Source organism: Streptomyces sp. NPDC002446 (genome assembly GCF_053595675.1).
Genome location: NZ_JBSFYC010000033.1, coordinates 1 through 56,419, shown reverse-complemented (window position 1 = coordinate 56,419; position 56,419 = coordinate 1). Strand labels below are relative to the sequence as shown.

51 protein-coding genes, 4 tRNA genes and 1 pseudogene (1 of these 56 cut by a window edge) are annotated in these 56,419 nt (G+C 71.7%); 41 read left to right on the top strand and 15 right to left on the bottom strand.

Features of this window, described 5'->3' with window-relative positions; all coding sequences use genetic code 11:
• The 8 genes in view from ACWD6P_RS20160 to nuoN are tightly spaced (at most 13 nt apart) and all read left to right on the top strand, a layout consistent with a single transcriptional unit that may run on beyond the window.
• Positions 1-49, top strand: the 3' end of a protein-coding gene (locus ACWD6P_RS20160; protein ID WP_451445478.1) for an NADH-quinone oxidoreductase subunit G. It extends 2,480 nt beyond the left edge of the window; 49 of the gene's 2,529 nt are visible here — the last part of the coding sequence; its start codon lies beyond the left edge, outside the window; it ends in the stop codon at positions 47-49.
• On the top strand, positions 46-1,434 hold the full coding sequence (nuoH, locus tag ACWD6P_RS20155) for an NADH-quinone oxidoreductase subunit NuoH (protein ID WP_451445477.1): 1,389 nt from the start codon (positions 46-48) through the stop codon (positions 1,432-1,434). The genes ACWD6P_RS20160 and nuoH overlap by 4 nt, the downstream gene beginning before the upstream one ends.
• Positions 1,400-2,029 (top strand): NADH-quinone oxidoreductase subunit NuoI, encoded by a 630-nt coding sequence (gene nuoI / locus ACWD6P_RS20150; RefSeq protein ID WP_451445476.1) that lies wholly within the window; start codon positions 1,400-1,402, stop codon positions 2,027-2,029. The genes nuoH and nuoI overlap by 35 nt, the downstream gene beginning before the upstream one ends.
• Entirely contained in the window at positions 2,026-2,892 is an 867-nt protein-coding gene (locus ACWD6P_RS20145) for an NADH-quinone oxidoreductase subunit J (RefSeq protein ID WP_451445475.1), read from the top strand. The genes nuoI and ACWD6P_RS20145 overlap by 4 nt, the downstream gene beginning before the upstream one ends.
• The gene (gene nuoK / locus ACWD6P_RS20140) at positions 2,889-3,188 is read left to right on the top strand and encodes an NADH-quinone oxidoreductase subunit NuoK (protein WP_350730467.1); all 300 of its coding nucleotides are present in this window, start codon (positions 2,889-2,891) and stop codon (positions 3,186-3,188) included. Before ACWD6P_RS20145 ends, nuoK (ACWD6P_RS20140) begins: the two co-directional genes overlap by 4 nt.
• A gap of 13 nt (positions 3,189-3,201) precedes the next feature.
• A complete protein-coding gene (nuoL, locus tag ACWD6P_RS20135) occupies positions 3,202-5,085 on the top strand; it encodes an NADH-quinone oxidoreductase subunit L (protein ID WP_451445474.1) in 1,884 nt (627 codons plus the stop codon).
• Positions 5,086-5,088: 3 nt separating this feature from the next.
• Positions 5,089-6,747 (top strand): NADH-quinone oxidoreductase subunit M, encoded by a 1,659-nt coding sequence (locus tag ACWD6P_RS20130; protein WP_451445473.1) that lies wholly within the window; start codon positions 5,089-5,091, stop codon positions 6,745-6,747.
• A complete protein-coding gene (gene nuoN / locus ACWD6P_RS20125; protein ID WP_451445472.1) occupies positions 6,744-8,396 on the top strand; it encodes an NADH-quinone oxidoreductase subunit NuoN in 1,653 nt (550 codons plus the stop codon). Before ACWD6P_RS20130 ends, nuoN begins: the two co-directional genes overlap by 4 nt.
• An 84-nt stretch (positions 8,397-8,480) precedes the next feature.
• On the opposite strand, the gene ACWD6P_RS20120 is transcribed toward nuoN, so the two are convergent.
• Together ACWD6P_RS20120 and fahA are read right to left on the bottom strand one after the other, a co-directional pair.
• Entirely contained in the window at positions 8,481-8,963 is a 483-nt protein-coding gene (locus ACWD6P_RS20120) for a hypothetical protein (protein ID WP_451445471.1), read from the bottom strand.
• 878 nt (positions 8,964-9,841) lie between these two features.
• Positions 9,842-11,068, bottom strand: a complete 1,227-nt coding sequence (gene fahA / locus ACWD6P_RS20115) for a fumarylacetoacetase (protein ID WP_451445470.1) — start codon at positions 11,066-11,068, stop codon at positions 9,842-9,844.
• A gap of 398 nt (positions 11,069-11,466) precedes the next feature.
• Between fahA and ACWD6P_RS20110 the strand changes: the two are divergent.
• The 6 genes and pseudogenes from ACWD6P_RS20110 (at position 11,467) to ACWD6P_RS20085 (ending at position 18,559) form a co-directional block, all read left to right on the top strand.
• Positions 11,467-12,287: pseudogene (locus ACWD6P_RS20110) on the top strand (hypothetical protein).
• A complete protein-coding gene (locus ACWD6P_RS20105) occupies positions 12,284-13,399 on the top strand; it encodes an FAD-dependent oxidoreductase (protein WP_451445469.1) in 1,116 nt (371 codons plus the stop codon). Before ACWD6P_RS20110 ends, ACWD6P_RS20105 begins: the two are co-directional and overlap by 4 nt.
• A gap of 613 nt (positions 13,400-14,012) precedes the next feature.
• On the top strand, positions 14,013-15,026 hold the full coding sequence (locus ACWD6P_RS20100) for a polyprenyl synthetase family protein (RefSeq protein WP_451445468.1): 1,014 nt from the start codon (positions 14,013-14,015) through the stop codon (positions 15,024-15,026).
• A 257-nt stretch (positions 15,027-15,283) separates the two neighbouring features.
• Positions 15,284-16,552 carry a LolA family protein gene (locus ACWD6P_RS20095; RefSeq protein ID WP_451445467.1) on the top strand — a complete coding sequence of 423 codons (1,269 nt, stop codon included), beginning with the start codon at positions 15,284-15,286 and terminating at the stop codon, positions 16,550-16,552.
• 92 nt (positions 16,553-16,644) lie between these two features.
• Positions 16,645-17,703, top strand: a complete 1,059-nt coding sequence (locus ACWD6P_RS20090) for an ATP-binding cassette domain-containing protein (RefSeq protein ID WP_451445466.1) — start codon at positions 16,645-16,647, stop codon at positions 17,701-17,703.
• Entirely contained in the window at positions 17,690-18,559 is an 870-nt protein-coding gene (locus ACWD6P_RS20085; protein WP_451445465.1) for an ABC transporter permease, read from the top strand. The genes ACWD6P_RS20090 and ACWD6P_RS20085 overlap by 14 nt, the downstream gene beginning before the upstream one ends.
• On the opposite strand, the gene rarD is transcribed toward ACWD6P_RS20085, so the two are convergent.
• The 7 genes from rarD to ACWD6P_RS20050 all read right to left on the bottom strand — a co-directional run bounded on the left by rarD (position 18,549) and on the right by ACWD6P_RS20050 (position 27,821).
• On the bottom strand, positions 18,549-19,547 hold the full coding sequence (rarD, locus tag ACWD6P_RS20080; protein WP_451445464.1) for an EamA family transporter RarD: 999 nt from the start codon (positions 19,545-19,547) through the stop codon (positions 18,549-18,551). The two genes, ACWD6P_RS20085 and rarD, sit on opposite strands and share 11 nt — an antisense overlap.
• Before the next feature lie 228 nt (positions 19,548-19,775).
• Entirely contained in the window at positions 19,776-20,642 is an 867-nt protein-coding gene (locus ACWD6P_RS20075) for an SDR family oxidoreductase (protein WP_451445463.1), read from the bottom strand.
• Positions 20,643-20,860: 218 nt separating this feature from the next.
• Positions 20,861-21,955: a 2-oxoacid:ferredoxin oxidoreductase subunit beta gene (locus ACWD6P_RS20070; RefSeq protein WP_451445462.1), complete on the bottom strand. Its 1,095-nt coding sequence runs from the start codon at positions 21,953-21,955 to the stop codon at positions 20,861-20,863.
• Positions 21,948-23,900 (bottom strand): 2-oxoacid:acceptor oxidoreductase subunit alpha, encoded by a 1,953-nt coding sequence (locus tag ACWD6P_RS20065; protein WP_451445461.1) that lies wholly within the window; start codon positions 23,898-23,900, stop codon positions 21,948-21,950. Before ACWD6P_RS20065 ends, ACWD6P_RS20070 begins: the two co-directional genes overlap by 8 nt.
• Positions 23,901-24,193: 293 nt before the next feature.
• Positions 24,194-24,853, bottom strand: a complete 660-nt coding sequence (locus tag ACWD6P_RS20060) for a LuxR C-terminal-related transcriptional regulator (RefSeq protein ID WP_451445504.1) — start codon at positions 24,851-24,853, stop codon at positions 24,194-24,196.
• A gap of 220 nt (positions 24,854-25,073) precedes the next feature.
• Complete coding sequence (locus ACWD6P_RS20055) at positions 25,074-26,387, bottom strand: sensor histidine kinase (protein WP_451445460.1); 1,314 nt, start codon at positions 26,385-26,387, stop codon at positions 25,074-25,076.
• A gap of 195 nt (positions 26,388-26,582) precedes the next feature.
• Positions 26,583-27,821 (bottom strand): sensor histidine kinase, encoded by a 1,239-nt coding sequence (locus ACWD6P_RS20050; protein ID WP_451445459.1) that lies wholly within the window; start codon positions 27,819-27,821, stop codon positions 26,583-26,585.
• A gap of 282 nt (positions 27,822-28,103) precedes the next feature.
• Between ACWD6P_RS20050 and ACWD6P_RS20045 the strand changes: the two genes are divergently transcribed.
• From ACWD6P_RS20045 to ACWD6P_RS19980, 14 genes are all read left to right on the top strand, one after another.
• Positions 28,104-29,225, top strand: coding sequence for a secretion protein snm4 (locus ACWD6P_RS20045; protein WP_451445458.1), 1,122 nt, complete (start codon positions 28,104-28,106; stop codon positions 29,223-29,225).
• Between the two features lie 358 nt (positions 29,226-29,583).
• Positions 29,584-31,140: an AAA family ATPase gene (locus tag ACWD6P_RS20040; protein ID WP_451445457.1), complete on the top strand. Its 1,557-nt coding sequence runs from the start codon at positions 29,584-29,586 to the stop codon at positions 31,138-31,140.
• A 236-nt stretch (positions 31,141-31,376) separates the two neighbouring features.
• The gene (locus ACWD6P_RS20035; RefSeq protein ID WP_451445456.1) at positions 31,377-31,778 is read left to right on the top strand and encodes an NADH-quinone oxidoreductase subunit A; all 402 of its coding nucleotides are present in this window, start codon (positions 31,377-31,379) and stop codon (positions 31,776-31,778) included.
• Positions 31,769-32,416 (top strand): NADH-quinone oxidoreductase subunit B, encoded by a 648-nt coding sequence (locus tag ACWD6P_RS20030; RefSeq protein ID WP_451445455.1) that lies wholly within the window; start codon positions 31,769-31,771, stop codon positions 32,414-32,416. Before ACWD6P_RS20035 ends, ACWD6P_RS20030 begins: the two co-directional genes overlap by 10 nt.
• Entirely contained in the window at positions 32,413-33,732 is a 1,320-nt protein-coding gene (locus ACWD6P_RS20025; protein WP_451445454.1) for an NADH-quinone oxidoreductase subunit C, read from the top strand. The genes ACWD6P_RS20030 and ACWD6P_RS20025 overlap by 4 nt, the downstream gene beginning before the upstream one ends.
• Positions 33,729-34,694, top strand: a complete 966-nt coding sequence (locus ACWD6P_RS20020; protein ID WP_451445453.1) for a complex I subunit 1/NuoH family protein — start codon at positions 33,729-33,731, stop codon at positions 34,692-34,694. The genes ACWD6P_RS20025 and ACWD6P_RS20020 overlap by 4 nt, the downstream gene beginning before the upstream one ends.
• Positions 34,694-35,326, top strand: a complete 633-nt coding sequence (locus ACWD6P_RS20015; protein ID WP_451445452.1) for a NuoI/complex I 23 kDa subunit family protein — start codon at positions 34,694-34,696, stop codon at positions 35,324-35,326. The genes ACWD6P_RS20020 and ACWD6P_RS20015 overlap by 1 nt, the downstream gene beginning before the upstream one ends.
• Entirely contained in the window at positions 35,323-35,937 is a 615-nt protein-coding gene (locus tag ACWD6P_RS20010; RefSeq protein WP_451445451.1) for an NADH-quinone oxidoreductase subunit J family protein, read from the top strand. The genes ACWD6P_RS20015 and ACWD6P_RS20010 overlap by 4 nt, the downstream gene beginning before the upstream one ends.
• Positions 35,937-36,305 (top strand): NADH-quinone oxidoreductase subunit NuoK, encoded by a 369-nt coding sequence (gene nuoK / locus ACWD6P_RS20005; RefSeq protein WP_451445450.1) that lies wholly within the window; start codon positions 35,937-35,939, stop codon positions 36,303-36,305. The genes ACWD6P_RS20010 and nuoK (ACWD6P_RS20005) overlap by 1 nt, the downstream gene beginning before the upstream one ends.
• A complete protein-coding gene (locus ACWD6P_RS20000; RefSeq protein WP_451445449.1) occupies positions 36,302-38,299 on the top strand; it encodes an NADH-quinone oxidoreductase subunit 5 family protein in 1,998 nt (665 codons plus the stop codon). Before nuoK (ACWD6P_RS20005) ends, ACWD6P_RS20000 begins: the two co-directional genes overlap by 4 nt.
• Positions 38,300-38,411: 112 nt before the next feature.
• A complete protein-coding gene (locus ACWD6P_RS19995) occupies positions 38,412-40,037 on the top strand; it encodes a complex I subunit 4 family protein (RefSeq protein ID WP_451445503.1) in 1,626 nt (541 codons plus the stop codon).
• Positions 40,037-41,566, top strand: coding sequence for an NADH-quinone oxidoreductase subunit N (locus tag ACWD6P_RS19990; RefSeq protein WP_451445448.1), 1,530 nt, complete (start codon positions 40,037-40,039; stop codon positions 41,564-41,566). Before ACWD6P_RS19995 ends, ACWD6P_RS19990 begins: the two co-directional genes overlap by 1 nt.
• Before the next feature lie 257 nt (positions 41,567-41,823).
• Positions 41,824-42,687, top strand: a complete 864-nt coding sequence (gene htpX, locus ACWD6P_RS19985; protein ID WP_451445447.1) for a zinc metalloprotease HtpX — start codon at positions 41,824-41,826, stop codon at positions 42,685-42,687.
• 177 nt (positions 42,688-42,864) lie between these two features.
• Positions 42,865-43,257 (top strand): YccF domain-containing protein, encoded by a 393-nt coding sequence (locus tag ACWD6P_RS19980; RefSeq protein WP_451445446.1) that lies wholly within the window; start codon positions 42,865-42,867, stop codon positions 43,255-43,257.
• 26 nt (positions 43,258-43,283) lie between these two features.
• Here ACWD6P_RS19980 and ACWD6P_RS19975 read toward each other — a convergent pair whose 3' ends face one another.
• On the bottom strand, positions 43,284-44,027 hold the full coding sequence (locus tag ACWD6P_RS19975; RefSeq protein ID WP_451445445.1) for an antibiotic biosynthesis monooxygenase: 744 nt from the start codon (positions 44,025-44,027) through the stop codon (positions 43,284-43,286).
• A gap of 130 nt (positions 44,028-44,157) precedes the next feature.
• Positions 44,158-44,646: a YajQ family cyclic di-GMP-binding protein gene (locus tag ACWD6P_RS19970; RefSeq protein WP_393487376.1), complete on the bottom strand. Its 489-nt coding sequence runs from the start codon at positions 44,644-44,646 to the stop codon at positions 44,158-44,160.
• A gap of 190 nt (positions 44,647-44,836) precedes the next feature.
• On the opposite strand from ACWD6P_RS19970, the gene ACWD6P_RS19965 reads away from it, so the two are divergent.
• Positions 44,837-44,918: transfer RNA gene (locus tag ACWD6P_RS19965), tRNA-Tyr, on the top strand.
• Between the two features lie 121 nt (positions 44,919-45,039).
• Here ACWD6P_RS19965 and ACWD6P_RS19960 read toward each other — a convergent pair.
• Both ACWD6P_RS19960 and ACWD6P_RS19955 read right to left on the bottom strand, forming a co-directional pair.
• Entirely contained in the window at positions 45,040-45,702 is a 663-nt protein-coding gene (locus ACWD6P_RS19960; protein ID WP_451445444.1) for an NAD(P)H-binding protein, read from the bottom strand.
• An 89-nt stretch (positions 45,703-45,791) separates the two neighbouring features.
• A complete protein-coding gene (locus ACWD6P_RS19955; RefSeq protein WP_451445443.1) occupies positions 45,792-47,060 on the bottom strand; it encodes an amidohydrolase family protein in 1,269 nt (422 codons plus the stop codon).
• 182 nt (positions 47,061-47,242) lie between these two features.
• On the opposite strand from ACWD6P_RS19955, the gene ACWD6P_RS19950 reads away from it, so the two are divergent.
• From ACWD6P_RS19950 to ACWD6P_RS19925, 6 genes are all read left to right on the top strand, one after another.
• A tRNA-Thr gene (locus ACWD6P_RS19950) sits at positions 47,243-47,315 on the top strand.
• Positions 47,316-47,362: 47 nt separating this feature from the next.
• A tRNA-Met gene (locus ACWD6P_RS19945) sits at positions 47,363-47,435 on the top strand.
• 88 nt (positions 47,436-47,523) lie between these two features.
• Positions 47,524-47,688: a 50S ribosomal protein L33 gene (rpmG, locus tag ACWD6P_RS19940; protein WP_006604855.1), complete on the top strand. Its 165-nt coding sequence runs from the start codon at positions 47,524-47,526 to the stop codon at positions 47,686-47,688.
• Positions 47,689-47,772: 84 nt separating this feature from the next.
• Positions 47,773-48,225 (top strand): FAS1-like dehydratase domain-containing protein, encoded by a 453-nt coding sequence (locus tag ACWD6P_RS19935; protein WP_451445442.1) that lies wholly within the window; start codon positions 47,773-47,775, stop codon positions 48,223-48,225.
• Position 48,226: 1 nt separating this feature from the next.
• Entirely contained in the window at positions 48,227-48,661 is a 435-nt protein-coding gene (locus tag ACWD6P_RS19930) for a MaoC family dehydratase (RefSeq protein WP_451445441.1), read from the top strand.
• Positions 48,662-48,729: 68 nt separating this feature from the next.
• Positions 48,730-49,794 carry a UDP-N-acetylmuramate dehydrogenase gene (locus ACWD6P_RS19925; RefSeq protein WP_451445440.1) on the top strand — a complete coding sequence of 355 codons (1,065 nt, stop codon included), beginning with the start codon at positions 48,730-48,732 and terminating at the stop codon, positions 49,792-49,794.
• 86 nt (positions 49,795-49,880) lie between these two features.
• Here the strand turns inward: ACWD6P_RS19925 and ACWD6P_RS19920 are convergent, their stop codons facing one another.
• Positions 49,881-50,957, bottom strand: a complete 1,077-nt coding sequence (locus ACWD6P_RS19920; protein ID WP_451445439.1) for an adenosine deaminase — start codon at positions 50,955-50,957, stop codon at positions 49,881-49,883.
• Between the two features lie 131 nt (positions 50,958-51,088).
• Positions 51,089-52,324: a pyridoxal phosphate-dependent aminotransferase gene (locus ACWD6P_RS19915; RefSeq protein WP_451445438.1), complete on the bottom strand. Its 1,236-nt coding sequence runs from the start codon at positions 52,322-52,324 to the stop codon at positions 51,089-51,091.
• 183 nt (positions 52,325-52,507) lie between these two features.
• On the opposite strand from ACWD6P_RS19915, the gene ACWD6P_RS19910 reads away from it, so the two are divergent.
• From ACWD6P_RS19910 to ACWD6P_RS19885, 6 genes are all read left to right on the top strand, one after another.
• Positions 52,508-52,580, top strand: a tRNA-Trp gene (locus ACWD6P_RS19910).
• A 101-nt stretch (positions 52,581-52,681) separates the two neighbouring features.
• Positions 52,682-52,978, top strand: a complete 297-nt coding sequence (gene secE / locus ACWD6P_RS19905) for a preprotein translocase subunit SecE (protein ID WP_451445437.1) — start codon at positions 52,682-52,684, stop codon at positions 52,976-52,978.
• Between the two features lie 73 nt (positions 52,979-53,051).
• Positions 53,052-53,921, top strand: coding sequence for a transcription termination/antitermination protein NusG (gene nusG, locus ACWD6P_RS19900; RefSeq protein ID WP_451445436.1), 870 nt, complete (start codon positions 53,052-53,054; stop codon positions 53,919-53,921).
• Positions 53,922-54,090: 169 nt separating this feature from the next.
• Positions 54,091-54,525, top strand: a complete 435-nt coding sequence (rplK, locus tag ACWD6P_RS19895) for a 50S ribosomal protein L11 (RefSeq protein WP_016571043.1) — start codon at positions 54,091-54,093, stop codon at positions 54,523-54,525.
• 80 nt (positions 54,526-54,605) lie between these two features.
• Positions 54,606-55,322 carry a 50S ribosomal protein L1 gene (rplA, locus tag ACWD6P_RS19890; RefSeq protein ID WP_451445435.1) on the top strand — a complete coding sequence of 239 codons (717 nt, stop codon included), beginning with the start codon at positions 54,606-54,608 and terminating at the stop codon, positions 55,320-55,322.
• A gap of 148 nt (positions 55,323-55,470) precedes the next feature.
• Complete coding sequence (locus ACWD6P_RS19885) at positions 55,471-56,319, top strand: hypothetical protein (RefSeq protein ID WP_451445434.1); 849 nt, start codon at positions 55,471-55,473, stop codon at positions 56,317-56,319.
• Positions 56,320-56,419 lie beyond the last annotated feature (100 nt).

Here is a 56,419-nt window from a genome sequence, read left to right as displayed (position 1 = left end):
CTCCGCCGCCCCGGGCACGCCGGAGCCGGCCAAGGAGGTGGACGCATGATGCAGCTCGGCCAACTGGCCGCCGCGCAGACCGCGCTGGCCCAGGAGGACCTGTCGATGTTCGGCCGCGATCCCTGGTGGCTGGTCGTCATCAAGGCGGTCTTCTGCTTCGCGTTCCTGATGCTGACGGTGCTGTTCTCCATCGTCTGGGAGCGCAAGGTCGTCGCCTGGATGCAGCTGCGCATCGGCCCCAACCGGCACGGCCCCTGGGGGATGCTCCAGTCGCTGGCCGACGGCGTGAAGCTGATGCTGAAGGAAGACCTGATCGTCAAGCGGGCCGACAAGGTCGTCTACGTCCTCGCGCCGATCGTGGCGGCCATCCCGGCCTTCATGGCGATCGCGGTGATCCCCTTCGGCCCGGCCGGCAACGAGATCTCGGTCTTCGGCCACCGCACGCCGATGCAGCTGACCGACCTGCCGATCGGCATCCTCTACATCCTGGCCACGGCCTCGGTCGGCATCTACGGCATCGTGCTGGCGGGCTGGTCCTCCGGCTCGACGTATCCGCTGCTCGGCGGGTTGCGGTCGTGCGCGCAGATGATCTCGTACGAGATCGCGATGGGCGTGGCGTTCGCGTCGGTGTTCCTGTACTCCGGGTCGATGTCGACGTCGACCATCGTGGAGGCGCAGCAGGACCGGTGGTACGTCCTGCTGCTGCCGGTGTCCTTCATCATCTACATCGTCGCCATGGTGGGCGAGACCAACCGTGCGCCGTTCGACATGCCGGAGTCCGAGGGCGACCTGGTCGGCGGCTTCAACACCGAGTACTCGTCGATCAAGTTCGCGATGTTCATGCTCGCCGAGTACATCAACATGGTCACGGTCTCGGCGGTCGCGGTCACCCTCTTCCTGGGCGGCTGGAAGGCGCCCTGGCCCCTGTCCACCTTCTGGGAGGGCGCCAACCACGGCTGGTGGCCGCTGCTCTGGTTCACCCTCAAGGTGCAGCTGCTGCTGTTCTTCTTCATCTGGCTGCGCGGCACCCTTCCCCGGGTGCGCTACGACCAGTTCATGAAGCTGGGCTGGAAGGTCCTCATCCCGGTCTCGATGGTGTGGCTGATGCTGGTCGCCACCGTCCGGGCGCTGAAGAACGAGGGCTACGACTTCTCCCAGATCGTGCTGTACGTCGCCGGCGGCGCGGTCGCGCTGCTGCTGCTCTCCCTCCTCGTGGACTTCTTCCGGCGCGGCGAGGAAGAGGAGGAGCCGGACGGCGAGGGCGCTTTCGACCCGATGGCCGGCGGCTTCCCCGTACCGCCGCTGCCCGGGCAGAGCCTGCCGCCCGTGCCGCGCCGACGCCCGCGCCGTGACCGCGAGTTGATTGTCAGTGGTCGGGTGGACACTGTCGGTGACGGAAATGAGATCGACGGAAAGGGGGGCGACGGTGCCTGAGTTCCAGAACCCCGTGGCCGGCTTCGGCGTGACCTTCAAGGCCATGTTCAAGAAGCGGCTGACCGAGCAGTACCCGGAGGAGAAGAAGCCGACGGCGCCGCGTTTCCACGGCCGGCACCAGCTCAACCGCCATCCGGACGGGCTGGAGAAGTGCATCGGCTGCGAGCTGTGCGCCTGGGCCTGCCCGGCGGACGCGATCTACGTCGAAGGCGCGGACAACACCGACGAGGAGCGCTACTCCCCGGGCGAACGCTACGGCCGCGTCTACCAGATCAACTATCTGCGCTGCATTCTGTGCGGCCTGTGCGTGGAGGCGTGTCCGACCCGCGCGCTCACGATGACCAATGAGTACGAACTCGCCGACCGGTCCCGCGCATCGCTCATCTACACCAAGGAGGAGCTGCTCGTCGGCCTGGAGGAGAAGATGGTCGACTCACCGCACGCGATCTACCCCGGTATGACGGAGAAGGACTACTACCAGGGGCTGGTGACCGAGGCCGCCCCCGGGACCGTCCGCCAGGTCGCCGTCTCCAAGGGCGAACAGCGCCCGTCGGAGCCCTCGGCGCGGGCCACCGACGAGGGGGTGCAGGCATGACCGGCCTCGCCGCCGCCGCGACCTCCTCCGGGGAGGCCGTGCAGTTCTGGATCCTGGGCACGGTCGCCGTCATCGGCGCGCTGTGCACGATCCTGATGAAGCGGGCCGTGCACAGCGCCCTCTCGCTGGCCGGCACCATGATCGTCCTGGCGGTGTTCTACCTCGCCAACGGCGCGTACTTCCTCGGCATCGTGCAGATCGTCGTCTACACGGGCGCGATCATGATGCTGTTCCTCTTCGTCGTCATGCTGGTCGGCGTCACGGCCGCGGACTCCCTCAAGGAGACCCTCAAGGGCCAGCGCTGGCTCGCCGCCGGACTGGGGCTCGGCTTCGGCATCCTGCTGATCGCCGGCATCGGCAACGCCTCGCTCAAGGAGTTCAACGGCCTGGGCGAAGCGAACGCCGGCGGCAATGTACAGGGCCTGGCCGCGCTCATCTTCACCAAGTACGTGTTCGCCTTCGAGGCCACCGGCGCCCTGCTGATCACGGCGGCCGTCGGCGCCATGGTGCTCACGCACCGGGAGCGTACGGAGCGCGCCAAGTCGCAGCGCGAGCAGTCCGAGGCGCGGATCCGCGAGGGCAAGCAGGTGCCCCCGCTGCCCGCCCCCGGGGTGTACGCCCGGCACAACGCCGTCGACATCCCGGGCCTGCTGCCCGACGGCACGCCGTCCGAGCTGACCGTCAGCCCGACGCTGCGGGAGCGCGGCCAGGTCCGCGACGTCTCCGGTGAGTCGCTCGCCGAACTGAAGGCGCTGGAGCAGCGCTCCGAGGAATGGCTGGGGCGTGGCACCGAGGGCGAGTCCAAGCCCCCGTCCTCCGGCGGCGAGGCGCGCACCGAGCACAAGGAGGGGGCGAAGAAATGAACCCGGTCTACTACCTCTACCTCGCCGCACTGCTGTTCACCATCGGCGCGGCCGGGGTGCTGATCAGGCGGAACGCCATCGTGATGTTCATGTGCATCGAGCTGATGCTCAACGCCTGCAATCTCGCCTTCGTCACCTTCTCGCGGATGCACGGGAATCTGGACGGCCAGATCATCGCCTTCTTCACCATGGTCGTCGCCGCGGCCGAGGTCGTGGTCGGCCTGGCCATCATCGTGTCGATCTTCCGCACCCGTCATACGGCCTCGGTCGACGACGCCAGCCTGATGAAGCTGTAAGGGGTCGCACAAAGTGGAGAACTTGATCGCGCTGCTCGTCGCGGCACCGCTGGTCGGTGCGGCCCTGCTGTTGTGCGGCGGCAAACGACTCGACCGCAGCGGCCACTGGATCGGCACGCTCCTGGCGGTGGCGTCGTTCGCCGTCGGCGTGGCGCTCTTCGCCGACATGCTCGGCAAGAGCGCCGAGCACCGTGCCCTGCACCAGCACCTGTTCAGCTGGATCCCGGTCGGCGGCTTCCAGGCCGATGTCGCCTTCCAGCTCGACCAGCTGTCGATGACCTTCGTCCTGCTGATCACCGGTGTCGGATCGCTGATCCACATCTACTCGATCGGCTATATGGAGCACGACGAGCGGCGCCGCCGCTTCTTCGGCTACCTCAACCTCTTCCTGGCGGCGATGCTGCTGCTCGTCCTCGCCGACAACTACCTTCTGCTGTACGTCGGCTGGGAGGGCGTCGGCCTGGCCTCGTACCTCCTGATCGGGTTCTGGCAGCACAAGCCCAGCGCGGCCACCGCCGCCAAGAAGGCGTTCCTCGTCAACCGCGTCGGTGACATGGGCCTGTCCATCGCGATCATGCTGATGTTCACGACGTTCGGGACGTTCGCCTTCGGGCCGGTCCTCGCCGCCACCGGTGACACGTCCGAGGGCAAGCTCACCGCCATCGGGCTGATGCTGCTGCTGGCCGCCTGCGGCAAGTCGGCACAGGTGCCGCTGCAGTCCTGGCTGGGTGACGCGATGGAGGGCCCGACCCCGGTCTCCGCCCTGATCCACGCCGCCACGATGGTCACCGCCGGCGTGTATCTGATCACCCGCTCCGGAGCGATCTTCAACGCCGCGCCGGATGCGCAGACCGCCGTCGTCGCCGTCGGCGCGGTCACCCTCCTGTTCGGTGCGATCGTCGGTTGCGCCAAGGACGACATCAAGAAGGCGCTGGCCGGCTCGACGATGTCGCAGATCGGCTACATGATCCTGGCCGCCGGCCTCGGCCCCGTCGGCTACGCCTTCGCGATCATGCACCTGGTCACCCACGGCTTCTTCAAGGCCGGCCTCTTCCTCGGCGCCGGTTCGGTGATGCACGGCATGAACGACGAGGTGGACATGCGCCGTTACGGCGGTCTGCGCAGGTACATGCCGGTCACGTTCGTCACCTTCGGCCTCGGCTATCTGGCGATCATCGGTTTCCCCGGGCTGTCCGGCTTCTTCTCCAAGGACAAGATCATCGAGGCGGCGTTCGCCAAGGGCGGCACCGAGGGCTGGATCCTGGGCGGCGCGGCCCTCCTGGGCGCCGCGATCACCGCGTTCTACATGACGCGGGTGATGCTGATGACGTTCTTCGGAGAGAAGCGCTGGGATCCGAAGGAGGTGCATCCGCACGAGTCGCCGAAGGTCATGACGCTCCCGATGATCGTGCTGGCCGTCGGATCGGTCTTCGCCGGCGCACTGTTCAGCGTCAACGACGCCTTTGTGACGTGGCTGGAGCCGGTCACCTCGTTCGCGCACGGCCACCCCCCGGTCAGCGCCGCCACCGTCACCGCCTCGACCATCGTCGTCCTGCTCATCGGCGTCGGCATCGCCTGGGCGATGTACGGCCGAAAGCCCGTCCCGCGGACCGCGCCGCGCGGCTCGCTGCTCACCCGGGCCGCCCGCCGCGATCTGCTCCAGGACGACTTCAACCACATCGTCTTCGTGCGCGGCGGCGACCACGTCACCACCACGCTCGTCCAGCTCGACCGCTCCGTGGTGGACGGCGCGGTCAACGGCACGGCGGCCTCGATGGGCGGACTCTCCGGCCTGCTACGCCAGTTGCAGAGCGGCTTCGTCCGCTCGTACGCGGTCCAGATGCTGGGCGGGGCCGCCGTTCTCGTCGCCGCGACCCTGCTGATGAGGGGTGTCTGAGCCATGTCGTTTCCCCTGCTGACGGCAGCGGCCGTGGTGCCGGCGGTCGGCGCGATCGCCACCGCCGCGCTGCCCGCCGCCAAGCGCACCGCGGCCAAATGGCTCGCGCTGCTGTTCTCGCTGATCACCCTCGCGCTGGCCCTGGTCATCGCCTTCCGCTTCGACCCCGGCGCCAAGGGCCCGTACCAACTCACCGAATCGCACGCCTGGATCGCCGACTTCGGCGTCCGCTACGAGCTCGGCGTGGACGGCATCGCGGTCGCCCTGATCGCCCTGACCGCCCTGCTGATCCCCTTCATCATCCTGGCGGGCTGGCACGACGCCGACCCCCTCGAAGAGTCCGAGCCCAACCGGCGCTGGCGCCCCACCCAGGGCTTCTTCGCGCTGATCCTGGCCGTCGAGGCGATGGTGGTGATCTCCTTCGAGGCCACCGACGTCTTCCTCTTCTACATCTTCTTCGAAGCCATGCTGATCCCGATGTACTTCCTCATCGGCGGCTTCGGGGACGGCGCGGGAGCGGACGGCGAGGAGCAGTCGGCCGGCCGGCGGTCGTACGCCGCGGTGAAGTTCCTGCTCTACAACCTGGCCGGCGGTCTGATCATGCTGGCCGCGGTGATCGGCCTGTACGCCGTCACCGCCGACCAACTCGGCACCGGCACGTTCTCGCTCCAGCAGATCGTCGAGGCCCGCGCCGCCGGCAAGCTGGACATCGCCGACGGCACCGAGCGGCTGCTCTTCCTCGGCTTCTTCTTCGCCTTCGCGGTGAAGGCGCCGCTGTGGCCGCTGCACACCTGGCTGCCCGGCGCCATGGGCGAGTCGACCGCGCCGGTCGCGGTGCTGATCACCGCGGTCGTCGACAAGGTCGGCACCTTCGCGATGCTCCGCTTCTGCCTCCAGCTCTTCCCGGAGGCCAGCAGCTGGGCCACCCCGGTCATCCTGGTGCTGGCGCTGATCAGCATCGTTTACGGCGCGCTGCTCGCCGTCGCCCAGCGGGACATCAAGCGGCTGATCGCCTACGCCTCGATCTCCCACTTCGGCTTCATCATCCTGGGCATCTTCGCGATGACCTCCCAGGGCCAGGGCGGCGCCACGCTCTACATGGTCAACCACGGCATCTCGACCGCCGCGCTGATGCTGGTGGCCGGCTTCCTGATCAGCCGCCGCGGCTCCCGGCTCATCGCGGACTTCGGCGGCGTCCAGAAGGTCGCCCCCGTCCTCGCCGGCACCTTCCTCATCGGCGGCCTCGCCACCTTGTCACTGCCCGGCCTGGCGCCGTTCATCAGCGAATTCCTGGTCCTGGTCGGCACGTTCACCCGCTATCCGGTGATCGGCATCATCGCCACCCTCGGCATCGTCCTCGCCGCGCTCTACGTCCTCGTCCTCTACCAGCGGACGATGACCGGCCCGGTGAAGGCCGAGGTGAGCGGCATGCCCGACCTCAGGGCCCGGGAGCTGGTGGTGGTGGCGCCGCTGATCGCGCTGCTGCTCTTCCTCGGGGTGTATCCCAAGCCGCTCACCGACATCGTCAACCCGGCCGTCGACCACACCCTGTCCGTCGTGGACAAGCAAGACCCCAAGCCCACTGTGCAGGTGAACGCCGTGCCCGGCGGAGGCCGGCACGGCCACGCCGCGAATGACCAAGACGTGGAGGCCGCGAAGTGAGTCCCGTGGCAAGTGTCCACAGCCTGTGGACGGTGGCGGCCGGCGCACCGGGCAAGATCCCGGCGCCGCACATCGAGTACGCCCAGCTGGCGCCGACGCTCATCGTGCTCGGCGCGGCCGTGGTCGGCATCCTGGTCGAGGCCTGCGTGCCGCGCCGCAGCCGCTACTACTCCCAGCTGCTGCTGTCGCTGGTGGCGCTGGCCGCCGCGTTCGCCGCGGTGATCGGCCTGGCGGCCGGCGGCTTCGGCTCGTCCAAGGCGCATATCGCCGCCATGGGCGCGATCGCCGTCGACGGCCCCGCCCTGTTCCTCCAGGGCACGATCCTGCTGGTGTCCCTGATCGCGGTCTTCACCTTCGCCGAGCGCCGGCTCGACCCGGCCGCGCACGGCAACCGCGTGGACTCCTTCGCGGCCGAGCCCGCCGCCGTCCCCGGTGGCGCCGCCGAACAGGCCGCGGTCAAGGCCGGTTTCACCACCACCGAGGTCTTCCCGATCGCGCTCTTCGCGATCGGCGGCATGCTGGTCTTCCCGGCGGCGAACGACCTGCTGACGCTCTTCGTCGCGCTGGAGGTCTTCTCCCTCCCGCTCTACATCCTGTGCGCGCTCGCCCGCCGCCAGCGGCTGCTCTCGCAGGAGTCCGCCGTCAAGTACTTCCTCCTCGGCGCCTTCTCCTCCGCCTTCCTCCTCTTCGGCGTGGCCCTGCTGTACGGCTACGCCGGAACCGTGACATACGCCGGGATCGCCGAAGTCATCTCGGACGGCGCCAAGCAGATCGACCCGGCGCTGGCCGGCACGATGGGCAATGACGCACTGCTGCTGATCGGCTCGGCGCTGGTGCTGATGGGCCTGCTGTTCAAGGTCGGCGCGGTCCCGTTCCACATGTGGACTCCGGACGTCTACCAAGGCGCCCCGACCCCGGTCACCGGCTTCATGGCGGCCGCCACCAAGGTCGCCGCCTTCGGCGCGCTGCTGCGCCTGCTGTACGTCGTCCTGCCGGGCATGCGCTGGGACTGGCGGCCGGTGCTCTGGGGCGTCGCGATCCTCACGATGCTGGGCGGCGCGATCATCGCCATCACCCAGTCCGACATCAAGCGGCTGCTGGCCTACTCCTCCATCGCGCACGCCGGCTTCATCCTCGCCGGTGTGATCGCGACCAGCGAGGACGGCATCTCGTCGGTGCTCTTCTACCTCGGCGCCTACTCCTTCGTGACGCTCGGCGCCTTCGCCGTCGTCACCCTGGTACGGGACGCGGGCGGGGAGGCCACCCAGCTGTCCAAGTGGGCCGGGCTCGGCCGGCGTTCGCCACTGGTGGCCGCGGTCTTCGCGGTCTTCCTGCTGGCCTTCGCCGGCATCCCGCTGACCTCCGGATTCGCCGGGAAGTTCGCGGTCTTCAAGGCGGCGGCGCAGAGCGGCGCCGGCTGGCTCGTGGTGGTCGGCGTCATCTCCTCCGCCATCGCCGCGTTCTTCTACATCCGCGTCATCGTGCTGATGTTCTTCAACGAGCCCAAGGCGGACGGCCCGACCGTCGCGGTCCCCAGCCCGCTGACGACCACGGCCATCGCCATCGGCGTCACGGCCACGCTGGTGCTCGGTCTGGCGCCGCAGTACTTCCTCGACCTCGCCGGGCAGGCGGGGGTCTTCGTGCGCTGAGCAGCGCCCGCGCGGCACGCACAACGGCCGCCGTCCGGAGCCCATGCGGGCCCGGGCGGCGGCCGCTTCCGTGCGGGCCGGCGGTCAGCTCTTGGGCATGCTCGGCATCTCGGGCATGTCGGGGATCTTCACGCTGCCGTCGGTGGACTTGGTGTACTTCTCGGTGGGGCCGTTCTTCCAGTCGACGGTCAGGGTCTTGCCGTCCGAACCGGGCTTGAGGGTGCCCATGGTGCGGGTGGTGTCCCCGTCGGTGCACTTGATCACGGCCATGGTCATTCCGGCCATCTCCTGGACCTTGCCCAGGCAGGCGGCCTTGTGGCCGTTGCTGAGCGCGACCGTGCCCTTGCTGATCACAAGGATCTGCGGGCTGCTGCCCGATCCGGTCTTCCAGGCGCCCTCCACCGCGGTGGGGCTCGCGGGCTTGTCGGCCTCTCCCGGAGTCGACGGCGCGGCCTCCGGCGTCTTGCTCGGCTTGCTGTCGCTGTCGTTGCCGCCGCTGCTTCCGCAACCGCTGAGCAGCATCGCGGCGATGGCCGCCGCCCCGGCGATCTGCGCTGCCTTGCGCACGTACGTCTCCTCCGTTGTGGGACAGGAAACGTGAGGCTAGCAGCGCCCCCACGCCTCTCCGATCCGTCACCGAGGATTGCCGCAGCGCCGGTACGGACTTGGTGTGGGGCTGTGACGCGGGGAGGCGACGAAAGGGGTAGGTGGGGGCGAAGGGGGTGGTGATGGGGTGGGTGTGGGTGTGGGTGGGGGTGTGGGTGCGGCGATGGTGTGGGGGTGGGTGTGGGGCTGGGCTGGGGGGGCGGGGGAGGGGCGGGGGAGGCCTGGTTGTTCGCTTCCGCTTCCCTGGGGGGCCTCCCCCCCCGCCCCCGCCCCTCCCTCCCCCTCCGCCCCAGCGCACGCCGCCACGCCTACGCCTGCCCCAGCGCACGCCGCCACACCGACGCCGCTGCCACTGCCCACGCAGCATCCCCCAGCGAAGGGCATCGCCACATCGCCATCCCCGCCCCGCCACCACGGAGGACGGCGCGCCCAACGCACTCCGCGGCATCCGCGCTGGGCCAGCCCCTGGACGCCCCTGCCGCCCTTAGCCGGGACCGGAAGCGTTGCCAGGGCACCGCCGAGTCCGGGTCGGCCAGAAGCCGCGGCTGGGCACCGCTACGTGGTCGCCGTGCTCGACCGCGATCCGTCTGACCGCGATCGCGATCCGCTTGACCGCGATCCGCCCCGCCGCGATCCGCCTGGCCACGATCCTCCCGTCAGCGATCCGCCCAGCCGTGATCCGCCCGTCCGCCGTCAGGCCCGCCACCAGCGCCTCCCCGGCTACCCGTGCTACCCGTGCTCCCCGTGCCACCGCAGGAACCCGGGCTTGTTCAGCGGCTGTCCGCGGACCGGGGCGCGGGCGGGCAGCGGGTCCTCGGGGAAGGTGAGCGGCGCTGCGGTCACCTTGCCTGGGGGAGCGGGACCGTGGGTGCGGGCAGGATGCGGCCGGTGACCTCGCCCAGGCCGATCCGGACGCCGTCGGGACCCGGGGCCCAGGCGGTGAGGGTGACCTCGTCGCCGTCCTGGAGGTAGGGGCCCTTGCCCTGGGTGAGTTCGAGCAGACAGCCGAGCTGGTCGGGGTCGGGGCCGGAGACCGTGCCGGAGGCGAACAGATCGCCGGTGCGGAGGGAGGCGCCGTTGACGGTCATATGGGCCAGCTGCTGGGCGGCGGTCCAGTACATGCTGGCGAACGGGGGCCGGGAGACGACCTCGTCGTTGATGCGCACCTCGATGCGGATGTCGATGCCGCCCGGCTCCGCGCCCGAGTCGTCGAGGTAGGGCAGCGGCGCTACGTCCCGGGCGGGCGGTGCCGTACGGGCGGTGTCGAGGGCGTCGAGCGGGGTGATCCAGGCGGAGACGGACGTGGCGAAGGACTTGCCGAGGAACGGGCCGAGCGGCACGTACTCCCAGGCCTGGATGTCGCGGGCGGACCAGTCGTTGACGAGGCAGACGCCGAAGACGTGGTCGCGGAGGGCGTCCAGGCCGACGGGCTCGTGGAGCGCGGAGGGCGTGCCGACGACGAAGCCGATCTCGGCCTCGATGTCGAGGCGGGCGGACGGGCCGAAGGTCGGCGCCTCGTCCGCGGGGGCCTTGCGCTGGCCGTTGGGCCGCACCACCGGGGTGCCGGTGGCGACGACGGTGCCGGAGCGGCCGTGGTAACCGATCGGCAGATGCTTCCAGTTGGGCGGCAGTGCCGCGTCGTTCGGGCGGAAGATCCGGCCGACGTTGGTGGCGTGGTGCTCGCTGGAGTAGAAGTCGACGTAGTCGGCGACCTCGAAGGGGAGGTGCAGGGTGACCTCGTCCAACGGGTGGAGCAGCGGCGCCACTTCGTCGCGGTGGGCGGGGTCGGTCACCGCGGTGTGGACGGCCGCGCGGATCTGCTGCCAGACGGGGCGGCCGGCGGCGAGGAGGGGGTTGAGCGTCGGCGCGGTGAGGAGCTCGGCGTACGGATGGATGGCGGCGGGCAGGGCGCTGGGCAGTGCGCTCAGATCGAGGACATGGGCGCCGTAGCGGACGCCGATGCGGTGTTGGCCGGGCGCGTCGGTGGTGCTGAAGACGCCGTAGGGGAGGTTGTGCGGGCCGAAGGGATCGCCTTCCGCCAGCTCGAACGGGCTCTGCTCGGGCATGGACAGCTCCTCGCGTTCGTCGTCGCCGGTGGGCGGCCGGGCCGGCCGGGTGCTGGTGCGTCCCCGGCCGGTGGCTCTGTCGATCAGAGTACGGCCGGGCCCCGCGCGGTGAAGTGGCCTGTGGATAACTCGCGTGGGCGGTTGCGCCGGCCGGGCGTGCGGGGCCGGCGAGCCGCTGGGCCGCTGCGCCGGCCGGTCGTGCTGCCCGGCCGGGCCCGCTCGGCGCGACGGCCGCGGGGCGCGGGCGCGGGTATGTGTAGGGACCCGGCCGGATTCCGCACGGCCGCGTACGCCCCAAGTCTCGGCAATGTCCGGAAAAGCCTTGTCGCACTACGCAATTCGGGCCTAGCTTCCTTTCCTGGCACGGGCCGGGCGGGGACCGTTCCGTTTGGGGACACGTGGCGCGCAGTGGTGCACGGCTCGCGGTCGACCGGAGTGTTCCGGGGCTGGTCCTGAAGGTCGGGGCGTACCCCTGCATCACGGTGGCGTGGGGGCCATCCGGAGCCTGGGACGGCTCGGGGTGCCCATGTACGCCGTGACGGAGGACCGCTTCACTCCCGCGGCGTCCTCCCGCTATCTCCGCGGCCGGTTCGTCTGGCCGACCACCGGGCGCGAGGAACCGGACCGGCTGGTGGCGGGAGGCGCGCCGCTGACGCTGTTCACCGGCGTCAAGGTGCGCTCCTGGCCGCCGCACGCCGGCATGACGGCCTGTGCGTACGTCGTCGACAACCCCGAACTCGCCCGGATGACCACCGACTTCATCAAACGGATCGGGTTCACCGGGATCGCCGACCTGGACTGGCGGTTCGACCGGCGCGACGGCCGGTACAGGCTGCTCGACTTCAATCCGCGGATGGGCGCGCAGTTCCGGCTCTTCGAGAACACCGTCGGGGTCGATGTCGTACGCGCCCAGCATCTGGATCTCACCGGGCGCACCGTCCCCGAAGGCGCCCAGCGGGCGGGCCACCGCTTCGTCGTCGAGAACGTCGATCTGCCCGCGCTGTTCGCCTACCGGCGCAGCGACTCCCGTGCCCCTCACGCACCGGCGCGGGCCTCCGGCACCGAACTGGCGTGGTTCGCCGGTGACGACCCGCTGCAGTTCTTCACCATGCTCGCCCGGTCCGCCGGACCGGGCGCCAGACACCTGATGCAGCTGCGCCGGGCGGTTCGCCGGGCGGGGGCCGACGCACCACCGAGGCAAGGGGAGGGACCGAAGTGAGCACTCCGGTCGCGGTCATCGGGGCCGGCCCGTACGGCCTGTCGACGGCCGCGCACCTACGGGCGCGCGGCCTGCCGGTGCGGGTCTTCGGCCGCCCCATGGCGAGCTGGCACGAGCAGATGCCCGTGGGCATGCTGCTGAAGTCGACGCCGGCGGCCTCCAGCATCCACACCCCGCAGGCCGGGCACACCCTCGGCGACCACTGCGCGGCCGTGGGGGAGGGCCGCCGTTACGAGTCGGACTGGGACCTCGTCCCCGTCGAGACGTTCGTCCGGTACGGGCAGTGGGTGCAGCAGCGGCTGGTGCCCGACCTGGAGCAGGTCCGGGTGGTCTCGGTCGACCGGCGGGCCGACGGCTTCGAGCTGAAGCTGGACAGCGGTGAGCAGTTCGGCGCGCGGGCCGTGGTCGTCGCCACCGGGCTGGACGGTCTGGCGCACCTGCCACCGGAGCTGGCCGCAGCGGTCCCGGACGGGCCGTCGGCCCTGGAGAGCGCGGTGCTGCTGGCCGAGGCGGGCGCGGCGTCCGTACGGGTGGTGGCGCGCCGGCCCGCGGCGGTGGGCTTCGGCGCGCCGCCGGACCGTCAGCCGCGGCTGCGGCCGCCGTCCCCGTTCGGCAATGCCTGGTCGCTGTACGCGCTGACGTACCACGCCGGCGGGTTCCGCCGGCTGCCGGTGCCGCTGCGGCGGTATCTGGTGCGCCGGGTGCTCGGCCCGCTGGGCGCCTGGTGGCTGCGGGACCGCTTCGCGGGCCGGGTGCAGGTGACGCAGGGCCGGCGGATCGTACGGGCGACGGTCCGTGACGGCCGCCCCGTACTGGCGCTGCGCGGTGCCGACGGGCAGGGCGGGGAGCTCGCCGCCGACCATGTGCTGGCGGCGACTGGCTACCGGATGGATCTGGCGGCGCTGGACTTCCTGGGCCAGGGGCTGCGGACCGGGATCGTGGCACGGGCCGGCGGGCCCCTGCTGGACGCCGGCTTCGGCTCGTCGGTACCGGGGCTGTACTTCACGGGGCTGCCGGCGGCCGCCTCGTTCGGCCCGGTGATGCGCTTCGTCTGCGGTACGGGGTTCGCCTCGCCACGGCTGGCGCGGGCGGTGGCGCGGGCGTACGGGTGAGCCGGCGGGAGTACACGTGACCACGAGGCGGTGCGTGACCACGGGGGCGGCGCGTGACCGCGGGGCGTATACGGACGCTTAGGGCTGCTGGCGGCCTGCCGCCCGGTGGTGCCTCGGGCGCCCCGTCCGCCGGCGGCAGGGCGGCGGCATGGCGGCGGCGCGGAAGTCGCCGTGGTCCGTGGTGATTTCGCACCGGCGGTGATCCGTACGGCCGGGCCGTGGCCCGTTCGGGCCGGGCGACGGTGGTGATCGCCCGCGCGCCGGTCCGTGGCGGGTGGCGGTGAGCGGCGGTGAGCGGCGGTGAGCGGCGGTGAGCGGCGCGCGAGGATGGCCGAAGAGCGTGTGCTCCGCGCGGGTATCCGGCCCAGGGGGCATGTGTGTGGCTGATGGGGCGTGCGGGGAATCGTGTGCCTGCGGTATCCCTGTTGTCCGGCGTCAAATCCGCATCAAAGGGTGATCCGCAGCGTGCCGGGCGGCGGCTCGCTGTGCTTCCCGGGTGGTTCGGGGGGCAGGCGCTCACGGTGATCGAACTGCGACCGGATACGCTGGCCAATGGTGGAGACAGCGACAGATCGACATTCAGTTTGATCGTCAGCAGACAGGAGTACCCCTCGTGACCGTCGTCGGGCCCTTCGGGCTGAGCGTGCGGGACCAGGCTCTTGAGGCCGATGTCCAGGCCGGGTTGGCGGCTGTCGAGGAGGGCCTGCTGGAGGCCACCAAGAGCGACGTGCCGTTCATCACCGAAGCCGCGCAGCATCTCGTGCGCGCGGGCGGCAAGCGATTCCGGCCGCTGCTGGTGATGCTGGCCGCCCAGTTCGGCGACCCCCACACCCCGGGCGTGGTGCCCTCCGCCGTCGTCGTGGAACTGACGCATCTGGCGACGCTCTACCACGACGACGTGATGGACGAGGCCGATGTGCGCCGCGGCGTGGCCAGCGCCAACGCCCGCTGGGGCAACTCGGTCGCCGTCCTGACCGGCGACTTCCTCTTCGCCCGCGCCTCGCACATCCTCGCCGATCTCGGCCCCGAGGCGGTCCGGATCCAGGCGGAGGCGTTCGAGCGCCTGGTGACCGGCCAGATCCTGGAGACCGCGGGGCCGCGCGACGGCCGGGACCCCGTCGACCACTACCTGGACGTCCTCGCCGGCAAGACCGGCTCGCTGGTCGCCGTCGCATGCCGCTTCGGCGCGATGATGTCGGGCGCCGAGGAGTCGACGGTCAACATCCTCACCCAGTACGGCGAGCGGCTGGGCACCGCCTTCCAGCTGGCCGACGACGTCCTCGACATCGCCAGCGACTCCCACGAATCGGGCAAGACCCCCGGTACGGACCTGCGCGAGGGCATTCCGACGCTGCCCGTGCTGCATCTGCGGGCGCGGGCCGAGAGCCCCTCCGGCACGCCGGAGGACCGCGCGCTGTGCGAGCTGCTGGCCGGCGACCTCACCGACGACGCCCGGCACGCCGAGGCGCTGGCCGGCCTGCGCGCCCACCCGGCGCTCGAAGAGGCCCGCCGCGACACCGTGCGCTACGCCGAGGAGGCCCGCGCGATGCTCGCCCCGCTGGCGACGTGCCCGGCCAAGTCGGCCCTGGAGGGGCTGTGCGACGCGGTGGTGCACCGGGCCGGATGATCCGGACGGGCCGAACCCTGAGGGACTTTCCGCCTGTCCCCTAGGGATCGGTCAGACTCCCGACGTACGTGCAGCGCCGTGCGATGACCCGGCGTCATACCTCAGCAGTACGACGAGTTGCGCCCGCGGGCTGACGCCATGCGCCGGTCGATTTGGTGAGATGGAAAGCACCAGAACGCGGCGGACGGGTCAAAATGAGCCCCAGGGGTGGGCGAGTGGGCAGCGCAGCAACCGCCGCATACGACGGAGGTAGGCAGATGCCACGGTACGAACCGACAGAGGTCACCGAAGGGGACGGGGGACACTCCCCGAAGCGCCGCAAGGCCGTGCGGTACGCCGTGCCGGTCGCGGTGGCGGGAGTGGCGGCGGCCACGATCGGACTGGTCCCGGCGTTCGCCGGCGGTTCTCCCGACCTGCCGAAGATCTCGGCGCAGGAGCTGATAGCCAAGATCGCCAAGTCGGATGTCCAGCAGCTCTCCGGCACGGTCCGGGTCACCACGGACCTCGGTCTGCCGGCCCTGCCGGGCATGGCCGGAGGCGCCGGCGGCTTCGGCGGCGGCCAGGGCGGCGAGAAGGGCGGGGAAGGCGCGTCCGCGTCGCCTCAGAGCAAGCTGATGGAGCTGGCGTCCGGTGCGCACACGCTCCGCGTCGCCGCCGACGGCCCCGACAAGCAGCGGGTGTCGATCGTCGACAAGTCCGCCGAGTACAGCCTCGTCCACAACGGCAAGGACGTGTGGGCCTACGACAGCGGCAGCAACACCGCCGTCCACAGCACCGCGCCCGACGCCGGCTCGCACGGCAAGCGGGGCCATGCGCCCAAGGACCTCCCCAAGGACCTGAAGAACGCCACGCCGCAGGACCTGGCGAAGCAGGCCCTCGAGGCGGCCGGGGACACCACCTCGGTCACCGTCGACGGCACGGCCAAGGTCGCCGGGCGGGACGCCTACCAGCTGCTGATCAAGCCCAAGCAGGCCGCCTCCACGGTCGGCTCGATCCGGGTCGCGGTGGACGCCGCCAACGGCGTCCCGCTGAAGTTCACCCTGACCCCCAAGAGCGGCGGCGCGGCCGCCATCGACGTCGGCTTCACCGATGTCGACTTCGCCAAGCCCGCCGCGAGCCTGTTCTCCTTCACCCCGCCCAAGGGCGCCGACGTCGTCGACGGCGACAAGGAGCAGGCCAAGGCCGGGCGCGAACACGCCAAGGACTTCAAGGACTTCACGCCCCACAAGGGCAGGGCGGGCGCCAAGGAGGACTTGGGCGGGCTGAACGTCATCGGCAAGGGCTGGACGTCCATCGCCACGATCAAGGGCGCCGGCTCCGGCCTGCCGTCCGGCAAGGACCAGGGCCCCGGCGGCGACGCCGGCAAGTTCCTCGACAGCTTCGGCGACAAGGCCAGCGGCTCCTTCGGATCCGGCCGGATCTTCAGCACCCGCCTGGTCAACGCCCTGATAACGGACAACGGCACGATCTACGTCGGCGCCGTCGACAAGCAGGCCCTGATCGACGCGGCCAACGCCGCCAAGTAACGGGCCACCGCAGCAAGAGGGAGCGCCGCGCCACCCTTCCGCGGGCGGCGCGGCGCCCCCTACGGGCCATCCGCACGACGTTGGGGGAGCCGATGCCACAGCCGCCCGCCCCGGGGGCCGCCGGCGCACGCCCGCCCGCGGGCCCGGACGCCTCCGCGCACCCGCCGGCCGGGGACCAGGCGATCGAGACGCGGGGGCTGACCAAGGCCTACCGCGGCGGCCAGCTCGCCGTCGACGGCCTCGATCTGGCCGTACCGCGCGGCAGCGTCTTCGGCTTCCTCGGGCCCAACGGCTCCGGCAAGACCACCACCATCCGCATGCTGATGGGCCTGATCGACGCGACCGCCGGCAGTGCCCGGGTGCTGGGGCAGCCGATGCCCGCCGCGGGCCGCCGGGTGCTCCCCAAGGTCGGCGCGCTCATCGAGGGCCCGGCGCTCTACGGCTACCTCAGCGGCCGCGACAATCTGCGGCGCTTCGACGCCGCAGACCCGGGCGCCGACCCCCGTACCCGTACGGCGCGGGTCGGCGGCGCGCTGGAACGGGTGGGCCTGGCCGCCGCGGCCGGGAAGAAGGCGCGTGCCTACTCCCTCGGTATGAAGCAGCGGCTGGGACTGGCCGCGGCGCTGCTCCGGCCCCGCGAGCTGCTGGTGCTCGACGAGCCGACCAACGGTCTGGACCCGCAGGGCATGCGGGAGATCCGCACCCTGATCCGCGAGCTCGCGGCGGACGGCACGACCGTCTTCCTCTCCTCCCACCTCCTCGACGAGATCGAGCAGGTCTGCACCCACGCCGCGGTGATGGCCCGCGGCCGGCTGATCACCCAGGGCACGGTCGCCGACCTGTCCGCCACGGTCCTCGGCCCGCGCGGCCAGGGCCTGCTGGCGGTGACGACCCCGGATGCGGCGGACGCGGCGCGGGTGCTGAAGGAACAGGGCGTGACCGGCCTTCAGGTCACCGGTGACCGGGTGACGGGCGAGCTGCCGGGCGGCCCTTCGGACCGGCGGGGCGACCGGCCGCCCCTGGAGCTGGCGGACCTCAACGCCGCCCTGGTGCACGCCGGGGTCCGGGTCCGCGCCTTCGGCACCGAACGCGTCTCGCTGGAGGACGTCTTTGTGCAGCTGACCGGGGAGGGCTTCGATGTCGCAGGCTGAGGCGGCGCCGCGCCGGCCCCGACCGCTGTGGTCGCTGGGGCTGCTGCGCAGCGAGATCACCACGACGTTCCGGCGCTGGCGCACCCTGGCACTGCTGGCGGTGCTCGCGGGCGTCCCGGTCCTGGTCGGCATCGCCGTCAGGATCGAGACCGGTGACGGCGGATCGGCCGGCGGCGGTGAGGGCGGGCCGGCGTTCATCTCCCAGGTCACCCACAACGGCCTCTTCCTGGTCTTCACCTCGCTCGCCGTGACCCTGCCGTTCTTTCTGCCGATGTCCGTCGGAGTGATCGCGGGCGACTCCATAGCCGGTGAGGCGCACGGCGGGACGCTGCGCTACCTCCTCGTCGCCCCTGCCGGCCGTACCCGCCTGCTGCTGGTCAAATACGCCACGGTCATCACGTTCTGCCTGGTGGGAACCCTGGTCGTGGCGCTCTCGGCGCTGGCGACCGGCGCGCTGCTCTTCCCCCTGGGCGAGGTCACCCTGCTCTCCGGTACGACCGTCTCCTTCGGCGACGGGCTGCTGCGGGCGCTGGCCATCGCGCTCGCGGTCGCGCTGTCCCTGACCGGGGTGGCCGCCGTCGGCCTGTTCATATCGACGCTCACCGGCAGCGGTATCGCCGCCATGGCGACCACGGTGGGGCTGCTGATCACCGTGCAGATCCTGGACACCATCCCTCAGCTGGACGCCATCCAGCCGTACCTCTTCCCGCACTACTGGCTGTCCTTCGCGGACCTGCTGCGCGACCCCGTCTACTGGGACCAGCTGCAGAAGAACCTCGGTCTGCAGGCGCTGTATGCGGCGGTGTTCGGCGCGGCGGCCTGGGCGCGGTTCACCACCCGGGACATCACGGCTTGAGGCCGGGGAGCTGCCCGGTGGCGGTCTGCGCCGCCGGCCGGGCCAGCGCCTCGTGCGCGGCCGCCTCGCCCGCGCGTGCCGCGGCGGTGGCCAGCTGCGCCCGCGCCCGCCGCGCGGTCCGCAGCGCGTCCCAGGTCAGCACCACCAGGGCCAGCCACACCAGCGCGAACCCGGCCCAGCGCTCCGGCGGCATCGTCTCGTGGAACACCGTGAGCCCCAGCAGGAACTGGAAGGTCGGGGCGAGGTACTGCATCATCCCGATCACGGTCAGCGGCAGCCGCACCGCCGAGGCGCCGAAGCAGATCAGCGGCACCGCGGTGGCGATACCGCAGGCCGAGAGCAGCAGCGCCTGACCCACGCCGCCGCCGGTGAAGCTGGACTCCCCCCGGACCCCGAGGAAGATCAGGAAACCCAGCGCGGGCAGCAGCTGCATGGCCGTCTCGGCGCTGAAGCCCTCGATGCCGTCGAGCTTGATGCCCTTCTTGACCAGCCCGTACGTCGCGAAGGAGAGGGCCAGGCCGAGCGCGATCCACGGCACCTTGCCGTAGGCGACGGTCATCACGACGACGGCCAGGGTGCCGACGCCCACCGCCGTCCACTGCAGCGGCCGCAGCCGCTCGCGCAGGACGAGTACGCCGAAGGCGATGCTGACCAGCGGGTTGATGAAGTAGCCGAGCGACGCCTCCAGGACATGCCCGGCGTTGACCGCCCAGATGTAGAGGAACCAGTTCATGGAGATGACCACGGCGCAGACCAGCACCAGCCCGAGCCGTTTGGGCTGCCGCAGCAGCGGACCTATCCAGGCCCAGCGGCGCAGCACGGCCAGGATGACGACGGCGACGGGCAGCGACCACACCATCCGGTGGGCCAGGATCTCCGACGGTGCGACGGTGCCCAGCAGATGCCAGTAGAGCGGCAGCAGCCCCCACAGGGTGTAGGCGGTGAGGCCGTAGGCGAGTCCGGCACGCTGATCGGCTCGATGCTGCAAGGGGACCCTCCTGATGGTGCTTCGTCAACCCTGATGAAGGTAGCGCCGTAGTACCCGCGCTGTCATGTGTGTAGGGAGAGACGGTCATGACATTGCAGGGTGGGGAGGGGGAGGGCGGCGGCGGGGAGCCGGTCCGGGCCGGTCGCCGCCGAGGTACGGGAGCCGCCTACGGCACGCGCCGTACCGGAAGCCGGGTCAGGCCGGCAGCCGGGTCAGTGTGCAGCCGCCTCAGGCCGGCAGCCGCTGCAGCGCGTCCGCGATCGCGTCGGCGAGCGGCGTGGTCGGGCGGCCGATCAGCCGGGAGAGGTCGCCGGGTGTCGCCGCCAGTTCGCCGCGCGCGATCCCGGCGTCCGCGTCGGCGACCATCTGCGCGCCCAGCGCCGGCACCCCCGCCTCGACCATCAGCGCCACATATTCCTCCTGGGGCAGATCGCGGTACGGGATCCGCCGGCCGGTCTGCCGGGACACCTCGGCCGCGTACTCCGCCATCGTCCAGGCGGTGTCGCCGCTCAACTCGTACACCGAGTTCTCATGGCCGCTGCCGGTGAGCACGACGGCGGCCGCCTCGGCATAGTCCCGGCGCGCGGCGGAGGCCACCCGGCCCTCGCCGGCGCTGCCGACCACGGCGCCGGTTTTGAGCGTCATGGCCAGCGCCCCGGTGTAGTTCTCGTGGTACCAGCCGTTGCGCAGCAGGCAGTACGGCACACCGGACGCGAGCAGCGCCTGCTCGGTGGCGATGTGCTCCTCGGCGAGGGAGAACGTGGCGGTCGGGCCGCCCAGCACGCTGGTGTACGCCAGCAGCCCCACGCCCGCCTCACGCGCGGCGTCGATCACGTCGCGGTGCTGGGCGGCGCGCCGACCGGCCTCGTTCCCGGAGATCAGCAGCACCCGGTCGCCGGCCGCGAAGACCCCCTCGAACGTCTCGGGCCGGCCATAGTCCGCGATCTTGATCCCGACGCCGACGGCCGCCAGGTCCGCGCTCCTGGCCCGGTCGCGGGCGACCGCGACGATCCCGCCCGGCGCGGTGCGCCTGAGCAGCTCCTCGATGACCAGTCGGCCGAGCGCCCCGGTGGCGCCGGTGACGACGATGCTCATGCCGTGCCTCCTGGCGGTTGGAGGCCGCCAGCATGGCACCCGTACGGGACGCGCAGAAGGGACGCGCCGGGCCCGCGCCCGACGGGGCCGAGCCGCGGGGCGGCAAGCGGGTGCCCGTACGGAGACGCCGTCAGACGTTCCCGTACGGACACCCGCAGCGGCATCCGGGCGGTGCACCCGCGCCTGCCCACGGCCCGTGGGCGGGCCGCGGCCGTTCGTCAGCCGACGACCGTCCAGGTGTCGTTGCCGGTCAGCAGCGCCGCGAGGTCGCCCTTGCCCTGCTGCTCGACGGCGGTGTCCAGCTGGTCGGACATCAGGGTGTCGTAGACCGGCCGGTCGACACTGCGCAGCACACCGATGGGGGTGCGGTGGAGGGTGTCGGGGTCCGCGAGCCGGGAGAGCGCGAAGGCCGTGGTGGGCGAGGGGCTGTGCGCGTCGTGCACCAGCACGCCGTCCGTGCCCTCCTCCAGCACGTCGATGACCTTGAGGTCGCCGGTGGCCGGGTCGCGGACCACGCCCTTGGAGCCGAGGCCGTCGGGGGCCGGTGCGCCGAAGCGGATCGGCTGCCCGTGCTCCAGGCGGATGACGGCCTCCTGGGCCTTCTCCTTGTCCTTGAGGACCTCGAAGGCGCCGTCGTTGAAGATGTTGCAGTTCTGGTAGATCTCGACCAGGGCCGTGCCCGGGTGGGCGGCGGCCTCGCGCAGCACCGAGGTGAGGTGCTTGCGGTCGGAGTCGACGGTGCGGGCCACGAAGGAGGCCTCGGCGCCGAGCGCCAGCGAGATCGGGTTGAACGGCGCGTCCAGGGAGCCCATCGGCGTCGACTTGGTGATCTTGCCGAGCTCGGAGGTGGGGCTGTACTGGCCCTTGGTCAGACCGTAGATCCGGTTGTTGAACAGCAGGATCTTGAGGTTGACGTTGCGCCGCAGGGCGTGGATGAGGTGGTTGCCGCCGATGGACAGCGCATCGCCGTCGCCCGTGACGACCCAGACGGAGAGGTCACGCCGGGAGGAGGCCAGGCCGGTGGCGATGGCCGGGGCGCGGCCGTGGATGGAGTGCATCCCGTAGGTGTTCATGTAGTACGGGAAGCGGGAGGAGCAGCCGATGCCGGAGACGAAGACGATGTTCTCCTTCGCCAGCCCGAGCTCGGGCATGAAGCCCTGCACGGCGGCGAGGACGGCGTAGTCACCGCAGCCGGGGCACCAGCGCACTTCCTGATCGGACTTGAAGTCCTTCATGGACTGCTTGGCTTCGGCCTTGGGCACCAGGGAGAGCGCCTCGATCTGCGAGGACCTCTCCGAGATCGTCTCAGTCATTGATGGCCTCCTTAAAGACCTCCGCGAGCTGCTCGGCCTTGAACGGCATTCCGCTGACCTGGGTGTGCGAGCACGCGTCCACCAGGTACTTGGCGCGCAGCAGAGTGGCGAGCTGCCCGAGGTTCATCTCCGGCACGATCACCTTCTCGTAACGCGCCAGGACGTCCCCGAGATTCCGGGGGAAGGGGTTGAGGTGGCGCAGATGGGCCTGCGCGATGCGCTCCCCTGCGCCCCTCACGCGCCGTACCGCCGCGGTGATCGGCCCGTACGTCGAACCCCAGCCGATGACCAGGGTGCTGGCGCCGCGGCCGTCCGCGTCGGCGGGGTCGTCGACCTCGATGTCCGGGACCTCGATGCCGTCGACCTTCGCCTGGCGGGTGCGCACCATGAAGTCGTGGTTGGCGGGGTCGTAGGAGATGTTGCCGGTGCCGTCCTGCTTCTCGATGCCGCCGATACGGTGCTCCAGGCCCGGCGTGCCCGGCACCGCCCAGGGGCGGGCCAGCGTCTGCGCGTCGCGCTTGTAGGGCCAGAAGACCTCCGTGCCGTCCGCCAGCTCGTGGTTGGGGCCGGAGGCGAACTGGACGCGCAGATCGGGGAGTTCGTCGACGTCGGGGATCCGCCAGGGCTCGGAGCCGTTGGCCAGATAGCCGTCGGAGAGCAGGAAGACCGGGGTGCGGTACGTGAGCGCGATACGGGCCGCGTCCAGCGCCGCGTCGAAGCAGTCGGCCGGGGTCCTGGGCGCCACGATCGGCACCGGTGCCTCGCCGTTGCGCCCGTACATCGCCTGCAGCAGATCGGCCTGCTCGGTCTTGGTCGGCAGGCCCGTCGAGGGCCCGCCGCGCTGGATGTCCACGATCAGCAGCGGCAGTTCGAGGCTGACCGCCAGACCGATGGTCTCCGACTTCAGCGCCACACCCGGGCCGGACGTGGTCGTCACCGCGAGCGCGCCGCCGAACGCCGCGCCGAGCGCCGCGCCGATACCGGCGATCTCGTCCTCCGCCTGGAACGTCCGCACGCCGAAGTTCTTGTGCTTGGACAGCTCGTGCAGGATGTCGGAGGCCGGGGTGATCGGGTACGAGCCCAGGTACAGCGGCAGATCGGCCTGCCGGGAGGCGGCGACCAGGCCGTAGGAGAGCGCGAGGTTGCCGGAGATGTTGCGGTAGGTGCCGGTCGGGAAGGCCTTGGTCGCCGGGGCGACCTCGTAGGAGACCGCGAAGTCCTCGGTCGTCTCACCGAAGTTCCAGCCCGCCCGGAACGCGGTGACGTTCGCCTCGGCGATGTCCGGCTTCTTGGCGAACTTGGCCCGCAGGAACTTCTCGGTGCCCTCGGTCGGGCGGTGGTACATCCACGACAGCAGCCCCAGCGCGAACATGTTCTTGCTACGCTCGGCCTCCTTGCGGGAGAGCCCGAACTCCTTGAGCGCCTCGATCGTGAGCGTCGTCAGCGGCACCGGATGGACGTTGTAGGCCGCCAGCGAGCCGTCCTCCAGCGGGCTGGTCGCATAGCCGACCTTCGCCATCGGGCGCTTGGTGAACTCGTCGGTGTTGACGATGATCTCCGCGCCGCGCGGGACGTCCGCGAGGTTGGCCTTGAGCGCGGCCGGGTTCATGGCGACCAGCACGTTCGGAGCGTCACCGGGCGTGAGGATGTCGTGGTCGGCGAAGTGCAGCTGGAAGCTGGAGACACCCGGAAGCGTGCCGGCAGGCGCCCGGATCTCGGCGGGGAAGTTCGGCAGCGTCGACAGGTCGTTGCCGAACGACGCCGTTTCCGAGGTGAACCGGTCGCCGGTGAGCTGCATGCCGTCACCGGAGTCCCCGGCGAACCGGATGATCACCCGGTCCAGGCGTCGGACTTCCTTGCCTTGCCCGCTCGTGCCGGCGGCGCGCTGTTCCCCGACTAGCGCTGCGTCGGTCTTCTCGGCTGGGCTACTGACCTGGCTGGTCACTGCTTCGGACCTCCCTCGAGGGGTGCGGCGTCCCCGCCGGAGGCAGGGCTCGGGACGTGTCGTACCGGACGGTTGTCCCATAACCATCGTACGTGGGTAAGGGTGGCCTTCCCTGGGTCGATCGCATGGTGGACGTCAAGATGAGACACCGATCTGGCGTGTTTTGTCATGAAATCATCGCCCCCGTAACCCCTTATTCATGACGCTCCGGACTCCTCCATTGGTTCTACGCCCAAAGCCCTGGGCCTCGGTGGAACGGCCTGGTCCCGCTGATCTGACAGAGTGTCAGGTGGTCAGGAGTTGAGGTAGGTGAGTACGGCGAGCACCCTGCGGTGATCCCCGTCACTCTGCGCCAGGCCCAGCTTCAGGAAGATGTTGCTGACGTGCTTCTCGACCGCGCCGTCGCTGACCACCAGCTGACGGGCGATGGCGGAGTTCGTCCGGCCTTCGGCCATCAGCCCCAGCACCTCCCGTTCCCGCGGCGTCAGACGCGCCAGCACGTCCTGCTTCCGGCTGCGGCCCAGCAGCTGCGCCACCACCTCCGGATCCAGCGCGGTGCCGCCCCCGGCGACCCGGACCACCGCGTCGACGAACTCGCGCACCTCGGCGACCCGGTCCTTGAGCAGATAGCCGATGCCCCGGCTCGACCCGGCCAGCAGCTCCGTGGCGTACTGCTCCTCGACGTACTGCGAGAGCACCAGCACCCCGAGCCCCGGATGGTCCCGGCGGAGCCGGATCGCGGCCCGGACGCCCTCGTCGGTGTGGGTCGGCGGCATCCGTACGTCCGCCACCACCACATCCGGCAGCGCGCCCTCGTCCGCCAGCTCCCCGATCGCCTTGATCAGCGCCTCGGCGTCGCCCACCCCCGCCACGACCTCATGCCCGCGGTCGGTGAGCAGCCGGGTCAGCCCCTCCCGGAGCAGCACCGAATCCTCGGCGATGACCACCCGCACTCTTGCCTCCACGCTCAGATCCCCCATGCCTCATCACAGCCACCCTGCCGGCCCCAGCATTCCAGCATCCGGACGCGGAGGACGGGTGAGGGGAAAGAGAAGAGGCAGAGCCGGAGGAGGGGGAGCCGGAGGAGGGGCAGGGCGCGCGGGCGGCCACGCCTGGGCCGGACCCCCGTCCCGGCCCGGCCGCGGCCGCCCGCCGACCCCGGCGCCCCCGAGGTCACCCCCGCCAGGGCAGTTCGGCGGTGACGGCCGTCGGACCGCCGATCGGGGAGTCCACTATCAGCAGGCCGTCGACGGAATCGAGCCGCTCCGCCAGGCCGGCCAGACCGGAGCCGGTGTCGGTGTGGGCGCCGCCGCGGCCGTCGTCCGTCACCAGCACCATGATCCGGTCCGCGGTGCGCCAGACATCCAGCGCCGCGCCCGCGGCCCGGGAGTGCTTGGAGACGTTCTGCAGCAGCTCGGAGGCGGTGAAGTAGGCGATGCCCTCGATCGCCGCGGCCGGGCGGCGGTCCAGGTCCACGGTCACCTTCACCGGAACCGTGCAGCGCGCCGCCAGCGCCGACAGCGCCGGGCCGAGCCCCCGGTCCGTGAGGATCGCCGGGTGTATCCCGCGGGCCAGATCCCGCAGCTCCTGGAGCGCGACCTTCACCTCGCCGTGCGCCTCGTCGACCATCCGCGCCGCGGCCTCGGGGTCCTCGGCCAGCTTCTCCTTGGCCAGGCCGAGATCCATGGCGAGCGAGACCAGCCGCGCCTGCGCGCCGTCGTGCAGATCACGCTCGATGCGGCGCAGATCGGCCGCCGCGGTGTCCACCACCACCCCGCGGTCCGACTCCAGCTCGAAGACCCGGGTGGCGAGCGAGGACGGGCCCAGCAGGCCGCGGACCATCACCCGGTCCACCTGCGTCAGCCCGCGGATCACCCACGGCCCGGCCAGCACGAGCAGCAGCCCGGCCCCGCTGGTGAGCCAGATCTCCGCCGGGGTGTCCATGTAGAAGCCGCTGCCGCTGCCGTCGCCCCACATCTGGATGCCCGGCTGGTCGAGGTAGGCGGGGAACGTCCACCGCCACAGCGGGTAGGCCAGCAGCGCCCACGCGAGGGTCCAGAACGTCACCGAGAAGACGAAGGCGAAGACCGCCCACGGGAAGTGCAGCAGGGAGTAGAGGACGTGCCGCCAGGACACTCCGCTCTTCAGCACGGCCCCGATCCAGCCCATCGGGCCCGGCTTCGAAGGGCGTACGGGCTCCGGATCGGCCACGTCCAGCGCCAGCAGACCCCGGGCCCGCGCCCGCTCCATGCTGCCCAGCCCCCGGCTGCCGGCCAGGCCGCCCGCCAGCACCGGAATGCCCAGGAACGTCACCAGCAGACCGGCGCCGAGCGAGAGCACCGCTATCGCGTACGTGAACATCACCACGGACATCGGGAGGCTGAGGAAGAGGTAGAGGAACTCCCGCCAGGTGCGCCCGGAGAAGGGGGCGCGCAGCCCCACGGGCACGCGGGAGCCGCGGGGGTGCGGTGCGTATGCGGTATCCATCGTCTCGTCGTCCGTTCTGCCGTATGCGGTCCTGGGCCGGCGCCGCTGCGTGATCTGCCGGCCCTGCGCGGGCCCGGCGGTTCTTCCGCCACGACAAGCCTCCGCGACCCGAGCCCCCCGCACCATGCGGGTCTTTGCAGTCTTTTCCTGGGGTTTTCCCCACCCCCGGACCTGCGGTTGACCGCAACCGGCTGGTCAGCGGCCCCTCGGCCCCGGCCCCCGCCGCGGCGCTGCACCCGCCCGCGCCCCGGCACCGGCCCGCGCCCGCCACGGCAGCTCCGCCGTCACCCGCGTGGGCCCGCCGACCGGCGAATCCAGCACGAACAGCCCGTCCACCGACCCCAGCCGCTCGGCGAGCCCGGCCATCCCGCTGCCGCCGTCCAGCCGCGCCCCGCCGCGTCCGTCGTCCACCACCTGGATCAGCAGCCGGTCCTTCGACTGCCACACCTCGACGGACGCCTGCCGCGCCGCGCTGTGCTTGGAGACGTTCTGCAGCAGCTCGGAGACGGTGAAGTAGGCGATGCCCTCGATGGCCGGCGCCGGACGCTCGGCCAGGTCCACGGAGGTCGTCGCGGGCACCGTGCAGCGCCCGGCCAGCGAGGCCAGCGCGGGGCCCAGCCCGCGGTCGGTGAGGATCGCCGGATGGATGCCCCGGGCCAGATCCCGCAGCTCCTGCAGGGCGAGCTTCACCTCGCCGTGCGCCTCGTCCACCATCGCCGCCGCCGCATCCGGATCCTCCAGCAGCTTCTCCTTGGCCAGCCCGAGCCCCATGGCCAGCGCCACCAGCCGGGCCTGCGCGCCGTCGTGCAGGTCCCGCTCGATGCGCCGCAGATCGGCGGCCGCGGTGTCGGTGACCGTCACCCGGTCCGACTCCAGCTCGGCGATCCGCCGCTCCAGCTCGTCCGACGGCGAAAGCAGCCCGCGCACCATCGCCCGGTCGACGTTCGACAGCCAGCGCGCCGTCCAGGGGAGCACCGGCCACGCCACGAAGAGCGAGACGAGGACGACCGGGAAAGTGAGGAGGGCCCACGGCAGCCGGATGAACGCGAACAGCGCGTGCCGCCAGGCGACCGGGTCCTTCAGGCGCGCCCACAACCACGGGAAGAACCCGGCCTCCGGCGCCCGCAGCGGGCTCGGTTCCTCGACCCGCACCCCGAGCAGCGACCGCGCCCTGGACCGCTCCAGCTTTCCGTACAGCCGGCACACCGTCAGCCCCGTGGCCAGCAGCGGCAGCCCGATCACGGTGACCGACAGCCCGATGCCCAGCGTCAGCCAGACCACCAGCACCGCGAACGCGACGACCCCCAACGGGAAGTTGGCCAGCAGATGGGCGATCTCCCGCCATGTCGCACCGTCGAACGGCGCTCTGGGCGGCGGGAGTGAGGCGCCGTCAAGGGCGTCTTCGGCGGCACTGGGCCGGGAACTGTCCGTCATACGCCCAGCCTGCCCGGCCGCGGCCCCGCGTGCCATGGGGTGACTGGGGTGCTGGAGGTGGGGTTTTCCCCACCCTCGCCCCGACCCCGGCCCATCCTCGCCTCGCCCCCCGGCCCCTCCCGCCCCGCTTCGCACGGCGTACGCCCCGCCGCAGGTCAAGGCCCTGGCCAGGGACGGGGCATGGCGGCATGTTGGTGCCCGTCTCGTTATCCACAGCGGTGGACAGGGCGCGTCGGCGGGACCGTATTGTGTGGCGATGCACAACGGGAGGGGCGAGTGGCGATGGCGTGCAGTGACGACGGCCGGCTGCTGAAGCCGGATTTCGCCGCGCCGCAGCCGGGTTCCGCGGCGCGGGACCTCGCCGACGCCTCGGCCGACCCCCTCGACGTCCGCGGCTGGGGATGGGGCGAGCGGAGCGCGACCTGGACCTCGGTGGCGGCGAGCGTGCTGCTCGGGGCGCTCGCCGGGATCTGCGCGCACAACTGGTACGCGGGAGAAGGCGCCGCCCTCGGGCTCGGCATTGCCGCCGTCGTCGTCACGGGCGCCGGCGCGGCCCTTGGCACGCTCGCCGGACGCACGGGGCAGCGCGCCCCGGCAGTCGCCCTGTTGCTGCTCGGCGGCACCCTCGGCGTGGCCGCCGCATGGCAGGCGGTTCCGGGCGGCAGTGCCGGGCTCGCCGCCGTGGGCCTGACCGTCGCGGCCGTGCTCGCGCTCCTCGGAACGTGTACGCGGCCGGGGCGCGGCGCCCTGATAGGCGCGGCGTCGGTCGCGCTCGCCGTGGGTGCCTGGGAGCTGGGACTGGCCCTGACCACCCCCGCACGTACGGGAGTCGCGCTCGGCTTCGTCTCCGTACTGGTCCTCGGCTATCTGCCGCGGCTCGCCCTGATGACGGCCGGACTGACCCGGCTCGACGACCAGCGCTCCGGCGGGACACCGGTCAGCCGGCACCAGGTGGCGGCCGCACTGGGCGCCGCCCACCGGGAACTGGCCCTGACCACGGCCGTGATGGCGGCCTCGGCCGGTGCCGCGGGGGTGCTCGCGGTGCAGACACCCGGCCTGTGGACGGTGCTCGCCGGGCTGCTGCTGTGCGTCGTCCTGTGCTCGCGGGCGCGTGCCTACCCGCTGGCCGTGGAGGTCGTCGTGCTGCTGGCGGCCGGCCTCGCGGTGTGCGTACGGCTGGTGCTGCTCTGGGCCGCCGAGGGCGAGGCGCCGGCGTTCGCGCTGGTCACGCTGGGTGCGCTGGCCGTCCTGCCGGTCGCGGTGCGCGCGGTGCGGGTGCCGGAGCCGCAGCGGGCGCGGCTGCGGCGGTGGCTGGACCTGGCCGAGTCGGTGAGCGTGGTGGCGCTGATCCCGGTGGCCCTCGGGGCCTTCGGGCTCTACGGCCTGCTGTTCGGCACGTCCTGACCCGGAGGGTGGTGGAGCGGACATGTCATCGTCGGGAGCGGATGTGAACGGAGTGGGGGCAGGAGTGGCCGAGGGATCCGGAGTGGGAGCCACCGGGCCGACACGGGCCACCGAGCCGGCGCCCGCGGCCGCGGCCGGGCCCTTGCCCGCACCCGCGGCCGGGCCCCTGCCCGCACCGGGGCCCCTGCCCGCACCCGGGCCCCTGCCCGCCGCCGCGCCGATACCCTCGCCCGCGGTGCCCGCCCCAGGTGGGCCGCCGCCCGTACCGGCACCGCCCTCAGCACACTCGCAGGCACAGGCACAGGCACCCACTACGCCTTCCGCGCCCCCGGCTGCCGCGTCCCCGGCCTCCCCGCCCATGCCTCAGCAGCTGGTGCCCGCCCCGCCGGCCCCTGCCTCCCCCGCGACCGCGTCCGGCCAGTCCGGCCAGTCCGGCCAGTCCGGCCAGTCCTCCCAGGCCCCCGCCCCCGGCCGCTACGGCCGGTCCGGGCTGCCGGCCAGGACGCCCGTCTCCGTGCCCCTGCTGCCGCCGGAGCTGGCCGACGGACAGCCCAGGCCGCGCCGCGGCGACCCCCTGTCCCGGCGCGCGGGCCGTGCGCTGCGCCGGGTGTTCGCCTCGTCCCCGGCCGCCGAGACGGCCGCCGTCACCCAGGCCGCGTACGCCATCCAGCAGCCGGTGACCACGGGCCGGCAGATAGCCGTGTCCAGCATCCGCGGCGGCGCGGGCAAGTCCACCGTCGCCGCCCTGCTGGCGCTCACGTTCGCGCACTACCGCTCCGACCCCGTGCTCGCCGTCGAGGCGGACCCGGCGCTCGGCACGCTGCCGCACCGCCTCGGCGCCCGCGAGGTGCGCTGGTCGGGCAGCGACCTGGCGCAGATCGTCGATCCGTCGATGCTGATCACGGACCTGACCGGCTATCTCCTGCCGTTCGCGGGCGGCGGCTGGCTGCTGCCCGGCAGCCAGGGCGCCATCGGCACCCGCCTGGACATCGACACCTACCGCGTCGTGATGACGTCCTTGCGCCGCCACTTCGCGGCCACCGTCGTGGACTGCGAGACGCTGCCCGCCGAGGTGGCGCGCACCGCGCTGGTGACCACACAGGCGCGGGTGCTGGTCACCCCGGCGACCCCGGAGGGCGTGGCGGCCACCCGCTCCGTACTGGACTGGATCGGCGGTCTGCACCCCGGCCTGCTGCCGACCACGGTGGTCGTGCTCACCCACTCCTCGCCCGACAGCGGCGTCGATGTCCGCAAGGCCGCCGAGCATCTGGGCGCCGGTGGCGCGGCGGTGCTGCCCCTGCCGTACGACCGTCATCTGGCGGCCGGCGGGGCGATCCGCACCGAACTGCTCGGCGAACGGACGCGGGAGGCCGCGGCGCGGATCGCGGCCGAGGCGATGAACCGTGCGGCCTCGCGGGACCCGGGCCGGCGCCGTCAGCAGCACCAGCCGTCACCGGAGACGGCACCGGAGACAGCACCTACGACGGCATCCACGACGGCACCCGCACCCGGCCAGGCACCGGCGTACGCAGCGGGGCAGCCGCCGACGCCCGCCCCCGGCCAGACACCGGCATACCCGCCCGCCCAGGCGCCGACGCAGGCCCCCGCCCAGCCCCCGGTCCCCGCCCAGCCCGCGGCCCCGGCCCGGCCCCACCCCTCGCCCGAGCACCGGCCCCAGGCGGCGCCCCAGCAGTACTACCCGCCGCAGCCCGCACCCCAGGCCCCGCCCCAGACACGACCGCAAACCGGGGCACCGGCCCCGCCGCAGCCCCAGCCCCCGGCGTCCCCGCCGATGCCGCCCCAGGCCTCGGCCGCCCCTGCCGCCCCTGCCGCCGCGCCCGCGGCCCCGGACGGCCCCGATAGCCGCAGCCCCTTCGACAACCGCAGCCCCTTCGACGGCGGCCCGATCTCCTGACCCCGTTCCCGCCCGACGTCCCGGCGGACGGGCACGACATCCCGCTCTGTGAGACACCTGATGAGACATTCGGGCGGGATGTCTACGCTGCCTGCCACTCAGGTAGGGCGAAGTACGGACAAGCTCACCGTCGGCGACGACGCGGCTGCTCAGGCGGGCCGGGCAGGGCCTAGACTCCCGTCCGTACAGATCGTCGAAGTCGTTGAACAAGCGCAGTCAGGGAGCGAGGGGCGGACGTGCCGGACACGACCGTACGCACGACCATCGCCGCGGACTATTTCCAGGGCTACTCGGTCGTCGGAATCATCGCCGTCATCGGTGTGCTCTTCGTCGCCGTGGCCTTCGGGGCCGGGCGGCTGCTGCGCCCTGTCGTGCCGACGCCCGAGAAGCTGCTGACGTACGAGTGCGGTGTGGATCCGGTAGGCGAGGGCTGGGCGCACACCCAGGTCCGCTACTACGTCTACGCCTTCCTCTACGTCATCTTCGCCGTCGACTCGATCTTCCTGTTCCCCTGGGCGACGGTCTTCGCCGCCCCCGGCTTCGGCGGCGTGACGCTCGTGGAGATGTTCATCTTCCTCGGCTTCCTCGCCGTCGGCCTGCTCTACGCATGGAAGAAGGGCGTCCTGGAATGGACGTGACCCCCGCCTCCACCAGCCCGGCAGCCGCGTCCGAGGGCGCCGCTCCCGAGTTCCTGCCGGAGCCGCGGCGCCTGGGCCCCCTGGCCCGGCTCGCACCCGAACCGATGAAGGTGGTCCTCAACTGGGGCCGCCGCTACAGCCTGTGGGTCTTCAACTTCGGCCTGGCCTGCTGCGCCATCGAGTTCATCGCCGCGTCCATGGCGCGCCACGACTTCATCCGGCTCGGCGTGATCCCGTTCGCGCCCGGCCCCCGCCAGGCCGACCTGATGGTCGTCTCCGGCACCGTCACCGACAAGATGGCGCCCGCGGTCAAGCGGCTCTACGAGCAGATGCCCGAGCCGAAGTACGTCATCTCCTTCGGAGCCTGCTCCAACTGCGGCGGTCCCTACTGGGACTCGTACTCGGTCACCAAGGGCGTCGACCAGATCATCCCGGTCGATGTGTACGTACCGGGCTGCCCGCCGCGTCCGGAGGCGCTGCTCCAGGGCATCCTCAAGCTCCAGGAGAAGATCGCGCGCGAGTCGCTGGGCGAGCGGTACGCGAAGGGCGGCGCCCGGCCCTCCGCGGCCGCGCTGCGCAGCGGCCTGGTGACCCCGCCCGCCCCGAAGCCGGCGGCACCGGGGGAGGAGCCCCGATGAGCGAGCAGAGCGACCAGAGCGAGCAGCCCGCGAACCCCGAGGAGCAGGTGGAGCCCGCGGAGCAGCAGCCCGCCGCCGAGCCCGTGGTCGGCTGGCTGCCGCGGCCGGCGAGCGAGATCTTCGGCACGGGGGCCACGGCCGAGCTGGCCTACGACCTGCTGACCGTCGACGTCCCCGTGGACGGTTGGCTCAGCGCGCTGACGGCCGCCCGCGACGACCTCGGCTGCAGCTACTTCGACTGGCTGAGCGCCGTCGACGAGCCCGGCACCGGCTTCCGGATCTGCGCGCACCTCGCGGACGTGGCGCGCCCGGGCACCGTCCGCCGGCTGATCGTGCGGACGACGGTCCCGCACGAGGCGGCCGCCCTGCCCACCGCCGTGGGCGTCTACGCGGGCGCGGGCTGGCACGAGCGCGAGACCCACGAGATGTTCGGCGTCGACTTCACCGGTCACCCGCACCTCGTACCGCTGCTGCTCCCGGAGTCCTTCGAGGGACACCCGCTGCGCAAGGACTTCGTGCTGGCGGCGCGGGTCGCCAAGGCGTGGCCGGGCGCGAAGGAGCCGGGGGAGTCCGAGCACGGCGGGCCCAAGCGGCGTCAGATGCTGCCTCCCGGTGTCCCGGACCCGAACGAGTGGGGCCCGTTGAAGGGCCAGCTGCCGCCTGCGCCCGCGCGGCCGGCGCGGGGCGCGCGGGCGGCGGGCGGGGCCCGTGCGGCCGGTGCCGCCGGTGCCGCCGCGGGCGAGCGTCCGGCCCGGCGTACCCGGACCGCGAGCGCGGGATCGGCGAGCCAGCAGGCCGCGGGGGAGGAGGCCGGAGCCCCGGCGACCTCGGCGACCCCGGCGGCGTCGGCGCGTACCGAGCGGCCGGAGCGCCCGGCACGCCGTACGCGCTCGGTGAGCGAGGGCTCGGCGAGCCAGCAGCGTGCGGCCGCGGAGGCGGCGGGGACCGAGCCGGGTCCGGCGACCGAGGCCGCGGCGGCGTCCGCCGACGAGACGACGCCGAAGGCAGCGCCCGCGCGCTCCTCCGACGCGCCCTGGCACCACGCGCGCCCGGCCTTCGACGAGTCGGAGAAGCAGGCGGCGCCGAAGCCGGAACCGGAGAAGGAGCCGGAGCCCAAGCCGAAGCCTCAGCCCGAGCCGAAGCCCGAGCCTGAGCCGAAGCCCGAGTCCGAGGAGAAATCCGAGCCGGCGCCCGAGCCCGAGCCGAAGCCCGAGCCCGAACCGAAGCCCGAGCCCGAGGACAAAACCGAGCCGGCGCCCGAGCAAGGCTCCGGCCAAGCCACCCCCCAACCCCCGGCAGGAGGCGACACCCCATGAGCGACGCTCTCGACATCGCGCTGCGCCTGCTCGCCGTCTTCGCCGTTTTCCTGGTGTTCCCGCTGGTCATCGGGCAGACCGAGCACAAGGTCATGGCTCATATGCAGGGCCGGCTCGGTCCGATGTACGCGGGTGGCTTCCACGGCTGGGCGCAGCTCGTCGCCGACGGTGTGAAGTTCGCGCAGAAGGAGGACATCGTTCCGGCCGGCGCCGACCGGCGGATCTTCCAGCTCGCGCCCGCCGTCGCCCTGCTGCCGTACCTCCTCGTCCTCGTCGCCATCCCCATCGGGCCGCACAACGCCGTGGGGCAGGACCTGGACGCGGGGATCTTCTTCGTCCTGGCCGTCATGGGCGTCGGCGTGCTCGGCTCGCTGATGGCGGGCTGGGCCTCGGCGAACAAGTTCTCGCTGCTCGGCGGCCTGCGGACGGCCGCCCAGCTGCTCGCCTACGAGCTGCCGATGCTGCTCGCCGCGGCCTCGGTCGCGATGGCGGCCGGCACGCTCTCGCTGCCCGGCATCGTCGAGGCCTTCCAGTGGTGGTGGCTGCCGTGGCAGATCGTCGGCGGGGTGGTCTTCTTCACCGCCGGGCTCGCCGAGCTGCAGCGCCCGCCGTTCGACATGCCGGTCGCCGACTCGGAGATCATCTTCGGCGCGTACACCGAGTACACCGGACTGCGCTTCGCCCTCTTCCTGCTCGCCGAGTACGCGGGCATCGTCGTGCTCTGCGCGCTGACCGCCGTGCTCTTCCTCGGCGGCTGGCACGGCCCGTTCGGCGCCGACGGCCTGGGCTGGCTGTGGACGCTGCTGAAGACCGCGATCCTCGCCTTCGGCGTCATCTGGCTGCGGGTCACCTACCCGCGGCTGCGCGAGGACCAGCTGCAGAAGCTCGCCTGGACGGTCCTGATCCCGCTCGCCCTCGCCCAGATCGCCGTCACCGGCGTCGTGAAGGTGGTGATCTCGTAATGGGTATTCCCGGCAGCGGCCTCGCCAAGGGCCTGGCCGTCACCCTGCGGACGATGACGAAGCGGTCGGTCACCGCGCAGTACCCGGACGTCCAGCCGGACCTCGCGCCCCGCACCCGCGGCGTCATCGGCCTGTTCGAGGAGAACTGCACGGTCTGCATGCTGTGCGCCCGTGAGTGCCCGGACTGGTGCATCTACATCGACTCCCACAAGGAGACGGTGCCGCCGGCCGCGCCCGGCGGACGTGAGCGCAGCCGCAATGTGCTGGACCGCTTCGCGATCGACTTCGCGCTGTGCATGTACTGCGGTATCTGCATCGAGGTGTGCCCCTTCGACGCGCTCTTCTGGTCGCCGGAGTTCGAGTACGCGGAGACGGACATCCGTGATCTGACCCATGAGCGCGACAAGCTGCGTGAGTGGATGTGGACGGTGCCCGAGCCGCCGGCGCTCGACCCGGCGGCCGAGGAGCCGAAGGAGCTCGCCGCCGCCCGTAAGACAGCGGACAAACTCGCTGCCCAGCAGGCAGCGGAAGCCGAAGCGCAGGCAGCCGACGCCGAGGCGCAGGCAGCGGCCCGGGCCGAGGCCGCGGGCGACGACCAGGAACGACCGCAGACCCCAGGGGAGGAAGCGTGACGCTCGCCGCCACCGCCGCAAGCCACGGCTTCCTCTCGCCCACCGGTGTCGAGATCGCCTTCCTCCTCGTCGGCATCGGCACCCTCGGCGCGGCCGTCATCACCGTCACCACCCGGCAGCTGGTGCACGCCGCCCTCTGGCTGGTCGTCGCGCTCGGCGGGGTCGCCGTCGAATACCTCCTGCTCACGGCCGAGTTCATCGCCTGGGTGCAGGTACTGATCTACGTCGGTTCCGTCGTCGTCCTCCTGCTCTTCGGGCTGATGCTCACCAAGGCGCCCATCGGCCGCTCCCCGGACGCCGATTCGGGCAACCGCTGGGCCGCGCTCGTGGTCGCCCTCGCCTCGGCGGGCGCCCTGGTCTGGGTCGTCGTCGATGCCTTCCGCGCCACCTGGATCAACCTCGACGGCGCCGCCCAGGGCTCCACCGCAGTCTCCGGACGGAGCCTCTTCCAGTACTGGGTGCTGCCGTTCGAGGCGCTGTCCGTGCTGCTGCTCGCCGCGCTCGTCGGGGCGATCGTGCTGTCCCGCAGGGGCGGCGAGGGCAAGGCCCCGGCGGCCGCCCTCAGGAACGGCGCCTCCGGTGCCCCCGCCCCCCGAGAGGAGCAGCGCTGATGCACCTCGCTTATCCGGCCGTCCTCGCCGTCCTCCTCTTCTGCACCGGTCTGTACGGCGTGCTCGCCCGCCGCAACGCGATCCTGGTGCTGATGTCCGTCGAGCTGATGCTCAACGCCGTCAACCTCAACCTCGTCGCCTTCGACGTCTGGCTGCGGGACACCCTGCACGCCGGTCAGGCGCTCACCCTCTTCACCATTGCCATCGCCGCCGCCGAGATCGGCATCGGCCTGGCGATCGTGCTGCTCGTCTACCGCAACCGCGGCAGCTCCGACATCGACCGGCTCCGCGACCTCGCCGAGAAGCCGGACGGCGCCGACGCCGACGGGGCCCCGCTGCCGGACACCAAGGCGGAGGCCACCGCGTGACGCTCACGACCACCGCCGTTCTCGTTCCCCTCCTGCCCTTCCTCGGGGCCGTCGCCGGCCTCCTCCTGGGCCGCCGTACGCCCGGTTTCGTACGGCCGCTGGCCGTGCTGCCGACGCTCGCCGCGGCCGCGCTGACCGTCGTCGTCGCCGTCGGGCAGGGCGGCGGACCGGCCACCGACGTCGCCACCCGGCTCACCCCGACCGGCTCGATCCCCATCGACCTGGCGCTGCACATCGACGGCTTCGCCGCGCTGATCGCCGTCCTGGTCGGTGTCGTGGCGACCTGTGTGCAGATCTACTCCACCGGCTATCTGCGCGACGATCCGCGCTACCCCTCCTACGCCGCGCTGGTCTCGCTGTTCACCTCCGCGATGCTGCTGGTCGTCTACACCGGCGACCTGATGCTGCTGCTGGTCGGCTGGGAAGTCATGGGCATCTGCTCCTACTTCCTCGTCGGCCACTACTGGGAGACCGAGGCCGCGCGGGCCGCCTCCCTCAAGGCCTTCCTCGTCACCAAGCTCGGCGATGTCCCCTTCCTCTTCGGCATCTTCGCGCTGGCCGCCGACGCGGGCACCTTCCGCATCACCGGCATCCTCGGCTCCGTCGCCCACGGCGGCCTGGACCACCCGACGCTGATCGCGCTGCTCCTGCTGGGCGGTGTCGCGGGCAAGTCGGCGCAGTTCCCGCTGCACACCTGGCTCCCGGACGCGATGGCCGGCCCGACGCCGGTCTCGGCGCTGATCCACGCCGCGACGATGGTGGCGGCCGGTGTCTATGTCGTGGCCCGTCTCCTCCCGGTCTTCGCGGCCTCCGCGGCCGCGCTGGTCGTCCTCGCCGTCATGGCCGCGATCACCATGGTCGGCTCCGGACTGGCCGCACTGGCCCAGGACGACATCAAACGCGTCCTGGCCTATTCCACGGTCGGCCAGCTCGGCTACATGCTCGGCGCGCTGGCCGTCGGCGACCGCGGCGCCGCCGTCTTCCACCTCCTGACGCACGGTGCGTTCAAGGCCCTCCTCTTCCTCGGCGCGGGCGTGATCATCCACGCCGCGGGCACCAACTCGCTGGCCGCCATGTCCCGGATGAGCGGACTGGCCCGGCGCATCCCGGACGCCTACTGGACCGTCACCGTCGCGCTGCTCGCGCTCGCCGCGATCCCGCCGTTCGCCGGCTTCTTCTCCAAGGAAGCCGTCCTGGGCGCCGCCGAGCACGCCACCACCGGGGCCGTACCCGCCGTCCCCGGCGCCGCTGGCTGGACCGTACTGATCTCCGGACTGCTCACCGCCCTCCTCACCGCGGCCTACGCCGCCCGCCTGTGGCTGCTGGCCTTCAAGGGCAAGGGCGTCGAAGCCCCCGACCACGGCCCGCAGCCGCTCGTCATGAACGCCGTCCTGTGGGTCCTCTTCGTGCCCACCCTCGCGCTCGGCCTCACCGCCCCCCTGCTGCCCGACTGGTTCGACGGGCGCTCGCTCGCCCCGACCCTGACCACCTCCGTCCTGGGCACCGGTATCGCCCTCATCGGCGGCCTGGTCACCTACGCCGCCTGGCGCCACACCACCGCCCTCGCCGCCCGCACCCCGATCGGCGCGGTCGTCGCCGACCCGGACGCGCCGCCCGGCCTCGCCGAGGAGACGGCCATGGCCACCCACGCCCCGGTGTACGGGAACATCGCCGGCGCCGCCGATCCCGCCGACCCCGGCCGCCTGCTCCTGGGGCCGCTGCACCGCCACGCGGCCGTCGGCTTCCACCTCGACGCCGTCTACTCCGTCCTCTTCGTCCGGCCCGTACGCGCCGCCGCCACGCTGGTGCGCTTCCTGGACCGCGAGGTCGTCGACACCTACGTCCGCGGCGCGGGCACCGCCCCCCGTCTGCTGGGCGCCGCCGTCCGCCGCGCCCAGACCGGGAACGTGCAGACCTACCTCGGCGCGCTGCTCGCCGGCTCGCTCGTCCTGGCCGTCGCCGCCGTCCTCATCGCCACGGGCACGGGAGCCTGACGTGCTGCCATCCCCCGGGGCCCGACCCCCGCACCCCCAGCCGACAGACCTCCTGGCCTGCCTCGCCGGAACCGGAACCCTGAGGAGGGCCTGACCCGTGAATCACACCGCCATGCAGCTCCTCCTCGCGGGCGTCGTCGGCCTCCCCCTCGTCGGCGCGCTCGCCGCGCTGCTGCCGGCCCCGCCCGGCCTGCGGGGCAAGAACCCCGACCAGGCCGTCCTGCGCCACGGCGTGACCGTCACCGGCGTCGTGCTCGCCGCCGCCCTCGCGCTGGCCGTCGGCTTCGACCACGACCACCCGGCCCGTATGCAGGCCACCACCGACATCAGCTGGATCCCGGCGCTCGACATCCGTATCCACCTCGGCGTCGACGGCATCTCGCTCCCCCTTGTCGTCCTGACCGCGCTGCTGACCTTCCTCTGCGCGCTCTACAGCTACTTCCACATGCCAACGGGCCCGTCTCCCAAGGCATTCGTGGCCCTGCTGCTCACTCTGGAGGCCGGCACCCTCGCCACCTTCGCCGTCCTCGACCTGATGCTGTTCTTCCTCGCCTTCGAGATGGTCCTCATCCCGATGTACTTCCTCATCGCCCGCTGGGGCGGTGCGGGAAAGCAGGCGGCGGCGTGGAAGTTCATCCTCTACACGCTGCTGGGCTCCGTCGTGATGCTGCTCGGCCTCCTCCTCATCGGCGTGAAATCCGGCACGTTCGACATGGTCGCACTCGCCACTGACAACGGCCCGAAAGCCCAGCTCAGCCACACGGTCCAGCTCCTGGCGGTACTCGCGATCGGCATCGGACTGGCCGTCAAGTCCCCGCTGTGGCCGCTGCACAGCTGGCTGCCCGACGCACACACCGCCGCCCCCACCGTCGGCTCGGTGCTGCTGGCCGGTGTCCTGCTGAAGATGGGCACGTACGGGTTCGTGCGGATCGCGCTGCCCATCACGCCCGAGGGCATGCACACCTTCGCGCCCTACCTCGCCGCGCTCGCCGCCGTCGGCATCGTCTACGGCTCGCTGGCCTGCCTCTCCCTCGTACGCAACGGCGCCAAGGGCGACCTCAAGCGCCTGATCGCCTACAGCTCCGTCGGCCACATGGGCTTCGTCCTGCTCGGCATCGCCAGCATGACCCCCACCGGAGTCAACGGCGCGCTGTTCGCCAACATCGCGCACGGCCTGATCACCGGCCTGCTCTTCTTCCTGGTCGGCGCGCTGAAGGACCGCACCGGCACCACCGACCTCGACGCCCTGGCAGGCACCACCGGCGCCGCCCTCTACGGCAGGGCCCCCCGCTTCGGCGGCCTGCTCGCCTTCGGGGCCGTCGCCTCGCTGGGCATCCCCGGGCTGGCCGGATTCTGGGGCGAGATGCTCGCGATGTTCGGCGCCTTCCGGCCGGCCGCCGGCCTGAGCCGCCCCGCCTTCCTGACGTTCATGGTGCTGGCCGGCCTGGGCACCCTGCTGACCGCCGCCTACCTGCTGCTCGTCGTCCGCCGCGTCTGCATGGGCGGCACCCCGCACCTGGCCCCGACCGCCCCGCTCGGCGCCGGCGGCGACCCGGACGACGGCACCCCCGGGGACCCCGCTGCGGCCACCGCCCCCGCCATCCCCGACATCGCGCGCTACGAGTACGCGGCCTGGACTCCCCTCGCCGCCCTCACCGTCCTCGCCGGACTGTGGCCCGCGGCCCTCCTCGGCCTCACCGATCCGGCCGTCCAGCAGCTCCTCGGAGGCGGTAAGTGATGAGCCCGGTCACCTCTCTGGTCCAGTCCGTCGACTGGCTCGCCATCGCCCCGCCCACCCTGGCCGCGACCGTCGCCCTGGTGGTGCTCGTCGCCGACCTCTTCCTGCCGGCGGCCCGCAAGCCGCTGCTGGGCTGGATCGCCACGGCGGGCCTCGCGCTCGCCGCGCTGACGCTGCTGCCCCTCCTGAACGGCGACCGCCGCACCTTCTGCCTCCCCAGGAGCGCCGATGTGTGCAGCTATGTGGCCGACCCGTTCACCCTGGTCATCCAGTTCCTGGTGCTCGGCGGGGCGCTGCTGACCGCCCTGCTGTCCATCGACACCATCAAGGACCACGACCTGCCCACGGGCGAGTACTGGTTCCTGCTGCTGTCCTCGGCGGCCGGCGCCGCCCTGCTGCCCGCCTCCAGGGACCTCGCCACCCTCGTCATCGCCCTCGAAGTGGCCTCGCTGCCCGCCTTCGCCCTCGTGGGGCTGCGCCGCGGCGACCGGCTCTCCTCCGAGGCGGCGCTGAAGTTCTTCCTGTCCTCGGTGGCGGCCACCGCCGTGATGCTGCTCGGCGTGAGCTTCCTGTACGCGGCCACCGGCAGCCTGTACCTCTCCCGGGTGGCGGACGGCCTCGGCGACCTCCCCGACCCGCGTCTGGCCACCCTGGCGAGCGCCGGTGTCGCGCTCACCCTGGTCGGCTTCGCCTTCAAGACCGCGGCCGCCCCGTTCCACTTCTGGGTGCCGGACACCTACGTCGGCGCGCCGCTGCCCATCGCCGGATACCTCTCCGTGGTCGGCAAGGCCGTCGGCTTCTCCGGCCTGATCCTCGTCACGGTCCAGGCCTTCGGCTCGTACGCGGACGTCTGGGGCCCGGCGCTGGCCGTCCTCGCCGCGCTCACCATGACCGTCGGCAACGTCGCGGCCCTGTGCCAGGACCCGCACCGTGCGCACAGCGCGGTACGCCTGCTCGCCTGGTCCTCGGTCGGCCAGGCCGGCTACCTCCTGGTCCCCATCGCGGCCGCCGGGTACGCCCACGACCCGGCGCACGCCATCGGCTCCACCGTGGCCTACGCCCTGATGTACGCGGCCGTGAACCTCGGCGCCTTCGCCGTCGCCGCCCTGGTGGCCCGTACGAGCCCGGCCAACCGCATCGCCGACTACCGGGGCCTGTACGCCCGGCGGCCCCTGGCGGCGCTCGCCCTCGGCTTCTTCCTGCTCTGCCTGGCCGGTCTGCCGCCGGGCATCATCGGCCTGTTCGCCAAGGTCACGGTCTTCTCCGTGGCCGTCGACGCGGGACTGGCCTGGCTCGCGGTGGTCATGGCCGTCAATGTCGTGATCGCGCTCTACTACTACCTGCAGTGGACCGCGGTGCTCTTCCGGGGCGCCGAGGAGCCCGAGGGCGCAGCGGCCCCCCGGACCGAGCGGGCACCCAGGATCCCGGCCCCCCTCGCCACCGCCATCGCCCTCGCCGCCGTCCTGGGCGTCGCCCTCTCGGGCGCCCCGCAGCTCGTCCTGCGCTTCGCGTCCGGGGCGCTGCTCTGACGGAGGCCCGGCCGCTCTGACGGTCCTGACGGAGCGCCACGGACCGCGGGGGCCCCAGACGGGCCCCTGCGGCCCCCGCCCCACCCGTACGGCCGTACGCCCCCGCCCGGCACGCTCTGCGTCCTGCCCTGCTCCGCGCCCCGGCACGCCAGGGAACCACGCTCGTTCATCTCGCGTTGACCAGTGAGTAAGGGTCCACTGGTGAGTGGAGCAACGACGCACAGGGTTCCCCTGCCGCAGCGTTTGGAGGGCGTACCGTGCACCGCCGGCACAACGGGCTCAGGACTGCCGTACTCCTCGGGTCACTGTCCGCGCTGATCATCGTCATCGGCGGTCTCTTCGGCCGTACGGGCCTGATCATCGCCGTCCTCGTCGCCCTGGGCACCAACGCCTACGCCTACTGGAACAGCGACAAGCTGGCCCTGCGCGCCATGCGGGCCCGCCCGGTCACCGAGTTCGAGGCCCCACAGCTCTACCGGATGGTCCGCGAGCTCTCGACGGCCGCCCGCCAGCCCATGCCCCGGCTGTACCTCTCCCCGACCCAGGCGCCCAACGCCTTCGCCACCGGCCGCAACCCCCGCAACGCCGCGGTCTGCTGCACCGACGGGATCCTCCAGCTGCTGACCGAGCGCGAGCTGCGCGGCGTCATCGGCCATGAGCTCAGCCATGTCTACAACCGCGACATCCTCATCTCCTCCGTGGCGGGCGCGCTGGCCTCGGTCGTGATGTTCCTGGTCAACTTCGCCTGGCTGATTCCCATAGGCCGTTCCGACGACGACGAGGGCCCCGGCCTCGTGGGCATGCTGCTGATCATGATCCTCGGGCCGGTCGCGGCCTCGCTGATCCAGCTGGCCGTGAGCCGCTCCCGCGAGTACGAGGCGGACGCCTCGGGCGCCCAGCTCACCGGCGACCCGCTCGCCCTGGCCTCCGCCCTGCGCAAGCTGGAGGCCGGCACCCAGCAGCTCCCGCTCCCGCCCGAGCCGCGCCTGGAGACCGCCAGCCACATGATGATCGCCAACCCGTTCCGCGCGGGCGGCAGGTCCCGCCTCTTCTCCACGCACCCCCCGATGCGCGAGCGGATCACCCGCCTCGAACAGATGGCGGGCAACCACCACCGGTGACGCCGGGGGCCCGTCAGGGACCGGCGCCCGAGGAGTCCGGCGCCCCCGGCGGCAACTGGCCGCGCCCCCACGGGCGCGAGACAGTCGAATGTGGGCACCACCGCAACGATTCACCGGGGCAGGTGCGTCTAGCAGGGCAGATCCATTCTCCGATGTGCCCGTGGAAGGCTGCCGATCATGAAAACCCTCCTCAACGTCCTCTGGCTGATCCTCAGCGGTTTCTGGCTGGCGCTCGGCTACGTCCTCGCGGGCATCATCTGCTGCGTCTTGATCATTACCATTCCATTTGGCATCGCCAGCTTCCGGATAGCCGGCTACGCCCTGTGGCCCTTCGGCCGTACGACGGTCGTCCGGCACGACGCCGGCGCCGGCTCGGCGATCGGCAATGTCATCTGGTTCGTCTTCGCGGGCTGGTGGCTGGCCCTGGGGCACATCGTCACCGGTCTCGCCCTGTGCGTGACGATCATCGGCATCCCGTTCGGCATCGCCAACTTCAAGATGATCCCGATCTCCCTGGTGCCGCTCGGCCGCGACATCGTGCCCACGGACCAGCCGTTCGCGACCCGCTGACCTACGGGCGGCCTACGGGACCCGCGTCACGCCCGTACGAGCCCCCGGGGGGTCACATACCGCCGGAACCCGAGCGTTTCGACCCCCGGCAGGCTCGCGATGAAGCTCATCACCGGGCCGCCGGGCTGCAGATTGGTGCCGATCTCCCGGGCGTGCGACTCAGGGTCCGTCCACTCGCTGTAGTTGACGACGCGGGTGCCGTCCTCGCTGATGTGGAAGTGCGAGGCGATCCCGCCCTTGCCCGGCTGCACCCCGCCGAGCACGTCCAGCAGGCCGTCGACGAGCTCCCGGGCCGCGTCGTGCCCCGTCGTCCGGAAGGCGACGCGTATGACGCAGCCCGGCGTCTGCGGCTCCCCCTGCCGCAGCATGCTGCGGTACAGCCGGTAGCGGGTGGGCCCGGAATTGCCGACGTCCCCCGCGGCCTCCAGCACCGCCGCGATCCGCTCCCTCAGCCCGGTGTTCTCGCCGCGCACGAACTCCCGGTGCGCCGCGTCGCTCGTCCACTGCGCGTAGTTGAGCACGCTGCGCCCGTCCGTCCCGGCGAACAGCACCCGGGAAAGCAAGCCCGCCGGCAGCGGCGTCTCGGCCCAGGCGCGGGCGACACCGTCCAGGACGGCCCGCTGCCCCTCGGGGCTGCCCGCGTCCCACTCGCTGATCAGTACGGCCTCGGCGTCCGGCCGCCGGATCTTCGGGAACACATCCGTGAGAAAGCCGTCCCGCCCGCCGCTCACAGGGGCGGCGGCGTTCTGTGCGTCATGAGAAGAAGTCATGCCAGGAGCCTGCAACCTCAAGTTCGATCGAGGTCAAGCCCGCCCCTGAGGGCCGTAACGCCGCCCCAACGCCGGTGGGGCGGCACGCCGAAGCGCGCCGCCCCATCCATGGCACCCGGAAACCGGGCTCCTACCGGTAGTTCACGAACTGGACGGCGAAGTCCAGGTCCTTGCCCTTCAGCAGCTGCTGCACCGCCTGCAGGTCGTCCCGGCTCTTCGAGCTGACCCGCAGCTCGTCGCCCTGCACCTGCGCCTTGACGCCCTTGGGGCCCTCATCGCGGATGATCTTGGCGACCTTCTTGGCGTTCTCCTGCGAGATCCCCTCCTCGATGGAGGCGAAGATCTTGTACTCCTTGCCCGAGGCCTGCGGCTCGCCGGCGTCCAGCGCCTTCAGCGAGATCCCGCGCTTGACCAGCTTGGTCTCGAAGATGTCGAGCACGGCCTTGACCCGCTCTTCGGCGTTGGCCCGCATCTCGATCTTCTCGCCCGACCACGCGATCGACGCGCCCACGCCCTTGAAGTCGTAGCGCTGCGAGATCTCCTTGGCGGCCTGGTTGAGCGCGTTGTCGACCTCCTGCCGCTCTACCTTCGAGACGATGTCGAAACTGGAGTCGGCCATGTTGAGTTGGCTCCTCGTACGTAGATCCGTCAGGGGTGCGGACCGTCTCCGGACCGCCTGCCAAGCCTAGCCACCCGGCCAAGATCCAGCGCTCCCGAATCGAGTGGCGAAGCACCCCCAGCCATCGGGTATGGTTTACGTCGTTGCCACGGAGCGCCGCCCCAGAGCGGATCTCCCGGCAGCAAACCCTGGCGGTGTGCCCGAGCGGCCAAAGGGAGCAGACTGTAAATCTGCCGGCTTCGCCTTCCCAGGTTCGAATCCTGGCGCCGCCACAGGTGTGAAGGGGCCCCTGAGCTGTAGCGATACAGCTCAGGGGCCCCTTTCGTATGCGTTCGTCCGTATGCGCGGGGCGTCCGCGTGCGTGCGTATGCGGCTGACGCGGCGCCGCGGGCCTCAGCGCCCCGCCACCGCCCGCACGGCGTCCGCCACCGGCACCTCGCCGCTGATCAGCTCCAGCGTCCGCCCGACGGTGCCCGGCTCGTCGAGCAGCTCCAGGAGGGCGGCCGCCACATCGTCGCGGGGCACCGCGCCGCGGCCGGTGTCCTCCGCCAGCGTCACCAGGCCCGTCCCGGAATCGTCCGTCAGCCGGCCCGGCCGCAGAATCGTCCAGTCCAGCCCGGCACGGGCCCGTACGTCCGCGTCGGCGGCGCCCTTCGCCCGGAGGTACGCCGCGAAGACCGGGTCGGTGCCCTCGGGGGGCTCGCGGTCCGCGCCCATGGAGGAGACCACGACGAAGCGGCGCACGCCCGCCGTCTCGGCCGCGTCCGCGAAGAGCGCGGCCGCGCCGCGGTCCACCGTGTCCTTGCGCTCGATGCCGCTGCCCGGCCCGGCGCCCGCCGCGAAGACGGCCGCGTCGGCGCCGTCCAGGTGCCGGGCGAGATCCTCCACCGACGACGACTCCAGGTCGCACACCACCGGCTCGGCCCCCGCTGCCAGCAAATCGCCGGCCTGTCCGGGCCGGCGGATGATGCCCGCGACCTCGTCCCCGCGCTTGGCGAGCAACCGCTCCAGCCGCAGCGCGATCTGACCATGTCCACCTGCGATGACAATGCGCATGATCCCGACCGTACGCCGACGGGCCGCCGCGGAGCGCGGGACCGGCCGGACGAGGGGCGCCTTCTCGCCGCCGGTCCCCGTCCGGGCGCTCAGCGCTGCGACTGCCGCGGCAGCTCCAGCGCCACCTCCGCCGCCGAGTCGCAGTACTCGCGCACCGCGCTGGTGCGGGTCACCACCCGCCCCCGGTGGATCACGATCCGGCTGTACGCGAGCGAGAGCACCCCCGCGATCCGCTCGCCGCGCACCGCCAGCAGCTCCGCGGGGAAGCCCGCCTCGACGCGCACCTCCGGCAGGCCCAGCGTCGCCCGCGCCGCCGAACTCACAGTCTCGTACGCCGCCTCCGGAGTGGCCTCGCCCAGGGACGCCAGGAGGTACGCGGCCTCCAACGGGTCACCGCGCCCCACCGGGTTCGCCACGTCCCGCAGCGCCCCGCTGCCGGCCGCCACCCGCACCCCGGCCGCCCGCAGCAGCCGCACCGGGGCCGGCCGCGCCACCCGCGACCCGTTGCGCTCCAGGCCCGTGCAGTCGCCCTGCGGGAGGCAGACCACGGCGACATCGGCCGCGGCCAGCTGCTCGGCCACCCGGGCCGCCACGCTGCGCGGCATCCGCGTCATCCCCGCGCACGGCCCGAGGGCGACACCCGGCCGCAGCCCGCCGGACATGGCCGCGAACCGCGCCAGCCGCGCCGGATCGTCACCGTCGGTGTGCAGGTCCACCGGGCAGCCGTGCTCGCCGGCCAGCTCCAGGACCGTCTCGACGTAACCGGCCGGATCGGGGTCCAGGTCCGGGCAGCCGCCGATGACCGAGGCGCCCATCTTCACCGCGTCCCGCAGCATCGCCAGCCCGTCCGCGCCGGCCACCCCGGTCAGCACCCGCGGCACCGCGACCGCCGCCAGATCGGCCATCCCGCGCAGCGACCTGCGGGCCTGCAGCACCGCTTCGAGGGAGCGCAGCCCCTGTACGTCGCCGATCCGGACGTGGCTGCGCGAGGCGGTCGCACCGTGCCCCAGCTGCAGCAGCGCGGCCTCGGTCGTCCGGCGCTGGACGTCCTCGGGGGAGCCCGAGGCGGGACCGTCGGAGTCGGCCGTCAGCGCGGTGTCACAGTGCGCGTGCGGCTCGGCGGGGGCGGGGAGCAGCAGGTAGCCGGCGAGGTCGACGCGGGCCCCCTGGAGGGCGAGGCTGCCGGCCGTCCCCACGGCCTCGATGTGCCCGCCGCCGAGCCGTACGTCCACGGTGCGGCCGTCGGCGAGCCGGGCGCCACACAGGACCAGCGCACCGCCCTCCGGCCTGGCGTGCCGGCCGGGTCCGCCCGGCCTTCCCGGCTGGGGCTGCGGCTGCGGCGAAGTGCTGTCGGACATCGCGCTCCTCGAAGGCCCGGGCGTGCAAGATCACGCAGCGTGCCTCCGAGACTAGGCCGCCGCCGGGAGAGCTTCGCGCAGGCGCGAAATAGTCGTACCGGTGTGGTGCGCGGGGCCGTTGGGGTGGGGCCCGGATACGGATTTCACGTTTGGCGGCGGGCCGTGTAATGTCTTCATCGCTCGCCCCAATAGCTCAGTCGGCAGAGCGTCTCCATGGTAAGGAGAAGGTCTACGGTTCGATTCCGTATTGGGGCTCTGATGTGTGAGGTACCTCGCCTTCGGGCGAGGGACTCCCGCATCGCAGCGGTGTAGCTCAGTCGGTAGAGCAAGCGGCTCATAATCGCTGTGTCACCGGTTCAAGTCCGGTCACCGCTACTGACAGTAGCCGATTGTGGGGTCGGTCCTTCGATCGGCTACTCTTTTCTGCGTTCATCCGTCCATCCGTCCGTCAAGGAGCACTCACGTGGCTGCCACCGACGTCCGCCCGAAGATCACGCTGGCCTGCGTGGAGTGCAAGGAGCGGAACTACATCACCAAGAAGAACCGGCGTAACGACCCGGACCGTCTTGAGATGAAGAAGCACTGCCCTCGCTGCAACTCGCACACCGCGCACCGCGAGACGCGATAACACAGGCTAGTCCGTGAGGCCGTCCCCATTCGTGGGGGCGGCCTCACGGCGTTATCACCATCAGTACACGGAGGTTGCGAGCCCATGGCGCTCGACCCGTCTTTTGTCGGACGCACGTACCCGCCCACCGATCCCTATGAGGTCGGCCGGGAAAAGATCCGCGAATTCGCCGAGGCGATCGGTGACGCCAACCCGGCATACGCCGACGCCGAAGCGGCCAAGGCACTCGGTCACCCCGATGTGATCGCGCCGCCGACTTTTGTGTTCGCGATCACTTTCAAGGCCGCGGGACAGGTCGTGCAGGATCCGCAACTGGGCCTGGATTACCACCGTGTGGTGCACGGCGACCAGAAGTTCGCCTACACCCGGCCGGTGCGCGCCGGTGACCGGCTGACCGTCACCTCCACCATCGAAGCCGTCAAGACCATGGCGGGCAACGACATCATCGACATCCGCGGCGAGGTGCACGACGAGGCGGGCGAACACGTCGTGACCGCCTTCACCAAGCTGGTGGCCCGACGCGCCGAGGAGGCCTGAGATGACCGCGAAGATCTCTTACGACGATGTCGAGGTCGGCACGGAACTCCCGGCGCAGTCCTTCCCTGTGAGCCGTGCCACTCTCGTCCGCTACGCGGGCGCCTCCGGCGACTTCAACCCCATCCACTGGAACGAGAAGTTCGCCAAGGAGGTCGGGCTGCCCGACGTCATCGCCCACGGCATGTTCACCATGGCCGAGGCGATCCGGGTGGTCACCGACTGGACCGGCGACCCGGGCGCGGTCTGCGAGTACGGCGTGCGCTTCACCAAGCCCGTCGTCGTCCCCAACGACGACAACGGCGCGCTGATCGAGGTCACCGCCAAGGTGGCCGCCAAGCTCGACGACGACGCCCGTACGGTCCGCGTCGATCTGACCGCGATAAGCGGGGGCCAGAAGGTGCTGGGCATGTCCCGCGCCGTGGTCCGCCTCGCCTGAGCACGCCCGCAGAGCACAGCGGGGGCGGCCGGACGGCATTGTCGGACCGCCCCCGTACCCTTGGGCGCGTGCAGGAACGCCACGTAGAAGACAACGCCCCGCTCGCCCCGCTGACCACCTTCCGCCTCGGCGGCCCGGCGAGCCGCCTCGTCACGGCCACCACCGACGAGGCGGTGATCGCCGCCGTCCGGGCGGCCGACGACGCCGGCACCCCGCTGCTGATCATCGGCGGCGGCAGCAACCTCGTCATCGGCGACAAGGGCTTCGAGGGCACGGCCCTGCGCATCGCCACCAGCGGCTTCCGCCTCGACGGCACGGCCCTGGAGCTCGCCGCGGGCGAGAACTGGTCCGACGCCGTCGCCCGTACGGTCGAGGCCGGGCTGGCCGGCGTGGAGTGCCTGGCCGGCATCCCCGGCTCGGCGGGCGCCACGCCGATCCAGAACGTGGGCGCGTACGGCCAGGACGTCTCCGCGACGATCACCGAGGTCGTCGCCTACGACCGCCGGGCCGGCGAGACGGTCACGATCCCGGGCGAGGAGTGCGGCTTCGCCTACCGCCACAGCCGTTTCAAACAGCACCCCGACCGGTTCGTGGTGCTGCGGGTGCGCTTCGCCCTGGAGGACGCCGGAGGCCTCTCCGCGCCCCTGAAGTACGCCGAGACCGCCCGCGCCCTCGGCGTCGAGGTCGGCGACCGGGTCCAGGCCGCCGCCGCCCGGGAGACCGTACTGGCCCTGCGCGCCGGCAAGGGCATGGTGCTGGACCCGGCGGACCACGACACCTGGTCGGCCGGCTCCTTCTTCACCAACCCGATCCTCACCGAGGCCGAGCACACCGCCTTCCTGCGGCGCGTCCAGGACCGCCTCGGCCCCGAGACCGCCCCGCCCGCCTTCCCGGCCGGCGACGGCCTGGTGAAGACCTCGGCGGCCTGGCTCATCGACCGCGCCGGCTTCACCAAGGGCTACGGCAGCGGTCCGGCCCGCATCTCCACCAAGCACACCCTCGCGCTCACGAACCGCGGCACGGCCACCACCGAGGACCTGCTCGCGCTGGCCCGGGAGGTCCGTGACGGGGTCCACGCGGCCTTCGGCGTCACGCTCGTCAACGAGCCGGTGACGGTCGGCGTCAGCCTCTAGGCCGGCGCTCCACGCCACGGCGCCCGGCCGGGGCGCGGCGGACCCCGGACGGGCGCCGGAAGGCCCTTACGCGGCCGACCGGCGCCTCACGCCTCCAGCCAGGCGTCGATCTCCGCCAGCAGCCGCTGCTGCTCGTCCTGAGGGGCGCGCGAGCCGCGGACCGACTGCCGGGCCAGTTCGGCGAGTTCGGGGTCGGTGAAGCCGTGCGCGGTGCGGGCGATCTCGTACTGCGCGGCCAGCCGGGCGCCGAACAGCAGCGGGTCGTCCGCGCTCAGCGCCAGCGGCACCCCGGCGTCGAAGAGCGTCCGCAGCGGTACGTCCTCGGGCTTCTCGTAGACCCCCAGCGCCACATTCGACGCCGGGCAGACTTCGCAGGTCACCCCGCGCGAGGCCAGCCGGCGCAGCAGCGCGGGATCCTCCGCGGCCCGTACGCCGTGCCCCACCCGGCCGGCGTGCAGGTCGTCCAGGCAGTCCCGGACGCTGGACGGCCCCGACAGCTCACCGCCGTGCGGCGCCGCCAGCAGGCCGCCCTCCCGGGCGATGGCGAAGGCGCGGTCGAAGTCCCGGGCGAAACCCCGGCGTTCGTCGTTGGAGAGCCCGAAGCCGACCACGCCCTGATCGGCGTAGCGCACCGCCAGACGCGCCAGCGTACGGGCGTCCAGCGGGTGCTTCGTACGGTTCGCCGCGACCAGGACGCGGATGCCCAGACCGGTGTCGCGCGAGGCGCTGCGCACCGCGTCCAGGATGATCTCCAGCGCCGGGATCAGCCCGCCCAGCCGCGGTGCGTACGAGGTCGGATCGACCTGGATCTCCAGCCAGCGCGACCCGTCGCGGACATCCTCCTCGGCGGCCTCGTGCACCAGCCGCTGGATGTCCTCGGGCGTGCGCAGACACGACCGCGCGATGTCGTAGAGCCGCTGGAAGCGGAACCAGCCGCGCTCGTCCGTGGCCCTCAGCCGGGGCGGCTCACCGCCCCGCAGCGCCTCCGGCAGATGCACGCCGTACTTGTCGGCGAGGTCCAGCAGGGTCGCGGGCCGCATCGAACCGGTGAAGTGCAGGTGCAGATGGGCCTTCGGCAGGCGGCGCAGGTCTCGAACAGCGACTCCGCCGCGGGCACGAGTGCTCGTGGGGTTCGGAGGGTGTCCCCCTGAAAAGTGCTGCATCAGCCGATCTTGCCGTATCCGGGCGGCGCGCCGGTAGGGCCTTTCCCGAAGGGGTGTCCGGGAGAACGCGCGAGCGGGGGCCGGAACACGCTCCGGCCCCCGCTCCGCATCGCCTGCCGAATCGGTGTGCGCTACTTGGCGTCCGCCAGCAGCTTCTGGATCCGGGACACGCCCTCGACCAGGTCCTCATCGCCCAGCGCATACGAAAGTCGCAGGTAGCCGGGGGTGCCGAAGGCCTCGCCCGGGACGACGGCGACCTCCGCCTCCTCCAGGATCAGCTCGGCCAGCTCGACGCTGGTCTGCGGGCGCTTGCCGCGGATCTCCTTGCCCAGGAGCTCCTTGACCGACGGGTAGGCGTAGAACGCGCCCTCCGGCTCCGGGCACAGCACACCGTCGATCTCGTTGAGCATCCGCACGATGGTCTTGCGGCGCCGGTCGAAGGCGACCTTCATCTCCTCGACGGCCTGCAGGTCGCCGGAGACCGCGGCGATGGCCGCGGCCTGCGCGACGTTGGAGACGTTGGAGGTGGCGTGCGACTGGAGGTTCGCGGCGGCCTTGATGACGTCCTTGGGGCCGATCGCCCAGCCCACCCGCCAGCCGGTCATCGCATACGTCTTCGCCACGCCGTTGACGACGATGCACTTGTCGCGCAGCTCGGGCACGACCACCGGCAGCGACGAGAACTCCGCGTCGCCGTAGACCAGGTGCTCGTAGATCTCGTCGGTCAGCACCCACAGGCCGTGCTCGGCGGCCCAGCGGCCGACCGCCTCGACCTGCTCGCGGGTGTACACCGCGCCGGTCGGGTTCGACGGCGAGACGAACAGCAGCACCTTGGTGCGCTCCGTACGGGCCGCCTCCAGCTGCTCGACGCTCACCCGGTAGCCCGTGGTCTCGTCCGCGACGACGTCGACCGGCACGCCGCCCGCGAGCCGGATCGACTCCGGGTACGTGGTCCAGTACGGCGCCGGCACGATGACCTCGTCACCCGGGTCGAGGATGGCTGCGAACGCCTCGTAGATCGCCTGCTTGCCGCCGTTCGTCACCAGGACGTTCGCGGCCTCGATCTCGTAGCCGGAGTCGCGCAGCGTCTTCGCGGCGATCGCGGTCTTCAGCTCGGGCAGGCCGCCGGCCGGGGTGTAGCGGTGGTACTTCGGGTTGCGGCAGGCCTCGACGGCCGCCTCGACGATGTAGTCGGGCGTGGGGAAGTCGGGCTCACCGGCGCCGAAGCCGATCACCGGGCGTCCGGCGGCCTTGAGGGCCTTGGCCTTGGCGTCGACGGCGAGGGTCGCGGACTCGGAGATCGAACCGACGCGGGCCGATACCCGGCGGTCCGAGGGGGACGGTGCGGAAGGGGTTGCAGCGCTCATAGAGGCATCGTTGCAGACCCCTGACGAGCCCGGCACACGGGTTTGCGGGGCACCACCGGGACAATCGTGTTCGACGCCCGGCCCGGAAGCACGTACACTCGCTGACCGTTGGCTCCCAACAAGCCGTCGCGTCGCACGCACTTAGTGCAGTCGGCCGCATGCGGTAGGTTGGGGGAACCACAAAGGGTCGTAGCTCAATTGGTAGAGCACTGGTCTCCAAAACCAGCGGTTGGGGGTTCAAGTCCCTCCGGCCCTGCTACACGCACTCTCACCGTAGTGCGTGCACGCGTACGTATGCACCGCCGTGCGGCTCCACCGGGCGCGGCACGGCCACGACCCGGATTCAGGTGAGGACGAGTGACGGACGCCCTGGGCTCCATCGACATGCCTGAGCGTGGTCGTTCCGAGGACGACACCTCGGAGTCCCAGAAGAAGCCCCGCCGTGGCGGCAAGCGCGGCAAGAAGGGCCCGTTCGCGCGACTCGCGCTCTTTTACCGCCAGATCGTCGCGGAGCTCCGCAAGGTCGTCTGGCCCACGCGTAGCCAGCTGTCGACGTACACCACTGTGGTGATCGTCTTCGTTGTCATCATCATCGGTCTCGTAACCGTGATTGACTTGGGAATCAACCGAGTCGTCGGGTACGTCTTCGGCTGATCCCGCGGAGGGCGCCTGCGCGGGCGCCCGTTTCGCATGTTCAACCCCTTGAAGCCAGGAAGAAGCAGCCACCGTGTCTGACCCGAACCTGAACGACGCCGCCGAATCCGCCGAGACGGCAGCGGCCGACGTTGACGCGGCTGCCTCGGCCGAGGTCGAGGGCGACGACACCGAGCGTGAGATCGTCGAGAACGCCGAGGGCGTCGACGAGCTCGACGCCGAGGACGCCGAAGCCGGCGAGCCCGCCGAAGAGGCCGCGGTGCACGTCGAGGACGAGTCCGCCGACGAGGCGGCCGAAGAGGAGCCCGCCGAGGAGCAGGAGCCGGTCGACCCGGTGGCCGCCCTCCGCGACGAGCTGCGCGGCCTGCCCGGCGAGTGGTACGTCATCCACACCTACGCGGGCTACGAGAACCGCGTGAAGACCAACCTCGAGCAGCGCGCCGTCTCGCTGAACGTCGAGGACTACATCTTCCAGGCCGAGGTGCCGCAGGAAGAGGTCGTCCAGATCAAGAACGGTGACCGCCGTACCGTCCGCCAGAACAAGCTCCCGGGCTATGTGCTCGTGCGCATGGACCTGACGAACGAGTCCTGGGGCGTCGTCCGCAACACCCCGGGCGTCACCGGCTTCGTCGGCAACGCCTACGACCCCTACCCGCTGACGCTGGACGAGATCGTCAAGATGCTCGCCCCGGAGGCCGAGGAGAAGGCCGCCAAGGAGGCCGCCGCGGCCGAGGGCAAGCCGGCGCCGTCCCGCAAGGTCGAGGTCCAGGTCCTGGACTTCGAGGTGGGCGACTCCGTCACCGTCACCGACGGCCCGTTCGCGACGCTGCAGGCGACGATCAACGAGATCAACGCCGACTCGAAGAAGGTCAAGGGCCTGGTGGAGATCTTCGGCCGCGAGACGCCGGTCGAGCTCTCCTTCGACCAGATCCAGAAGAACTGACCCGCTCAGTTCCCCGTCTTCCGAGCAGGTCGGACAGGCCCTTCCGCGGCCCGTCTGACCTGCTCGGTTTTTGGCCGCACCGCTATACCCGTTATCGTTGTGCGGTATGCCTCCATCCGGATGACCGGGTGGAATGGCGAAACACCTCTCACTAGGACCCGGAGAGAGCATGCCTCCCAAGAAGAAGAAGGTCACGGGGCTTATCAAGCTCCAGATCCAGGCCGGTGCCGCGAACCCGGCTCCGCCGGTCGGCCCCGCGCTGGGTCAGCACGGCGTCAACATCATGGAGTTCTGCAAGGCCTACAACGCCGCGACCGAGTCGCAGCGTGGCATGGTCGTGCCGGTGGAGATCACGGTCTACGAGGACCGTTCCTTCACCTTCGTCACCAAGACCCCGCCGGCCGCGAAGCTCATCCTGAAGGCCGCGGGCGTGGAGAAGGGCTCCGGCGAGCCGCACAAGACCAAGGTCGCCAAGATCACCGAGGCGCAGGTCCGCGAGATCGCCACCACCAAGATGCCCGACCTGAACGCCAACGACCTGGACGCCGCGTCGAAGATCATCGCCGGCACCGCCCGTTCCATGGGCATCACGGTCGAGGGCTGATCCCAGCCCCTTCAGGCACCCCGTGGCAGGACCAGGCGCTGGTCCGCACCACGACTCCACCCACTGCACCAGGAGCAGAAGTGAAGCGCAGCAAGACTCTTCGCAACGCGGACGCGAAGATCGACCGGGAGCGTCTGTACGCCCCGCTCGAGGCCGTCCGTCTCGCCAAGGACACCTCTTCGACCAAGTTCGACGCGACCGTCGAGGTGGCCATGCGTCTGGGCGTCGACCCGCGCAAGGCCGACCAGATGGTCCGCGGCACCGTGAACCTCCCGCACGGCACCGGTAAGACCGCCCGGGTCCTGGTCTTCGCGACCGGTGACCGTGCTGCGGCCGCGGAAGCCGCCGGCGCCGACATCGTCGGCTCGGACGAGCTCATCGACGAGGTCTCCAAGGGCCGTCTGGACTTCGACGCCGTCGTCGCCACCCCGGACCTCATGGGCAAGGTCGGCCGCCTCGGCCGCGTGCTCGGTCCCCGTGGTCTGATGCCGAACCCGAAGACCGGCACCGTCACCCCGGATGTCGCCAAGGCTGTCACCGACATCAAGGGCGGCAAGATCGAGTTCCGTGTGGACAAGCACGCGAACCTCCACTTCATCATCGGCAAGGTCTCCTTCGACGAGACCAAGCTGGTGGAGAACTACGCCGCGGCGCTCGAGGAGATCAACCGCCTCAAGCCGTCCGCCGCCAAGGGCCGTTACATCAAGAAGGCCACCATCACCACCACGATGGGCCCCGGCATCCCGCTGGACGCCAACCGCACCCGCAACCTCCTCGTCGAGGACGAGTCCGTCTGATCTGCCCGATCGACGCCTCGTAGCGCGCGCACATCGCACTCAGGCCCCGTTCTCCCGCAGGGAGGGCGGGGCCTGACGCATGCGGTGTCACCCGTCTGGACTACAGTCGTGCCGAGGTCCATAAAGGAGATTTAAAGGGGGAGCCTCAGTGCGCAGCACTCGTATGGCCGCCGTGGTGGCGGGAGTTGTCATGGTGGCCGGTCTGACCGGCTGTAACGGCGGCAAGAGCGACAACGCCGGCGGTGGCGCCAAGAACCAGTCGCCGCTGGAGGCGGCGCTGGCCTCGCTGAAGACGGCCTCGCAGCAGACGGACGGCAAGAAGTCCGCCAAGGTCGAGGGCGAGATCAAGAACGGCCCGTCCACCCAGACGATGAAGGGTGCGATGGACTGGTCCCAGGGCATGCGGATGGACGTCGACATCACGCAGTCCGGCGGACAGTCCCCGATGGCCGGCAAGCCCGTGAAGACGCTGTACACCCCGCAGGCGATGTTCATGAACATGGGCGGCGCCGGTATGCCGATGGGCGGCAAGAACTGGGTCAAGTACGACTACGACGTCCTGGCGAAGAAGATGGGTCCGGCCGGCGCGCTGCTCAAGGACCAGATGAACAACAACAACCCGAACCGCGCGATGGAGCTGCTGATCGCCTCGGGCAAGGTGAAGGAAGCCGGCAAGGAGAACGTCCGCGGCGTCCAGGCGACCCACTACACCGGCACGCTCTCGGTGACCGAGCTGACGCGGATGCAGTCCAAGAACATCAGCGAGCAGGACCTCAAGGCGCTGGAGGCCCAGCTGAAGGCGGCCGGCACGCAGAACGAGACCATCGACCTGTGGATCAGCTCCGACAACCTGCTGGTCAAGAAGCGCGAGCAGATGTCCGGTGGCGCCACCACGTACGACTCGACGGTCTACTACTCGGACTACGGCACCAAGGTCACGGTGACCGAGCCGCCCGCCGGTGAGACGGTGGACTTCGACAAGGTCTCCCAGCGGTAGTACGCCGTAACGAGCCTTCCCGGTGATCGGCGGGGAGCGGGCGCCTTCCGTGTCCGCTCCCCGCCGATTTGCCTGACGCGGGCGGCTCCCGTACCGTATC

Excerpts from the sequence above, each read along its gene's own strand:
- ACWD6P_RS20070 (WP_451445462.1), bottom strand. The coding sequence starts at position 21,955 with ATGACTGAGACGATCTCGGAGAGGTCCTCGCAGATCGAGGCGCTCTCC.
- ACWD6P_RS19920 (WP_451445439.1), bottom strand. The coding sequence starts at position 50,957 with ATGCAGCACTTTTCAGGGGGACACCCTCCGAACCCCACGAGCACTCGT.
- ACWD6P_RS20130 (WP_451445473.1), top strand. The coding sequence starts at position 5,089 with ATGTCGTTTCCCCTGCTGACGGCAGCGGCCGTGGTGCCGGCGGTCGGC.
- ACWD6P_RS20050 (WP_451445459.1), bottom strand. The coding sequence starts at position 27,821 with ATGACGGACAGTTCCCGGCCCAGTGCCGCCGAAGACGCCCTTGACGGC.
- nuoH (WP_451445477.1), top strand. The coding sequence starts at position 46 with ATGATGCAGCTCGGCCAACTGGCCGCCGCGCAGACCGCGCTGGCCCAG.
- ACWD6P_RS20040 (WP_451445457.1), top strand. The coding sequence starts at position 29,584 with ATGCCTCAGCAGCTGGTGCCCGCCCCGCCGGCCCCTGCCTCCCCCGCG.
- fahA (WP_451445470.1), bottom strand. The coding sequence starts at position 11,068 with ATGCCCGAGCAGAGCCCGTTCGAGCTGGCGGAAGGCGATCCCTTCGGC.
- ACWD6P_RS20095 (WP_451445467.1), top strand. The coding sequence starts at position 15,284 with ATGCCACGGTACGAACCGACAGAGGTCACCGAAGGGGACGGGGGACAC.
- ACWD6P_RS20055 (WP_451445460.1), bottom strand. The coding sequence starts at position 26,387 with ATGGATACCGCATACGCACCGCACCCCCGCGGCTCCCGCGTGCCCGTG.
- ACWD6P_RS20020 (WP_451445453.1), top strand. The coding sequence starts at position 33,729 with ATGAGCGACGCTCTCGACATCGCGCTGCGCCTGCTCGCCGTCTTCGCC.
- ACWD6P_RS20145 (WP_451445475.1), top strand. The coding sequence starts at position 2,026 with ATGACCGGCCTCGCCGCCGCCGCGACCTCCTCCGGGGAGGCCGTGCAG.
- ACWD6P_RS20085 (WP_451445465.1), top strand. The coding sequence starts at position 17,690 with ATGTCGCAGGCTGAGGCGGCGCCGCGCCGGCCCCGACCGCTGTGGTCG.
- ACWD6P_RS19915 (WP_451445438.1), bottom strand. The coding sequence starts at position 52,324 with ATGAGCGCTGCAACCCCTTCCGCACCGTCCCCCTCGGACCGCCGGGTA.
- ACWD6P_RS19970 (WP_393487376.1), bottom strand. The coding sequence starts at position 44,646 with ATGGCCGACTCCAGTTTCGACATCGTCTCGAAGGTAGAGCGGCAGGAG.
- ACWD6P_RS19975 (WP_451445445.1), bottom strand. The coding sequence starts at position 44,027 with ATGACTTCTTCTCATGACGCACAGAACGCCGCCGCCCCTGTGAGCGGC.
- ACWD6P_RS19980 (WP_451445446.1), top strand. The coding sequence starts at position 42,865 with ATGAAAACCCTCCTCAACGTCCTCTGGCTGATCCTCAGCGGTTTCTGG.
- ACWD6P_RS19960 (WP_451445444.1), bottom strand. The coding sequence starts at position 45,702 with ATGCGCATTGTCATCGCAGGTGGACATGGTCAGATCGCGCTGCGGCTG.
- nuoK (WP_350730467.1), top strand. The coding sequence starts at position 2,889 with ATGAACCCGGTCTACTACCTCTACCTCGCCGCACTGCTGTTCACCATC.
- ACWD6P_RS19935 (WP_451445442.1), top strand. The coding sequence starts at position 47,773 with ATGGCGCTCGACCCGTCTTTTGTCGGACGCACGTACCCGCCCACCGAT.
- ACWD6P_RS20090 (WP_451445466.1), top strand. The coding sequence starts at position 16,645 with ATGCCACAGCCGCCCGCCCCGGGGGCCGCCGGCGCACGCCCGCCCGCG.
- ACWD6P_RS20025 (WP_451445454.1), top strand. The coding sequence starts at position 32,413 with ATGAGCGAGCAGAGCGACCAGAGCGAGCAGCCCGCGAACCCCGAGGAG.
- nuoI (WP_451445476.1), top strand. The coding sequence starts at position 1,400 with ATGAGATCGACGGAAAGGGGGGCGACGGTGCCTGAGTTCCAGAACCCC.
- ACWD6P_RS19930 (WP_451445441.1), top strand. The coding sequence starts at position 48,227 with ATGACCGCGAAGATCTCTTACGACGATGTCGAGGTCGGCACGGAACTC.
- ACWD6P_RS19995 (WP_451445503.1), top strand. The coding sequence starts at position 38,412 with ATGCAGCTCCTCCTCGCGGGCGTCGTCGGCCTCCCCCTCGTCGGCGCG.
- ACWD6P_RS20075 (WP_451445463.1), bottom strand. The coding sequence starts at position 20,642 with ATGAGCATCGTCGTCACCGGCGCCACCGGGGCGCTCGGCCGACTGGTC.
- ACWD6P_RS20045 (WP_451445458.1), top strand. The coding sequence starts at position 28,104 with ATGGCGTGCAGTGACGACGGCCGGCTGCTGAAGCCGGATTTCGCCGCG.
- ACWD6P_RS20015 (WP_451445452.1), top strand. The coding sequence starts at position 34,694 with ATGGGTATTCCCGGCAGCGGCCTCGCCAAGGGCCTGGCCGTCACCCTG.
- nuoK (WP_451445450.1), top strand. The coding sequence starts at position 35,937 with ATGCACCTCGCTTATCCGGCCGTCCTCGCCGTCCTCCTCTTCTGCACC.
- ACWD6P_RS20030 (WP_451445455.1), top strand. The coding sequence starts at position 31,769 with ATGGACGTGACCCCCGCCTCCACCAGCCCGGCAGCCGCGTCCGAGGGC.
- ACWD6P_RS19955 (WP_451445443.1), bottom strand. The coding sequence starts at position 47,060 with ATGTCCGACAGCACTTCGCCGCAGCCGCAGCCCCAGCCGGGAAGGCCG.
- rplK (WP_016571043.1), top strand. The coding sequence starts at position 54,091 with ATGCCTCCCAAGAAGAAGAAGGTCACGGGGCTTATCAAGCTCCAGATC.
- ACWD6P_RS19990 (WP_451445448.1), top strand. The coding sequence starts at position 40,037 with ATGAGCCCGGTCACCTCTCTGGTCCAGTCCGTCGACTGGCTCGCCATC.